The organism is Salegentibacter sp. T436 (assembly GCF_001932675.1).
Classification (GTDB): Bacteria; Bacteroidota; Bacteroidia; order Flavobacteriales; family Flavobacteriaceae; genus Salegentibacter; species Salegentibacter agarivorans.
Genome location: NZ_CP012872.1, coordinates 288,357 through 346,027, shown reverse-complemented (window position 1 = coordinate 346,027; position 57,671 = coordinate 288,357). Strand labels below are relative to the sequence as shown.

49 protein-coding genes (2 of these 49 cut by a window edge) are annotated in these 57,671 nt (G+C 37.8%); 31 read left to right on the top strand and 18 right to left on the bottom strand.

What is annotated here, in order from left to right; genetic code table 11:
• Window positions 1-118, bottom strand: the start of a protein-coding gene (locus AO058_RS01510) for an alpha/beta fold hydrolase (protein ID WP_075324912.1). The gene continues 650 nt to the left of window position 1, outside the view; the window shows 118 of its 768 coding nt (coding positions 1-118); the start codon lies at window positions 116-118; the stop codon falls past the left edge of the window.
• Window positions 119-398: 280 nt separating this feature from the next.
• Between AO058_RS01510 and mraZ the strand changes: the two genes are divergently transcribed.
• The 13 genes from mraZ to ftsZ all read left to right on the top strand — a co-directional run bounded on the left by mraZ (window position 399) and on the right by ftsZ (window position 16,287).
• Window positions 399-866 (top strand): division/cell wall cluster transcriptional repressor MraZ, encoded by a 468-nt coding sequence (gene mraZ, locus AO058_RS01505; protein ID WP_075324911.1) that lies wholly within the window; start codon window positions 399-401, stop codon window positions 864-866.
• Window positions 853-1,749: a 16S rRNA (cytosine(1402)-N(4))-methyltransferase RsmH gene (gene rsmH / locus AO058_RS01500; protein ID WP_075324910.1), complete on the top strand. Its 897-nt coding sequence runs from the start codon at window positions 853-855 to the stop codon at window positions 1,747-1,749. The genes mraZ and rsmH overlap by 14 nt, the downstream gene beginning before the upstream one ends.
• A 14-nt stretch (window positions 1,750-1,763) precedes the next feature.
• The gene (locus tag AO058_RS01495) at window positions 1,764-2,081 is read left to right on the top strand and encodes an FtsL-like putative cell division protein (RefSeq protein WP_075324909.1); all 318 of its coding nucleotides are present in this window, start codon (window positions 1,764-1,766) and stop codon (window positions 2,079-2,081) included.
• Window positions 2,082-4,073 (top strand): penicillin-binding protein, encoded by a 1,992-nt coding sequence (locus tag AO058_RS01490; RefSeq protein WP_075324908.1) that lies wholly within the window; start codon window positions 2,082-2,084, stop codon window positions 4,071-4,073.
• On the top strand, window positions 4,070-5,536 hold the full coding sequence (locus AO058_RS01485) for a UDP-N-acetylmuramoyl-L-alanyl-D-glutamate--2,6-diaminopimelate ligase (RefSeq protein WP_075324907.1): 1,467 nt from the start codon (window positions 4,070-4,072) through the stop codon (window positions 5,534-5,536). The genes AO058_RS01490 and AO058_RS01485 overlap by 4 nt, the downstream gene beginning before the upstream one ends.
• A gap of 35 nt (window positions 5,537-5,571) precedes the next feature.
• Window positions 5,572-6,810, top strand: a complete 1,239-nt coding sequence (gene mraY, locus AO058_RS01480) for a phospho-N-acetylmuramoyl-pentapeptide-transferase (protein WP_075324906.1) — start codon at window positions 5,572-5,574, stop codon at window positions 6,808-6,810.
• 6 nt (window positions 6,811-6,816) lie between these two features.
• Window positions 6,817-8,184 (top strand): UDP-N-acetylmuramoyl-L-alanine--D-glutamate ligase, encoded by a 1,368-nt coding sequence (gene murD / locus AO058_RS01475; protein ID WP_075324905.1) that lies wholly within the window; start codon window positions 6,817-6,819, stop codon window positions 8,182-8,184.
• A 63-nt stretch (window positions 8,185-8,247) separates the two neighbouring features.
• Window positions 8,248-9,456: an FtsW/RodA/SpoVE family cell cycle protein gene (locus AO058_RS01470; RefSeq protein ID WP_075324904.1), complete on the top strand. Its 1,209-nt coding sequence runs from the start codon at window positions 8,248-8,250 to the stop codon at window positions 9,454-9,456.
• Window positions 9,457-9,537: 81 nt separating this feature from the next.
• Window positions 9,538-10,632: an undecaprenyldiphospho-muramoylpentapeptide beta-N-acetylglucosaminyltransferase gene (murG, locus tag AO058_RS01465; protein ID WP_075324903.1), complete on the top strand. Its 1,095-nt coding sequence runs from the start codon at window positions 9,538-9,540 to the stop codon at window positions 10,630-10,632.
• Window positions 10,633-10,695: 63 nt separating this feature from the next.
• The gene (gene murC / locus AO058_RS01460) at window positions 10,696-12,051 is read left to right on the top strand and encodes a UDP-N-acetylmuramate--L-alanine ligase (protein WP_075324902.1); all 1,356 of its coding nucleotides are present in this window, start codon (window positions 10,696-10,698) and stop codon (window positions 12,049-12,051) included.
• Entirely contained in the window at window positions 12,041-12,757 is a 717-nt protein-coding gene (locus AO058_RS01455) for a cell division protein FtsQ/DivIB (protein ID WP_075324901.1), read from the top strand. The genes murC and AO058_RS01455 overlap by 11 nt, the downstream gene beginning before the upstream one ends.
• Window positions 12,758-12,760: 3 nt before the next feature.
• Complete coding sequence (gene ftsA, locus AO058_RS01450; protein WP_075324900.1) at window positions 12,761-14,128, top strand: cell division protein FtsA; 1,368 nt, start codon at window positions 12,761-12,763, stop codon at window positions 14,126-14,128.
• Between the two features lie 119 nt (window positions 14,129-14,247).
• Window positions 14,248-16,287, top strand: coding sequence for a cell division protein FtsZ (gene ftsZ, locus AO058_RS01445; protein ID WP_075324899.1), 2,040 nt, complete (start codon window positions 14,248-14,250; stop codon window positions 16,285-16,287).
• 81 nt (window positions 16,288-16,368) lie between these two features.
• On the opposite strand, the gene AO058_RS01440 is transcribed toward ftsZ, so the two are convergent.
• The 6 genes from AO058_RS01440 to dacB form a co-directional block, all read right to left on the bottom strand.
• On the bottom strand, window positions 16,369-16,572 hold the full coding sequence (locus AO058_RS01440) for a hypothetical protein (protein WP_075324898.1): 204 nt from the start codon (window positions 16,570-16,572) through the stop codon (window positions 16,369-16,371).
• A 91-nt stretch (window positions 16,573-16,663) separates the two neighbouring features.
• Window positions 16,664-17,269 (bottom strand): inorganic diphosphatase, encoded by a 606-nt coding sequence (locus AO058_RS01435; RefSeq protein ID WP_075324897.1) that lies wholly within the window; start codon window positions 17,267-17,269, stop codon window positions 16,664-16,666.
• A 10-nt stretch (window positions 17,270-17,279) separates the two neighbouring features.
• Window positions 17,280-17,837 (bottom strand): hypothetical protein, encoded by a 558-nt coding sequence (locus AO058_RS01430; protein ID WP_075324896.1) that lies wholly within the window; start codon window positions 17,835-17,837, stop codon window positions 17,280-17,282.
• Window positions 17,838-17,862: 25 nt separating this feature from the next.
• Window positions 17,863-19,392, bottom strand: coding sequence for a helicase HerA-like domain-containing protein (locus AO058_RS01425; protein WP_075324895.1), 1,530 nt, complete (start codon window positions 19,390-19,392; stop codon window positions 17,863-17,865).
• A 76-nt stretch (window positions 19,393-19,468) separates the two neighbouring features.
• Window positions 19,469-20,521, bottom strand: a complete 1,053-nt coding sequence (locus AO058_RS01420) for a S66 peptidase family protein (RefSeq protein ID WP_075324894.1) — start codon at window positions 20,519-20,521, stop codon at window positions 19,469-19,471.
• Between the two features lie 25 nt (window positions 20,522-20,546).
• Complete coding sequence (dacB, locus tag AO058_RS01415) at window positions 20,547-21,881, bottom strand: D-alanyl-D-alanine carboxypeptidase/D-alanyl-D-alanine endopeptidase (protein WP_232228878.1); 1,335 nt, start codon at window positions 21,879-21,881, stop codon at window positions 20,547-20,549.
• Between the two features lie 168 nt (window positions 21,882-22,049).
• Here dacB and AO058_RS01410 point away from each other — a divergent pair, with 168 nt between their 5' ends.
• The 5 genes from AO058_RS01410 to AO058_RS01390 all read left to right on the top strand — a co-directional run bounded on the left by AO058_RS01410 (window position 22,050) and on the right by AO058_RS01390 (window position 29,456).
• Window positions 22,050-25,142, top strand: coding sequence for a SusC/RagA family TonB-linked outer membrane protein (locus AO058_RS01410; protein WP_075324892.1), 3,093 nt, complete (start codon window positions 22,050-22,052; stop codon window positions 25,140-25,142).
• Between the two features lie 12 nt (window positions 25,143-25,154).
• Window positions 25,155-26,570 (top strand): SusD/RagB family nutrient-binding outer membrane lipoprotein, encoded by a 1,416-nt coding sequence (locus AO058_RS01405; protein WP_075324891.1) that lies wholly within the window; start codon window positions 25,155-25,157, stop codon window positions 26,568-26,570.
• Window positions 26,571-26,640: 70 nt separating this feature from the next.
• On the top strand, window positions 26,641-27,306 hold the full coding sequence (locus AO058_RS01400) for a peptidoglycan recognition protein family protein (protein ID WP_075324890.1): 666 nt from the start codon (window positions 26,641-26,643) through the stop codon (window positions 27,304-27,306).
• A 1-nt stretch (window position 27,307) separates the two neighbouring features.
• Window positions 27,308-28,765 (top strand): M14 family metallopeptidase, encoded by a 1,458-nt coding sequence (locus tag AO058_RS01395; protein WP_075324889.1) that lies wholly within the window; start codon window positions 27,308-27,310, stop codon window positions 28,763-28,765.
• A 58-nt stretch (window positions 28,766-28,823) separates the two neighbouring features.
• On the top strand, window positions 28,824-29,456 hold the full coding sequence (locus AO058_RS01390) for a 7-carboxy-7-deazaguanine synthase QueE (protein ID WP_075324888.1): 633 nt from the start codon (window positions 28,824-28,826) through the stop codon (window positions 29,454-29,456).
• A 55-nt stretch (window positions 29,457-29,511) separates the two neighbouring features.
• On the opposite strand, the gene AO058_RS01385 is transcribed toward AO058_RS01390, so the two are convergent.
• Window positions 29,512-30,084, bottom strand: a complete 573-nt coding sequence (locus tag AO058_RS01385) for a DUF2911 domain-containing protein (protein ID WP_075324887.1) — start codon at window positions 30,082-30,084, stop codon at window positions 29,512-29,514.
• A 246-nt stretch (window positions 30,085-30,330) separates the two neighbouring features.
• On the opposite strand from AO058_RS01385, the gene asnB reads away from it, so the two are divergent.
• The 5 genes from asnB (at window position 30,331) to secDF (ending at window position 39,378) form a co-directional block, all read left to right on the top strand.
• Window positions 30,331-31,950 carry an asparagine synthase B gene (gene asnB / locus AO058_RS01380; RefSeq protein ID WP_075324886.1) on the top strand — a complete coding sequence of 540 codons (1,620 nt, stop codon included), beginning with the start codon at window positions 30,331-30,333 and terminating at the stop codon, window positions 31,948-31,950.
• Window positions 31,951-32,133: 183 nt separating this feature from the next.
• Window positions 32,134-34,074, top strand: coding sequence for a DNA topoisomerase (ATP-hydrolyzing) subunit B (gyrB, locus tag AO058_RS01375; RefSeq protein WP_075324885.1), 1,941 nt, complete (start codon window positions 32,134-32,136; stop codon window positions 34,072-34,074).
• Between the two features lie 123 nt (window positions 34,075-34,197).
• Window positions 34,198-35,193, top strand: a complete 996-nt coding sequence (locus AO058_RS01370; RefSeq protein WP_083634115.1) for a DUF6588 family protein — start codon at window positions 34,198-34,200, stop codon at window positions 35,191-35,193.
• 91 nt (window positions 35,194-35,284) lie between these two features.
• On the top strand, window positions 35,285-36,211 hold the full coding sequence (gene mdh / locus AO058_RS01365) for a malate dehydrogenase (RefSeq protein WP_075324883.1): 927 nt from the start codon (window positions 35,285-35,287) through the stop codon (window positions 36,209-36,211).
• 164 nt (window positions 36,212-36,375) lie between these two features.
• Window positions 36,376-39,378, top strand: coding sequence for a protein translocase subunit SecDF (gene secDF / locus AO058_RS01360; protein WP_075324882.1), 3,003 nt, complete (start codon window positions 36,376-36,378; stop codon window positions 39,376-39,378).
• A gap of 148 nt (window positions 39,379-39,526) precedes the next feature.
• Here secDF and AO058_RS01355 read toward each other — a convergent pair whose 3' ends face one another.
• The gene (locus tag AO058_RS01355) at window positions 39,527-41,059 is read right to left on the bottom strand and encodes an IS1182 family transposase (RefSeq protein WP_075324881.1); all 1,533 of its coding nucleotides are present in this window, start codon (window positions 41,057-41,059) and stop codon (window positions 39,527-39,529) included.
• 207 nt (window positions 41,060-41,266) lie between these two features.
• Between AO058_RS01355 and AO058_RS18470 the strand changes: the two genes are divergently transcribed.
• The 4 genes from AO058_RS18470 (at window position 41,267) to AO058_RS01340 (ending at window position 42,854) form a co-directional block, all read left to right on the top strand.
• On the top strand, window positions 41,267-41,512 hold the full coding sequence (locus AO058_RS18470; protein ID WP_198036130.1) for a hypothetical protein: 246 nt from the start codon (window positions 41,267-41,269) through the stop codon (window positions 41,510-41,512).
• Window positions 41,513-41,532: 20 nt separating this feature from the next.
• Window positions 41,533-42,018, top strand: a complete 486-nt coding sequence (locus AO058_RS18465; protein WP_198036129.1) for a hypothetical protein — start codon at window positions 41,533-41,535, stop codon at window positions 42,016-42,018.
• 319 nt (window positions 42,019-42,337) lie between these two features.
• Window positions 42,338-42,577: a ribbon-helix-helix domain-containing protein gene (locus AO058_RS01345; protein WP_075324880.1), complete on the top strand. Its 240-nt coding sequence runs from the start codon at window positions 42,338-42,340 to the stop codon at window positions 42,575-42,577.
• The gene (locus tag AO058_RS01340) at window positions 42,570-42,854 is read left to right on the top strand and encodes a type II toxin-antitoxin system RelE/ParE family toxin (protein ID WP_075324879.1); all 285 of its coding nucleotides are present in this window, start codon (window positions 42,570-42,572) and stop codon (window positions 42,852-42,854) included. Before AO058_RS01345 ends, AO058_RS01340 begins: the two co-directional genes overlap by 8 nt.
• Window positions 42,855-42,959: 105 nt before the next feature.
• On the opposite strand, the gene AO058_RS01335 is transcribed toward AO058_RS01340, so the two are convergent.
• From AO058_RS01335 to folE, 5 genes are read right to left on the bottom strand one after another with little or no spacing between them, the layout of a single operon-like run.
• Window positions 42,960-43,454, bottom strand: coding sequence for a DUF192 domain-containing protein (locus AO058_RS01335; RefSeq protein ID WP_075324878.1), 495 nt, complete (start codon window positions 43,452-43,454; stop codon window positions 42,960-42,962).
• The gene (gene lgt, locus AO058_RS01330) at window positions 43,451-44,272 is read right to left on the bottom strand and encodes a prolipoprotein diacylglyceryl transferase (RefSeq protein WP_075324877.1); all 822 of its coding nucleotides are present in this window, start codon (window positions 44,270-44,272) and stop codon (window positions 43,451-43,453) included. The genes AO058_RS01335 and lgt overlap by 4 nt, the downstream gene beginning before the upstream one ends.
• Before the next feature lie 50 nt (window positions 44,273-44,322).
• Window positions 44,323-44,568: a membrane protein insertion efficiency factor YidD gene (gene yidD, locus AO058_RS01325; protein WP_075324876.1), complete on the bottom strand. Its 246-nt coding sequence runs from the start codon at window positions 44,566-44,568 to the stop codon at window positions 44,323-44,325.
• A gap of 20 nt (window positions 44,569-44,588) precedes the next feature.
• Window positions 44,589-46,073 (bottom strand): cysteine--tRNA ligase, encoded by a 1,485-nt coding sequence (cysS, locus tag AO058_RS01320; protein WP_075324875.1) that lies wholly within the window; start codon window positions 46,071-46,073, stop codon window positions 44,589-44,591.
• Between the two features lie 37 nt (window positions 46,074-46,110).
• A complete protein-coding gene (gene folE, locus AO058_RS01315) occupies window positions 46,111-46,788 on the bottom strand; it encodes a GTP cyclohydrolase I FolE (protein WP_075324874.1) in 678 nt (225 codons plus the stop codon).
• 131 nt (window positions 46,789-46,919) lie between these two features.
• Between folE and AO058_RS01310 the strand changes: the two genes are divergently transcribed.
• Window positions 46,920-48,755 carry a T9SS type B sorting domain-containing protein gene (locus AO058_RS01310; RefSeq protein ID WP_075324873.1) on the top strand — a complete coding sequence of 612 codons (1,836 nt, stop codon included), beginning with the start codon at window positions 46,920-46,922 and terminating at the stop codon, window positions 48,753-48,755.
• Window positions 48,756-48,932: 177 nt separating this feature from the next.
• On the opposite strand, the gene AO058_RS01305 is transcribed toward AO058_RS01310, so the two are convergent.
• Window positions 48,933-50,450 (bottom strand): GH3 auxin-responsive promoter family protein, encoded by a 1,518-nt coding sequence (locus tag AO058_RS01305; RefSeq protein ID WP_075324872.1) that lies wholly within the window; start codon window positions 50,448-50,450, stop codon window positions 48,933-48,935.
• A gap of 109 nt (window positions 50,451-50,559) precedes the next feature.
• Between AO058_RS01305 and AO058_RS01300 the strand changes: the two genes are divergently transcribed.
• A complete protein-coding gene (locus AO058_RS01300; RefSeq protein WP_075327848.1) occupies window positions 50,560-51,354 on the top strand; it encodes a DUF2797 domain-containing protein in 795 nt (264 codons plus the stop codon).
• A 138-nt stretch (window positions 51,355-51,492) separates the two neighbouring features.
• On the opposite strand, the gene AO058_RS01295 is transcribed toward AO058_RS01300, so the two are convergent.
• Both AO058_RS01295 and AO058_RS01290 read right to left on the bottom strand, forming a co-directional pair.
• Window positions 51,493-54,186: an AsmA-like C-terminal region-containing protein gene (locus AO058_RS01295; RefSeq protein ID WP_075324871.1), complete on the bottom strand. Its 2,694-nt coding sequence runs from the start codon at window positions 54,184-54,186 to the stop codon at window positions 51,493-51,495.
• A 142-nt stretch (window positions 54,187-54,328) separates the two neighbouring features.
• The gene (locus tag AO058_RS01290) at window positions 54,329-55,027 is read right to left on the bottom strand and encodes a queuosine precursor transporter (RefSeq protein WP_075324870.1); all 699 of its coding nucleotides are present in this window, start codon (window positions 55,025-55,027) and stop codon (window positions 54,329-54,331) included.
• Window positions 55,028-55,133: 106 nt separating this feature from the next.
• Here AO058_RS01290 and folK point away from each other — a divergent pair, with 106 nt between their 5' ends.
• Window positions 55,134-56,261, top strand: a complete 1,128-nt coding sequence (gene folK, locus AO058_RS01285; protein WP_075324869.1) for a 2-amino-4-hydroxy-6-hydroxymethyldihydropteridine diphosphokinase — start codon at window positions 55,134-55,136, stop codon at window positions 56,259-56,261.
• 26 nt (window positions 56,262-56,287) lie between these two features.
• Here folK and AO058_RS01280 read toward each other — a convergent pair whose 3' ends face one another.
• Window positions 56,288-56,854, bottom strand: coding sequence for an RNA methyltransferase (locus AO058_RS01280; protein ID WP_075324868.1), 567 nt, complete (start codon window positions 56,852-56,854; stop codon window positions 56,288-56,290).
• A 163-nt stretch (window positions 56,855-57,017) separates the two neighbouring features.
• Here AO058_RS01280 and AO058_RS01275 point away from each other — a divergent pair, with 163 nt between their 5' ends.
• Window positions 57,018-57,671, top strand: partial view of a S41 family peptidase gene (locus tag AO058_RS01275; RefSeq protein ID WP_075324867.1) — the 5' portion only. It continues 2,607 nt past the right edge of the window; the window shows 654 of its 3,261 coding nt (coding positions 1-654); the start codon lies at window positions 57,018-57,020; the stop codon falls past the right edge of the window.

The window sequence follows — 57,671 nt, the reverse complement described above, 5'->3', positions numbered from 1 at the left end:
CTGTAACCCCATCAAAGTTACTTAAACCGCCCATAAGTCCGTGTAAAATAACTATCGGGGTTCCTTCTCCTTGCTCCAGGTACGTAAACTTTCCCTCTTGCCTTAAATTATTCTTCATTGATTGGCTTTGCGGTTAGCAATCGCAAATATAGCGATTTCATTACAAGTATAATCATTTTTGAGAAATAGCAAAGCCATTTAAGAAATGCATTTCTGCCTCAAAAATTAAATTTTTTAACACTAAAAGCACAATAAAAACCAAGCCTCTGAAACCTAAACAAATAGCGCTATTTGATAGTCTTTCAGCTAAATACAGTGGAGAAACTTATCAACAAAGTGGTAGAAAGTGGTAAAATGTGGTAAAATTTTCAATATATTTGACTCTATAAAGTATAGAAGTGGTAAACCTCATAGGAACATACGAATGTAAAGCAGATGCCAAGGGCCGGTTAATGGTCCCTTCGGCGTTAAGAAAGCAGCTTGCGCCTATGTTGCAGGATGGTTTTGTGCTAAAACGTTCGGTTTTTCAGTCTTGCTTGGAGTTATATCCAATGCAGGAATGGAATGTTTTAATGCAAAAAATTAACGGGCTAAACCGCTTCAAAAAGAAGAATAACGATTTTATTAGAAAATTTCAGGCTGGTGTGAAGATGGTGGAGGTAGATTCAAATGGAAGACTTTTAATTCCGAAAGATCTTGTGGCTTTTGCCGGGATTAGCAAAGAGATCGTGCTTTCTTCAGCAGTAAATATTATAGAGATCTGGGATAAAGATAAATACGAAAACACCATTGATGAAACTTCAGACGATTTTGCTGAATTGGCTGAAGAAGTAATGGGAAACGATGATTTAGATGCAATATCATAATCCGGTTTTATTAAAAGAATCTGTAGACGGTCTTAATATTAAAGAAGATGGCGTGTATGTGGATGTTACGTTTGGTGGCGGTGGTCATTCCAGAGAAATTCTAAACAGGCTCGGGCCAAAAGGAAAACTTTTTGCGTTCGATCAGGATAAGGATGCGCTGGAAAATAAAATTGAAGATCCGCGATTTATACTTATTCACGAAAACTTCAGGTTTATTAAAAGGTTTTTGAGGTTTTATGGAATAAAAAAAGTTGATGGAATTTTAGGTGATTTTGGAGTTTCCTCTCATCAGTTTAATGAAGCTGAAAGAGGTTTTTCTACGCGTTTTGATGCGCGTCTTGATATGAGAATGAACCAGGGAAGCAATTTAAGTGCTTTTGAGGTAATCAATGAATATACTGAAGAACAGCTTAAAAAGCTGTTTTATGATTATGCCGATTTAAAAAATGCGCCAAAGCTGGCGAATTTGATTGTTGAAGCAAGAAAAGAAAAAGCTATAGAAAGTAGTGAACAATTAAATGATTTGCTGAAACCGCACCTTTTTAAAGGAAAAGAAAATAAGATTCTGGCGCAGATCTACCAGGCAATTCGTATAGAAGTAAACCAGGAAATTGAAGCTTTAAAAGAGTTTTTGAAGCAAACCGAAGAGCTGGTGGTGAAAAATGGGAGAATTAGTCTTATTTCTTACCACTCACTGGAAGATAGATTGGTGAAGCGATATATAAGAAGCGGATTGTTTGAAGGTGAACCCGAAAAAGATTTCTACGGAAATATTTCAGTTCCCTTTAAAAAAGTGGGCGGACTTATAGTGCCTTCGGCGGAAGAAATTAAGGAGAATAACAGGGCAAGAAGTGCCAAGCTAAGAGTAGCTAAGAAATTATAGTTTTTTGAAACTTTATGAAAAAGGGTTTTTACAACATACTACGGGCTAATTTTCTTATTAGCAGGGATGCGGTAAACAACTGGCGCTTTATAGTTTTTTGTACGCTGCTCGCTATTATTATGATTGCGAGTTCGCACAGTGCAGAAAGGAAGGTGCATAAAATTGCAAAACTTCATACAGAAGTAAGAGAATTAAAAAGTGAGTTTGTAGATCGCCGTTCAGCGCTTATGCGTATTAAAATGGAATCTACAATTACGCAAAAAATGAAAGATAGAGGTATTCTACCTTCCGAGAATCCTCCTTATAAAATAAAAGTGAATATAAAGGAGTAAATGGCTACATCTGAAAAAGGCATATTGAATAGATTATACGTGGTTGCGGCCTGTATGTTCATTTTCGCTGTGGGGGTGGGCGTGAAGCTGCTGGATATTCAGTTTGTAGAAGGAGATCATTACCGCAACCTGGCAGAAGAGCGCACGGTAAGAAGTTTTAAAATTCCCGCCAGCCGTGGAAATCTTTATGATGCCAAAGGCAATCTTTTAGCAACTTCAGTTCCTAAATACGATATCCGGTTTGATGCGGTTACCGTTTCAGATAAAAATTTCCAGGAAAATATAGTGCCTCTTTCCAATAGCCTAACCGAGATGTTTGGGAAATCTGCAGCATATTGGTCTCAATATTTAAGACAGGCAAGAGCTAACGGCCAGCGTTATTTAACTATTGCAAAAAATCTTGGCTATTCAGAATATATGAAAGTGAAAAGCTTTCCTATGTTCAATTTGGGAACTTACCGAGGTGGAATGATTGTAGAGCAAAGAACAGTTCGGGAGCATCCACTTGGAAAAATGGGAGAGCGTACGGTTGGTTACGAACGCCAGGATGAGAATGGCTATTTTACCCGTGTAGGACTGGAAGGTGCTTTTAGTTCTTATTTAAGAGGAACAGATGGCCGTAGATTAAAACAAAAAATTGCCAAAGGCCAGTGGAAACCTATAAGTGATAATAATGAGGTAGAGCCTAAAGATGGTTATGATGTGATCTCTACTATAGATGTGAATATTCAGGATATTGCGCACCACGCTTTACTGAAGCAACTTGAATATTTTGAAGCAGATCACGGTACTGTAGTGGTTATGGAAACCAAAACCGGTGAGATCAAAGCAATGTCTAATCTTGGTCGGACTGAAACAGGGACTTATTTTGAAAAAAGAAATTATGCGGTTTACGAGTCGCACGAGCCAGGCTCTACATTTAAGCTAATGGCCATGACCGCCGCTTTAGAAGATGGCGTGATAGATACCAGCTCGGTTATAGATACTGAAAATGGTGTGGTACGATATTATGGAAGGCCGGTAAGGGATTCGCGTCACGGTGGCTATGGAAAGATATCTGCGGCCAAGGCATTTGAGGTTTCTTCCAATACAGCATTCACTAAAATTATTACTGAAGGTTATAAAGACAATCCGGCCAAATTTGTAGATAAGTTATACGATATGGGCTTAAATAGTAAAATTGGCCTGGATATAAAAGGAGAAGGATCGCCTAGAATTCCTCATCCTAAAGATAAAAACTGGAATGGTTTAAGCCTCCCCTGGATGGCCTTTGGCTATGGAGTTTCCATTACACCTTTGCAAACTCTGAACTTTTACAATGCTATTGCCAATAATGGGGAAATGGTAAAGCCGCGGTTTATTAAAGAGGTAAAAGAGTGGGACAAAAGTATTTTAAAGGTTGAACGTGAGGTGATGAATCCTAGAATTTGTTCTCCCGAAACTGCTAAAAAACTTCAAAAAATGATGCAGCAAACTGTAGAAAAAGGTACAGCTGCAAATATTTATACGCCAAACTTTTCTATGGCCGGAAAAACAGGAACCTGTCAGGTAGAATACTGGATTGAACCGGGAAGATATATCTCTTCTTTCGCGGGATATTTTCCAGCTGAAGATCCTAAATATTCCTGTATTGTGATTATTCATAAACCGAAAAGGAGTAAAGGATATTATGGAAATATCGTTGCCGCACCGGTTTTTAAACAAATCGCCCAAAAGATTTATACCGATACCCCGGTAATGGATACCCTGCCTTCCCTCGATATTCAGAATGATAAAGTGACAGACGATTTTGATGCATATTTTGCGAAAATTGATAATGAGAAAATAGTAATGCCAGATGTGACCGGGATGCCGGCTATGGATGCTGTTTCGCTTTTAGAAAACCTTGGTTTAAAAGTCAATTTCAATGGTACCGGAAAAGTTAACGGACAATCAATTACGGCAGGGCAGAAAATAAAAACTAATCAACAAGTAAATTTAAATATAGGTTGAGAGTCTTAAAAGACATATTATATAAAGTACAGATCGATGCCGTGGTTGGAAATACTTCGGTAACTATAAATAAGCTTCAGTTTGATTCAAGAAAGGTTGAATTAAACGATGCTTTTGTAGCTATTCGGGGTAGTATCTCAGATGGGCATAACTTCATTGAGCAGGCTATAAATCAGGGCGCACTCGCGGTTATTTGTGAAGAATTTCCGAAGGAAATTGTAAATGGAATAACCTATATAAAAGTAGAAAATGCCCAACAGGCTTTAGCTTTTATGGCTGCAAATTATTACGATAATCCTTCAGAAAAATTAAAACTTGTAGGTGTTACCGGGACCAACGGAAAAACTACGATTGCTACACTTTTATATAATTTATTTACAAAAGCAGGTTTTAAAGTCGGTTTACTCTCTACGGTAAAAGTAATGGTTGCTGAAAACACTTATGATGCAGTGAGAACCACTCCAGATTCTATTACCATCAATAAGTATTTAAAGCAGATGAATGATGAAGGTGTGGAGTTTTGCTTTATGGAAGTGAGCTCGCACGGGATAGATCAGCATAGAACCACCGCCCTGGAATTTGCCGGCGGAATTTTCACCAATCTTAGCCACGATCATTTAGATTATCACAGCAGTTTCGCTGAATACCGCGATGTAAAAAAGCGGTTTTTCGATGAATTACCGGCTTCAGCATTTGCGCTAACCAATACCGATGATAAGAATGGACAGATAATGCTTCAGAATACTAGAGCTCAAAAATATACTTACGCCCTAAAATCTTACGCCGATTATAAAGCGCAAATTCTTGAAAATTCTTTCACTGGATTATTGCTGAAAGTAAACGACCAGGAATTATGGACACGCCTCATAGGAAGCTTCAACGCTTACAATGTTTTGGCTATTTATGCTACGGCAGAACTTTTAGGCCTTGAAAATCTGGAAAGTTTAAAGATTATTAGTGAGTTAAATTCGGTTAGTGGAAGGTTTCAATATATCATTTCAAAAGAAGAGAAAATTACGGCGATCGTAGATTACGCCCACACGCCAGATGCTTTAAAAAATGTTCTGGAAACCATAAATAGCATTCGTACAAAAAACGAGGAGCTTATTACGGTTGTAGGCTGCGGCGGAGATCGCGATAAATCTAAAAGGCCAAAAATGGGTCATATTGCTTCGGCTTTAAGTACTAAAGTGATATTTACCAGTGATAACCCGAGAACTGAAGATCCCGATAAAATTATTGAGGATGTAGAAGCCGGGGTTGAACCGCAGAATTTTAAGAAAATTATGTCGGTAACCAATAGAAAACAGGCAATTAAAACTGCCTGCCAAATGGCCGGTGAAAACGACATTATTTTAATCGCAGGTAAGGGTCACGAGACCTATCAGGAGGTAAATGGAGAGCGTAAAGATTTCGATGACCTTAAGATAGTGACCGAATTTTTGAAACAATTAAATAAGTAAGCCCACTTTTTCCACTGGAAGAATAACCAGAAAATATGTTATACTATTTATTTCAATATTTAGATGCAGAATACCAGGTGCCCGGGGCGCGCTTGTTTGAGTACATTTCCTTTAGATCGGCGATGGCTATAATCCTTTCTTTGGCTATTTCTACGATCTACGGAAAAAGAATAATCAATTATTTACAGGCAAAACAGGTTGGGGAAAGTGTACGAGATTTAGGACTTAGAGGACAAAGCGAAAAAGCGGGTACACCAACTATGGGCGGGGTTATTATAATCTTCGCCACGCTAATTCCTGTTTTACTCTTTGCTAAATTGGAGAATATTTATGTAATCCTGCTTATAGTAACCACCCTTTGGATGGGAGCTATAGGTTTTATAGACGATTACATTAAAACATTTAAAAAGGATAAAGAAGGCCTGCAGGGGAAATTTAAAATCCTGGGGCAGGTTGGCCTGGGAATAATTGTAGGTGGCACTTTGTATCTGCATCCGGGAGTTACCGTAAAAGAAGAAACAAATGAGCCGGCGCCAGAGCAACAAGAGCTGGTAGATAGCTTTCAGAATATTAGGGAAATGGGCCCGGAAATTAAAACTACCACTACCACAATTCCTTTTGTGAAAAATAACGAGTTCGATTATTCCAGCTTGATTAGTTGGATAAATCCTGCTTTGGCAAATTATGCCTGGTTAATCTTTATTCCAATCGTAATATTTATTGTGACTGCAGTTTCCAATGGCGCCAATTTGACCGATGGAATAGATGGTCTCGCCGCTGGTTCTTCGGCAATAATTGTGCTCACGCTTGGGATATTTGCCTGGGTTTCGGGTAACATAATTTTTTCAGATTATCTCAATATAATGTACATCCCGCGATCTGGTGAGATGACGATTTTTATAAGTGCTTTTGCGGGTGCTTTGGTCGGATTTTTATGGTACAACACTTATCCTGCACAGGTTTTTATGGGCGATACTGGTAGTTTAACTATTGGTGGAATTATAGCCGTACTCGCAATTGCCACAAGAAAAGAATTATTGATCCCCATTTTATGCGGAATCTTTTTAATGGAAAACCTATCGGTGGTTATGCAGGTAGCCTGGTTTAAGATTACCAAAAGAAAATATGGCGAAGGCCGAAGAATTTTCCTGATGTCTCCTTTACATCATCATTATCAGAAAAAAGGATACCACGAAAGTAAAATAGTAGTGCGCTTTTGGATTATTGGAATTTTTCTGGCCATTGTAACTATAATCACGCTAAAAGTAAGATAAGAAATAGTGAAAACTGAAACTCAAAATACTAACAATTCCGGTAAAAAACTGGTGATCCTTGGCGGCGGCGAAAGCGGTGCTGGGACTGCTATTTTAGGCGTGAAGGAAGGTTTTAAGGTTTTTGTTTCAGATAAAGGAAAAATAAAAGAAAAATATAAATCGGTTTTTGAAGAATTGAAGATCGATTGGGAAGAGGAAATTCATACTGAAGCTAAGATTTTAGATGCCGATGTAGTGATGAAAAGTCCCGGAATCCCGGAAACTGTTTCAATTGTAAAACAATTAGTAGAGAAAGGTATTCCGGTGATTTCAGAAATTGAATTTGCTGCCGCTTTTACTTCAGCAAAAATTATTGGGATTACAGGCAGCAACGGGAAAACCACCACTACAAAATTTGTGCACCATATTTTAAAAAATGCAGGCGTAAATGTGGGAATGGCAGGGAATGTAGGCGACAGCTTTGCAAAACAGGTCGCTGAAACAAATCCCGACTGGTTTGTGCTGGAATTAAGCAGTTTTCAATTAGACGGGATTAAAGAATTTAGGCCTGATATTTCGGTGTTAACCAATATCACGCCCGATCATTTAGATCGTTATGAACATAAACTGGAGAATTACGTTTTTTCAAAATTCAGGATTGCCGAAAATCAAACTAAAGATGATTTTTTTATCTACGATTTAGACGATGAAATTATCACAAACTGGTTGGATAGACACCCGGTAAAAGCGCAAAAATTACCGTTTTCCCTTCAGCAAAAAGTAGAAAATGGCTCATACATAGAGAACGAAAATATTATAGTTAATATAAAAAACAAACAATTTAATATGCCAACAACAAAATTAGGTTTACAGGGTAAACACAATACTAAAAATGCGATGGCTGCGGCCACTGTTTCCCAATTATTGCGAATTAGAAAAGAAACTATTCGTGAAAGTATGGAGAGTTTTCAGGGGGTAGAACACCGCCTGGAAAAAGTGCTGAAAATTAATAATGTTCAGTATATAAACGATTCTAAAGCAACTAATGTAAACGCAACTTTTTATGCTTTGGAAAGTATGGAAAGTGAAACCGTTTGGATTGTTGGAGGAGTAGATAAAGGAAATGTTTACGACGATCTTCTACCACTGGTAAATGAAAAAGTAAAAGCAATTATTTGCCTGGGAGTAGATAACCAAAAGCTAATGCAAAACTTTGGGAATTGTGTAGATACAATTGTTGAAACAGAATCTATGAAAGAAGCTGTAAGAATGGCTTATAGTCTCGCTGAAAGAGGAGATTCGGTTTTACTTTCTCCTGCCTGTGCAAGTTTTGACCTTTTTGAAAATTACGAAGACAGAGGACGTCAGTTTAAAGATGCCGTTAGAGATCTATAAAAAGAGCTTAGATCCTGAAACAAGTTCAGGATGAGGTTCGATAAAAGGAAATTAAAGAATTAAATGAGCAACATTTTTTCAAATCTTAAAGGCGATAAGGTTATCTGGGCTACGGCCGGGCTGTTGGCAATATTTTCATTTTTGCCGGTTTACAGTTCCAGTAGTAATCTTGCGTATTTATATGGAGATGGCAGCACTTTCCAGTATGTGGTGGTGCATTTCTTCCATTTGCTTTTAGGTTTTTGTTTGCTCTTTGCTGTACATAAAATTCCCTATCATTATTTCCGGGGGCTTTCCATCTTATTTTTGCCGGTTGTAATTGTGTTGTTAATTTATACGGTTGCCCAGGGAACAATGATAGACGGTGCTTATGCGAGTAGATGGATCCAAATTCCGGGCTTAGGGGTTTCGTTTCAGTCATCTACGTTGGCATCGGTAGTTTTAATGATTTATGTGGCGCGTTACCTCTCTAAAAAAACCAATGAGAATCTCACTTTTAAAGAGTCAATTTTACCGCTTTGGTTGCCTGTAGGAGTGGTATTATCCTTAATTTTGCCGGCCAATTTCTCCACAACTGCCATCGTTTTTTCTATGGTGCTGGTGTTGATGTTTTTAGGAGGATATCCAATAAAATACCTTGGAATTATTGTAGCGGCAGGTTTGATTTTGTTGACTATGTTTATTCTTACGGCTAAAGCTTTTCCGGGGCTTTTACCAAATAGGGTAGATACATGGGCAAGCCGAATTGAAAGTTTTTCTAACGATGAAGATACCGAAGCCGATTACCAGATTGAAAAAGCAAAAATTGCCATAGCCACTGGCGGAGTTGCAGGGACAGGAATTGGTAAAAGTGTGCAAAGAAATTTTTTACCTCAATCTTCTTCAGATTTTATCTACGCGATAATTGTTGAAGAAATGGGCTTAATAGGTGCCTTCGGAGTAATGTTGGCGTATTTGCTATTGCTTTTCCGGATTGTGATCGTAGCTACCAAGGCTAATACGATTTTTGGAAAACTACTGGTTATGGGAGTTGGTTTACCAATAATTTTCCAGGCATTGATAAATATGGGAGTTGCGGTAGAGTTATTTCCGGTTACAGGACAAACTTTGCCTTTAATAAGTAGCGGGGGAACTTCCATTTGGATGACCTGTATGGCACTTGGAATTATTTTAAGTGTAAGCGCCAAACGTGAGGAAATGAAAGAACGGGAAGAAGCTGAAAAGGAACTGGATAATGAAAATCCACTAGATATTTTAAGCGAAGCTATATAACCAGCATGATGCTGGACGAAAGAAATTGCGAAAGATATAAATGTAATTAAGTTCCAAAAATAGGGATGGAAATTTAAAAAAATGAAAAAGGATTTACGTGTAATATTATCTGGAGGCGGCACAGGCGGGCATATTTACCCGGCCATTGCTATTGCCCACGAGATAAAAACACGTTATCCTGAAGCCGAAATATTGTTTGTTGGTGCCAGTGACAGGATGGAAATGGAGAAAGTACCACAAGCCGGTTACAAAATAGAAGGTCTTTGGATTAGTGGAATTCAGCGAAAGTTAACGATGAGCAATCTAATGTTTCCGTTTAAGCTGTTAAGCAGTTTGGCGAAATCCAGAAGAATAATTAGGGAATTTAAACCAGATGTGGTGATTGGAACGGGCGGCTTTGCTAGCGGGCCATTACTAAAAGTGGCAAACTCGAATGGCATTCCAACTCTTATTCAAGAGCAGAATTCTTTTCCAGGAATAACCAATAAACTTTTGGCAAAACAGGCCGATAAGATTTGTGCCGCTTATGAAGAGGTTAAAAGATTTTTTCCTGCTGAAAAAACTGTAATTACCGGTAACCCGGTTAGACAGGATTTATTGAAAATTGACGAAAACAGGGAAAAAGCTCTTGCACATTTTGGTCTTGAAAAAGACAAGAAAGTAGTGCTGGTTTTAGGTGGGAGCCTTGGCGCAAGAAGAATAAATCAATTGGTGGAAGCCAATTTAGAAAGATTTAAAGAAGAAAATATTCAGCTTATCTGGCAAACCGGGAAGCTGTATTTCGAAGAATATAAAAAGTACAATTCAGGTTTGGTGCAAACGCATTTATTTCTGAATGAAATGAATTTGGCTTATGGCGCTGCAGATGTTATTATTTCAAGAGCTGGAGCGGGCACGGTTTCAGAATTAAGTATTGTGGGAAAACCGGTGCTTTTTGTTCCGTCCCCAAATGTAGCTGAAGACCACCAGGCCAAGAATGCAATGGCGGTAGTAAAGAAAAATGCCGCGATGATGTTGAAGGAAAATGAACTGGATGAAAAATTTGAGACCGAGTTTTTCGCATTAATGGCTTCCGAAGAGAAGCAAGAAGAACTGGGAGAAAATATTAAAAAACTGGCTTTGCCAAATGCAACCGCAAGGATTGTAGACGAAGTAGAGAAATTGATTAAGAAGTAAGCAAATCAGATTCTGAAATAATCCCGAAAGATTGGGACAGAATGACGTGAGATTAAAATATAAATGCAGGATTTAAACCACATACGAAACATTTATTTTATCGGTATTGGCGGTATTGGGATGAGTGCGTTGGCGCGTTACTTTAAATTCTTGGGAAAAAATGTGGCCGGTTACGATAAAACTTCAACTTCACTTACCAGAACGCTGGAAGCTGAAGATATTGTTGTGGTTTATGATGAAAAAATGAAGTTGGTTCCAGCTGAATTTACAGATAAAGAAAATACGCTGGTTGTCTACACACCCGCGGTTCCTGCCGGTCACGAACAACTGGTTTACTTTAAGAATAATGATTTCAACCTAAAGAAAAGAGCCTCTGTGCTCGGATTAATTTCTAAAGGAAAAACCACTTTAGCGGTAGCTGGAACTCACGGTAAAACTACCACTACGGCAATTTTAGGGCATTTGCTTAAAGAAACCAATGCGAAAGTAACCGGATTCTTAGGTGGAATTAGTGAAGATATTCAAAGCAATTTAATCCTAAAAGGTGACGAAGTTATTGTAGTTGAAGCCGATGAATTTGATCGCTCATTTCTTCATCTTTCACCAAATATTGCAGCGGTAACCTCTATGGATGCCGATCATTTAGATATTTATGGCAAAAAAGAAGAGCTGGAAGATACCTTTAGGCAATTCGCAAAGCTAGTTCCTCAAAATGGAACTTTATTGGTGAAAAATGGCTTGCCGCTGGATGGAATTACTTTTGGAATAGAAGACAATGCCGATTATTCGGCTCAAAATATAAAGATCGAAAATGGAACGTATCATTTTGATCTAAAAACTCCTAACGGAGTTATTGAAGATTTTAAGTTTAATCTACCCGGCAAACACAATTTGCTAAATGCTATAACCGCCCTGGCGATGGCTATCCAATATGGATCCCCAATCCCCAGGCTATCCAGGGCGTTATATAGTTTTAAAGGTGTTAAACGTAGATTTTCTTATAAAATTAAGTCAGATAAGTTGGTGCTTATAGACGATTATGCACACCATCCGGCAGAGATCGCTGCGGTGAACCAGGCCATAAGGGAAATGCATCCCGGGAAGAAGGTTTTGGCAGTTTTTCAGCCGCATTTGTTCAGCAGAACGAAAGATTTTGTTGATGATTTTGCTGAAAGTCTGTCTTTATTTGATGAGTTGATGTTGCTGGATATTTATCCGGCGCGAGAATTGCCAATTGAAGGTGTTACTTCAGGCTGGCTACTGGAAAAAGTAAATAATAATTCAAAGAAATTAATTCAAAAAGAAAATATTATTGAAGAAGTAAAAAGATCAAATCCGGAAGTGGTGGTGCTAATGGGCGCAGGCAGTATTGGGGAAGAAGTGGAATCTATAAAAAATGGATTGCAGGATGAAGCTTAAGCTAAACTACATAAAACTGCCCGTTTTACTCCTTTTAGTGGGATTTCTGTTCGGTTTTGCAGAAAAACGGAATAATTCCCGAAAAGTGAGTGAGGTAAAAGTGCAATTTGTAACGGGTGAAAACCTGTATGTTACTGAGGAAGCGGTTAATAAGTTGTTGATACAAAATGATGTGGCCGCGGCGGGCATAGACAAAGAAATTTTAGATTTGAATAGGGTAGAGAGCCTGTTGAATAATCACGATATGATAGAAAATGCTGAAGCTTTTTTAAGTCTGGATGGGAAACTCCAAACTAAAATAAGTCAGCGTAAACCCATTGGTAGAATAGTGGGGAATTCTTCTTTTTATTTAGACAGGAATGGGCAGGTAATGCCGCTTTCACCATACTATGCTGCACGGGTACCACTGCTTATGGGAGTAGACTCCAGCAACGTAATTACAGCATATCCGCTGGTAGATTATATTCAGAAAGATGAATTTTTAACCCGACATATCACCGGTGTTAAACGTTTGCCCGGAGATAAATTTGAACTGGAAATGAGAAAATTAGACTTTAAGGTGTATTTCGGCAAAGCCAATGATATAGCCTTAAAGTTCAATAATTTTAAAGCATTTTATAAAAAAGCTTTACAAGACGAGAAATTAGAGACCTACAAAAAAGTGAATTTACAATTTGGAGATCAGGTTGTTTGCACTAAAAAGTAAATTATGGAACACAACGAGATAGCCGTAGGATTAGATATTGGTACCACAAAAATTGTGGCCATGATTGGACGTAAGAACGAATATGGAAAGGTAGAGATCGTAGGTATTGGGAAATCCAAAAGCCTTGGTGTTCACCGCGGGGTGGTAAATAATATTACCCAAACTATTCAGTCTATACAGCAGGCTATTCAGGAAGCTGAGGCAGATTCAGGATTAAAAATTAGTGATGTAGTGGTTGGTATTGCCGGCCAGCATATAAGAAGCCTTCAACATAGCGATTATATTACCAGGCCAAACCCCGAAGAGGTGATTGATGCCGATGATATACATAGCCTTTGCAACCAGGTTCACAAATTGGTGATGTTGCCTGGTGAAGAGATTATTCACGTTTTACCTCAGGAATTCAAGGTAGACGGCCAGGCAGAGATCAAGGAACCTATTGGAATGTATGGCGGGAGGTTAGAAGCTAATTTCCACGTAGTGGTTGGCCAGGTTTCTTCCATTAGAAACATTGGAAGATGTGTGAAAAGCGCCGGATTAGAACTTTCGGCAGTGACTTTAGAACCATTGGCTTCAGCTAATGCCGTATTGAGTCAGGAAGAAAAAGAAGCAGGGGTGGCACTTATAGATATAGGTGGTGGTACTACCGATTTAGCCATTTTTAAAGACGGAATAATTAGACATACCGCCGTAATTCCTTTTGGGGGAAATGTAATTACCGAAGACATTAAAGAAGGATGTTCAATTATAGAAAAACAGGCAGAATTGCTTAAGATTAAGTTTGGATCTGCCTGGCCTGGAGAAAATAAAGACAATGAGATTGTTTCCATTCCCGGTTTACGCGGAAGGGAACCTAAGGAAATCACCTTAAAGAACCTTTCAAAAATTATCCACGCTCGTGTAGTTGAAATTATTGAGCAGGTTTACCTGGAAATTAAAAACTACGGGCACGAAGAACAAAAGAAGAAGTTAATTGCCGGAATGGTCTTAACAGGTGGTGGAGCACAGTTGAAGCATATTAAACAACTTGCCGAATATATTACCGGGATGGATACCAGAATTGGATATCCTAACGAGCACCTTGCAGGAAATAACGATACCGAAACTACCAGCCCGGTTTATGCCACAGCGGTAGGATTGGTAATGAATAGCCTGGAACACGGTGAAAAGAAGTTTCAGGAAGAAGTTGTGCTAAAAAGCAAAGAAGAAAGAGAAAGAGAAGAAGAGGAGTTGCAGAAAGATTTTGAGCAAAATCCACCGGAAGGTGAAGATTTGAGGCAGGATCCCGAAGCTTCAAAAAGACCGCCCAAAAAGAGCATTTTTGATAAATGGGCAGAGAAGTTTAAAGATTTTTTAGATAACGCAGAGTAAATACCTCGAGGTAATCCTACGAGGAATAGAATTAAAAAGTAAAAACATTTCAACGTAAGCGTTGAAGCATATTAAATCTCACTTAGTGAGTAAAAGAGAGAACCAGTAAAACAGAATTTATGAGCAGTACAGAATTCGACAACATTGCATTCGATTTGCCAAAGAATCAATCGAACGTCATTAAGGTTATTGGTGTAGGTGGTGGAGGCAGCAATGCTATAAACCACATGTTCCAGTTAGGAATTAAAGGAGTAGATTTCGTGGTTTGCAATACCGATGCACAAGCCCTTGATAATAGTCCCGTTCCTAACAAAATACAATTAGGTGTAAGCCTAACCGAAGGATTAGGAGCGGGTGCTAACCCGTTAATTGGGGAGCAGGCAGCCGTAGAAAGTTTTGATGAAATTAAACAAATGCTTGATGTAAATACCAAGATGGTATTTATCACCGCAGGTATGGGAGGTGGTACCGGTACAGGGGCAGCCCCTGTTATTGCGAAACAGGCAAAAGATATGGATATCCTTACCGTTGGGATCGTGACCATTCCTTTTCAGTTTGAAGGGAAAATGAGGAACGAGCAAGCCCAACTTGGGGTAGAAAAACTTAGAAGTCACGTAGATTCCTTAATCGTGATCAATAATAATAAACTTCGGGAAGTTTATGGGAACCTTGGTTTTAAAGCCGGTTTCTCTAAAGCCGATGAGGTTTTAGCTACCGCTTCAAGGGGTATTGCTGAAGTAATTACCCATCACTACACGCAAAATATTGACCTTAGGGATGCTAAGACGGTATTAAGTAACAGTGGAACAGCAATTATGGGATCGGCCCAGGCCACTGGTGCAACCAGGGCTCAGGATGCTATAAGTAAAGCATTGGATTCTCCTTTATTAAACGATAATAAGATTACCGGTGCCCAAAACGTATTACTGCTAATTGTTTCGGGTGGCGAGGAAATTACTATTGATGAGATTGGAGAAATCAACGACCATATCCAGGCAGAAGCCGGGCACAGCGCCAATATTATTATGGGTGTTGGTGAAGATGAAGCTTTAGATGATGCAATTTCAGTAACAATTATCGCTACGGGGTTTAACGTAGAGCAACAAAACGAAATTGTAAATACCGAAACCAAAAAGATTATCCACACGCTGGAGGATGATCAAAAAGCTGAACAAAAATTAGATCCTAAGAAAAGAGGTTTTTATCCAAAACACAATCAACAGGTTGAAGAACCAAAACAGGAAGAAGAATCAAATACACCGGAGCCTGATAATACCATTGTACACACTTTAGACGATAGTGTAGAAGAAGTAGACGAGGTCGGGAATATTCAGGTAAAGGAAGACGAGCTTTACAAAACGCCAAAATCAGCGCGGGATATGGAAGTTTCTTATGAAGAAATAAATCCTGATGATTTTATCATTAATGATACTTCAGAAGAAATTAAATCTATGGAAGTGAATGAGCCTGAAGAGGTTCAAAATGATAATGAAGAGCAAATAATGTTCACTTTCGATTTTCCTATAAATCAGGAGAAAAGAGAGGAACCAAAAAAGGAACAAGCAAAACGGGAAGATCCTAAAGCTCAAACTCAACAGCCAAAACCAGAGCAAAAGGAAATTAGACATCAGCTTGAAGAAGATGAGTCTAAGAATATTGAAGTGAACGAACCGGTAGAAATCGTACCGGTAACCGAGAGTTCTACTCGTGGAGTGAAACGTTACAGCCTGGACGATTATATGGAATTTGAGCAATCTTTAGACAGGTCTAAACCACAAACTAAGAAGAAAGAGGAGCCAAAGGATGAAACCATTGCTTTTGAAAAGAAAACGGTAAAACCCGAACCTCAAACTCCTGAAAAGAAACAGGAAGAAAATGAAGGCGAAGAAGACCCGTTTAATAATCCTATTTCTGAAGTTTTAATTGAGCGTGCTGCCGAGCGTAGGGCGAAAATGAAAGAATTTAATTACAAGTTTAGAAGTAATGCCGCCCAAATTGATGAAATTGAAAAACAACCTGCTTACAAAAGACAGGGCGTAGACCTGGATAAAAATCAACCGGGAGAAGGAAAATTATCGCGCACTACCTTAGGGAAAGACGATAATGATGATCTTCATTTTAGAAGAAACAATTCTTTTTTACACGATAATGTAGACTAACACCAATCTTTTTTATATTACTGTTCATAAAAAAAGGTGCCTCGCAATGGGCACCTTTTTTGATTTTATAAAACCTCTTATTTAAGTTTTTTTCTCGGCTTCAATATCTTCGGTATCCTTTCTTCTTTTAATGAGAGAAATTCCTGAAATAAAGAAAATAAAACCAATAATGGCCAGCGCCCAGGGGCTTAACATAAGAGCAATACTTCCAAAAATTCCCAGAATTCCCATTACCAGTGCAATAGCACCGCCAACAGTTAAGATAATTCCTAAGACTTTAATCATAACTAAAATGTTTTGGTTAGGAGATTAAAGGTAACCAAATGTTTGAAAATCAAAGCGCGATTAACATTTCTTAAAGAAACGAGCTTAATGGTTAAGGTTTAGAAATCCACTTTTCTATTTCTAAAATTGCATCGGCTTCATCGCCCCAGCCTTTAATTTCTAAAACCTGGGATTTATCGTAATAAGTAAACCAGCTTTCCAGGATCTTAATTACTTCAGGATAATTTGAACTGAAGGTTTTATAATTTTCAACATTAATAATTTGATCTTTTATTTGAGCCGGAATAGCAATAACTTTATAATCAAATTCATTTTCGTCTATTAGCTTGAGCACCGCAATAGGGATAATTTCTATAATACTACCCGTTTTTTGACTTTCGCCAAGTACCAACACGTCTACCGCATCACCATCACCTCCTTTCCTGGGATCAGAAAATGTTGAAGGAATAAACCCATAATTCCCTGGGTAAGGCAGAAAGTTTATAATACGATCTTTACCATCTCTTTGGTCTACCAAAAATTTCTTTTGGGTTTTATGGTATTCAATCTTTTTATTGGTTCCCGCCGGGATTTCAATTACTGCCTGGTAATTTCCATTACTGGTTTTGGTTGGTAATTTCCCCAAATCTTTTGAGGTTTTACAGGCTGAAAAAATTAGAAATAATCCTAAATAAATACCGAAGGGAAGAATTTTCATTTTCTAAATTTTAGTCCCAGTAAATCATAAAATACTTGATCCTGGCCTCGTCTGGAATTTGTGACGCCCTAATTTTGGAATCGGTATCATACCTTAAATCTGAAGGTAGTTCCTTTTTGTCTATAGTGATATAAGCGTTTATCTCATCTAAAAAAACCACTGCCGCGTTAAGGGTATTTTCAATTCTGGAAATATTATAATCTTTCATAATATCTTTAAATGTACTCGCCGTACTTAAGCCGCTTTTGGTTTCATACCTTGGGTCAAGAACTCTTATGTAGCCAATAGTGCTGGTAGAATCAAATTCCTGCAGTGGTTCTAAGATCATTAAGGGTTTGCCTCCTTTTTCAAAAACTTTAATCTCACTGGTAGCCCGAAATTCTTCGGCGCCACTTTTTTGTTTAACAAGAGAATCTTCAGAAAACAGGGAATCTAACTGATTAATTTTAATATCCCGGTTTACTGGCCCCACCTGGTTAGCGGTAATTAAAAAAGGATTGTCTTCATCTTTTTGGCAGGAGGTTAAACCTAAAGTTAAACCAAGAATAAGTAGCAAAGATTTTTTCATTTTTTAGATTGAATATTGATGATATTTATTTTAATAATTTGTTGAGTACGCCCATAACGCCTCTAATAAATGTTGCGCTGGTAAGCACTTTAATTACTGCTCCCTGGGTTTTGCCAGAGGTTTTACGGGAAGTTTTACTACTGGCTTTTTCCCGTTCTAAAGCTTCAGCTTCAGCCTTTTCTTTGGCTTCTTTAGCTTCAGCTTCTTCTATTTTTTTATTTAGAAGTTCGTATGCACTCTCACGATCTATTTCCTCGTTATATTTTGGACGTAATTTAGATTGAAAAATAAGTTCTTCCAGTTCAGTATCAGTTAAAATATCCATCCTGCTCATTGGTGCTCTTAACATGGTGGCAGCAAGGGCAGAAGGTCTTCCTTTCTCGTCTAATGCCGAAACCAGCGCCTCACCAATACCTAACGAGGTAAGCTGGTTTTTGGTATCGTAATATTCAGAAATTGGATAATTTTCAGCCGATAATTTTATCGCTTTTCGGTCTTTGGCGGTAAATGCTCTTAATGCATGCTGAATTTTTAAACCCAGTTGGCCCAATACTTGGGAAGGTACATCGGTGGGGTTTTGAGTGACAAAGTAAAGCCCTACGCCTTTAGACCTAATTAACTTTACAATACTTTCAATTTGATCCAGCAACGCGCCTGAAGCTTCTTTAAAAATAAGATGGGCTTCATCAATAAATAAAACCAGTTTTGGCTTGTCGCTGTCGCCTTCTTCGGGGAAAGTGGTGTAGATCTCTGCGAGTAAACTCAACATAAATGTTGAAAATAACTTCGGCCTATCCTGAATATCGGTAAGTCGCATGATATTTACATAACCGTGGCCATTTTCGTCTTTCCTGGTAAGATCGGTTACGTTAAAAGAACGTTCCCCGAAAAAGCGTTCGGCTCCCTGCTGTTCAAGGGCTACAATTTTTCTAAGAATAGCACCGGTGGATGCGCTTGAAATTCTTCCGTATTCGTTTTCTATATTTTCGCGACCTTCATTAGTAACATACTGAAGCATTTTTTTAAGATCCTTCAGGTCTAATAATGGTAAGTGATGATCGTCGCAGTATTTAAAAATGATAGCGAGAATTCCTTCCTGGGTTGGGGTAACATCTAAAATTCGAGATAAAAGAATAGGACCAAATTCACTGACCGTGGCCCTTAAACGAACACCATCCTGTTCTGAAATTGTAAGAAATTCAACGGGTGATTTTGAAGCTTCAAACGGAAAACCTATTTTTTGATGTCTTTCATGTAAAAATTCTTCTCCGGCTGATGGTTTGGCGATCCCACTAAGGTCTCCCTTTACATCCATCAATAAAACCGGGACACCCTTTTGCGAAAGGTTTTCAGCAAGTATTTGCAATGTTTTAGATTTTCCTGTTCCTGTTGCTCCGGCGATTAATCCGTGGCGGTTCATGGTTTTTAGCGGGATTTTAACCGCCGCATCGGCGAAAGTTTCACCATCTAGCATTGCCGCACCTAAATGAATAAAATCTCCTTTTGGTTGGTAGGCATTGCGAATATGATCTACAAATTCTTGTTTTTTATCCACGTTTCAAATTTCCTTAAAAATAAGAATTGTTGCGAATAATTGCCGGTTTTCAGTCAATTTACTTTTAAATCTCAGGTTATTTTACGGGGTTTTCTAAAAGTTCTATACTTCCGTTTGTAGCGTTTATCTTCGCTTTCAATCCGTTAGGAACGGTAATGTTATCGTCTATATGGCCAATCATCGCTCCAGAAAAAGCAGGAATATGTAAAGGTTTTATGTAATGATCCATAACTTCTTCCATAGTTAGAGAACCATAACCTGAGCCGCCGGGATTGCAGCTGGTGCATTTTCCAAAGACAAATCCGCTTATTTTATCCAGAACTCCTCCCAATTGTAACTGGCTCATCATCCTGTCTACAGCATAAATTTGTTCGCCAACATCTTCTAAATATAAAATATTGTTTTTCCAATTTGTAGGAAAATATTCCGATCCCATAATTCCGGTAAGAACCGAAAGATTTCCGCCTATAAGTCGGCCGGTGGCTTCGCCGGGTTGAATAGTTCTAATACGGTTTTTAGTTTGAGCCAGGTTATCACCTTTATCTTTAGGATTTGTAAAAGTGATTTTTTCCTTATCGAATAACAAACGTTTAAAATGAACAAAACTAAAAGAATTCCAGGTAGAAACCGCCAATGGTCCATGATAAGTAACGAGTCCGGTTTTTTCGAAAATCGCCAGGTGTAAGGCCGTAATATCGCTGTAGCCAATAAAAATTTTTGGATTGTTTTTTATCAATTCATAATCTAATTTATCCAGGATTCTCGCCGCGCCAGATCCTCCACGAAGGGCCATTACGGCCTGAATATTTTCGTCGCGAAACATGTTATTGAGTTCTTCGGCCCGTTCTTCATCGGTTCCTGCCAGGTGGCCATAGCTACTTTTTACGAATTTGCCGAATTTCACTTTTAAGCCCATAGCTTCCAAACTTTCTTTAGCAATTTCGTAGGGTTCGGTTTCAAAAATAGCGCTAGACGGACTTACAACGCCAACCGTATCTCCTTCTTTTAATCCCTGCGGAATTATCACCGAATTATTTGAAAGCTTAATTTTATCAATTTCAGTAAAATTAGCCAGCGGAAAAGCTAAGCTCCCAATTCCTATATTTTGAATGAATTTTCTACGTTGCATGTATGAAGATTTTGAAGAATTAAAGTTAGTAATTATCACGAATCTGCAGCAATACCTTTTCCATTTCAGCCTTTAAAACTGAAGTAGGAACCGTGTAATTGCTATTCATAAAGCTAAAAATTAGTAGTTTTCCGCTTTTGGTTTTTAGGTATCCGCTAAGGCTGTGATTATTTTTTAAAGTTCCGGTTTTTGCAAAAACATAAGGCTCATCGGCTTTGTAATAATTTTTGATAGTTCCCGAATGTCCGCCGGTGGGCAGCATATCTAATAATTCTTCTTCCGGTACTTCGGCTTTAATTTTCGTTAGTAATTTCACAATGCTTCGAGGAGTAAAAAGGTTATAGCGTGAAAGTCCGGAGCCATCGTACCACATAGGTTCATCTGGAAGATCTTTTAGATGATTTTCCTTCATAAAATTTATAGCGATATCAGATTTAAGAGTATCAGATAATTTTCCTGCCGCCATTATTAAAATCTGTTCTGCAATAAAATTATCACTTACTTTCAGCATTTCTTTATACACACTATCGCTGGGAATACTGTAGCGTGTTTTTTGAAGTTTTTGATTTATTTCTGAATTCTGAACCAGGCTAACCGGTTTTTGTAGCGTATCACTTAGAAGTTTCAGGAGAATTTCTGAAGAATATTTAAAGGGTACAGATTGAGAAAAATCTGATTCCTTTTCCTGATTATTGAACTGGAAACTATTCTTAACAATATCACGTCTAAGCCGGGCTGAAACCAGGCTGTCTTTAGAACTAACCAGTGAATCTTTAAAAATTGTAGGGGAAACCAGGGGGAACTCCTTATTTTTTTTAAACTTGAATCCTACCATATTGCCATAAATGGGAAAAGCAGTACGCTCTGCCGAATAGTAGGCGTTATAATCGTCCCAGGCCCAACCAGGTCCCTGGTGCTTTTCGGTATATGTTGGTGCCACATAGGCCAAATGATTTTCGTTTTTCTTCAAAAATTGAAAAACTGAGGAATTTGGTAAATTTTCATTTAAAAATGATGGGTCTCCTGTAGCTTTAAAATAAAGCGTGTCGTTTTCAATAGAATATTTAAGTGCAGGAATAGAATCTCCCAGAATTTTTAGACCTGCATAAAATGTAAATAATTTGGTGTTGGAGGCCGGGGTGAAATATTTACCGGCATTATGGCTATAAATAGTTTTATTTTCTTCTGGATCTACGAGCATAAATCCTACAAATCCCTGTTCAAAAACCGGAGATTCGGTAAAAATCTTATCTAAAGGCTTGCTTATTTTGCGTGTGGTGGAACATGAGGAAATCGAGATAGTAATTAGGAGGAAAATTACAATTTTTAAGGATAATTTTAAAGAGGGGTAGATTTTCACAATTATAAAATTTTAAACAGGTTTACATATTTTTAAAAAATTAGCACAAAGTTAATTTAATTACCAAGAAGTTAATAAAAGTTTAATTTTTAAGTCAACAAATTTGCCCAGTTTTGGCGCTTTTCGGTATATTTAATTTATAATTCAGAAAACTTTAACACAAAAGGAATGAGAAACAAACTAACAATTATGGCCTTGCTGGCATTTTTCCAGATTACTGGAGTGCTGGCCCAACAAACTGAAGTGACCGGTACGGTTACTGTGGCCAGTGACGGAATGCCTTTGCCAGGGGTAAACGTTTTGGTAAAGGGAACTAATGACGGAACGGTAACTGATATGGATGGGAATTATGCTATTGAAGTTGCTGCAGATGCAGTGCTGGTATTTTCTTCCCTAGGTTTTGAAAACCAGGAACAAGCCATAGAAGGCCGTAGTGTAATTAATGTTGCTATGATCGAAGACATGGAGGGTCTTGATGAAGTAGTAGTAACTTCCCTGGGAATAGAAAGAGAGAAGAAAGCACTGGGTTATGCTGTACAGGAAATACAGGGTGAAGATATTACGAAAACTAATCAGCCTAATATTGTAAGCGCACTGCAAGGACAAACTGCAGGGGTGCAAATTACTAATTCAGGTGGTGCTCCAGGGCAGAGTGCAAGAATAATTATTCGGGGTGTAAACTCTTTAGATCCAAATGCCGATAACCAGCCGTTATTTGTAATTGATGGGGTTCCGGTAGATAACTCTACTACCGAAAGCGGTAGTACACCTCGTGGTTTATCTAACCGTGCTGCAGATATTAACCCGAACGATATAGAATCTATGAACGTACTAAAAGGTGCTGCCGCTACAGCACTTTATGGGGTTAGGGCTGCAAATGGAGCCGTAATTATTACCACTAAAAAAGGTAAAGCAGGAGATGTAAGAATAAATGTAAACAGCTCTATTGGTTTTGAAGAAGTAAATCAATATCCAGAAATTCAGGATGTGTATGGCCAGGGATTTGGTGGCGTTTACGATCCTAATTCTTTTTGGCCAAACTGGGGTCCTTCCATAGATGAAATTAGAGAAATAGATCCTGATGCTCAAATAAATGATATTTGGAGAGATGCCATGAGAACTGGAGTTCAAATAGATAATTCTTTTAATATTTCAGGCGGTAATGAAAAAGCTAATTTTTACGCTTCACTTAATAATTTAGATCAGGAAGGGATTATTCCTTTTAGTGACTGGGGAAGAACTTCTGCAAGATTAAATGGAGAGTTGAAATTTAGTGACCAGTTTAAGGTTGCCGGTAATATGAGTTATACAATTTCCGGTGGTAACCGGGTGCCACACGATAGATTTATGGAACGTATGGTTTATAATACTCCTATGCAGGATATAAATGATTATATAAATGAAGATGGTACTATGAAAAGTATAGGAACCAATACCAATCCTATTTACGATGCACGTTTTAGTACTTTTGAAGACGAAGTAAACCGTATAATTGGTAACCTTAATTTTACTTACAGTCCGTTTGAATGGATGGATGTTAATTACCTAATTGGTACCGATTTCTATACAGATTCCCGAACAGAAATTACGCCGGGGCCATTAGGAATTGAAGGTGAAGTTCCTTTAAGTTCGCAAGGGTTTATAACTGAAACCAGGATAGATAGTAGAGATATAAACTCTAACCTTTTTATTACGCTAAAAAAACAATGGGACGATAAATGGAACACTACTTTACGTGTTGGTAACGATGTTTTTGAACGTGATTATGAAAGAGTAGATGCTACCGGGGAGAATTTTGTAATTCCTCAATTTTATGACCTTAGTTACGCAAGCCAGATTTCAAACTCACAAGATAAGCGTAAGAAAAGGCTGGTGGGGTTATATGGAGACCTTATGGTAGATTATGATGATATGTTATTCTTAAATATTACTGCGAGAAACGACTGGACATCAACTTTACCACAAGGGAATAATTCATTCTTTTATCCATCTGTAAACTTAGGTTTTGCATTTACTGAAGCTTTTGAAATGCCAGAAGTACTTTCTTATGGTAAACTTAGAGCTTCTTATGCTGAAGTTGGTAAAGACACCGATCCTTATAGAATAGGTCAAACCTATACTTCACCGGGTATTTTCCCTTTAGGCGGGGAAGTTGGTTTTACTAGATTTAGCCAATTTGGTGATCTTGGCCTAAAACCTGAAAGAACTACTTCTATAGAATTAGGTACAGATCTTAGATTCTTCGGAAACCGTTTGGGAATTGATTTTACCTGGTATAAGTCTAATAGTAAAGATCAAATTATTCCTGTTCCTGTTTCTGAATCATCAGGATTTTCTACTTTCATAACCAACGCCGGGGAAATAGAAAACCAGGGTGTTGAATTCATAATTACCGGGAATCCTATTAGAACCGAAGATTTTACCTGGAATGTTACTTTGAACGCTGCATATAACCAAAACGAAGTTGTAAGCATTAGAGAAGGTATTGAGCAAATTCAGGTGGGAAGCCAATATGGCTACGCTGGTAGTACCGTAACTATGCAACTTATAGAAGGAGAGGCGTATGGTAATATATTTGGAAGTAGTTATGAAAGATATGGAGCCGATGCAAATAACCTTTTCTTAAATGAAGATTTACCTAAGGTAATTGGGGAAAATGGTTTTCCGGTTAGAAATGGTAATCAGTTAATCTTAGGAAATACCACCCCAAAATGGATTGGTGGTTTAAAAAATGATTTCACCTATAAGAATTTTGACCTTTCTTTCCTTATTGATTTTAGAACCGGTTTAGAACAATATAGCCAATACGATAACTTTTTCTCTGCTTTTGGTATAGCTGAATATACTTTAGATAGAAACGAAACCCGGGTTTTTGAAGGCGTACTTGCCGATGGAACGCCCAATACTCAAGAAGTTTGGTTAGGCCAGGGTGAAGGTCCTGATGGTAGGGATTATGGCGCAGGTTACTATAGAAATAATTATCGTACGGTTAGTGAAAACTTTGTGCACGATGCTTCTTTTATTAAACTACGTAACATTTCCCTTGGGTATAATTTTGGAGATAACGTGTTAGATGCTATTTCTTTCCTTGAAACCGCGAGAGTATCGGTAGCTGCTAATAATATCATCCTTTACACACCCTGGGATGGTTTTGATCCCGAATCTTTTAGTGCCGGTGCCGGTGGGAATGCTACAGGCTTTACAGGACTTGGATATCCGGGCGTGCAAAGCTTGTTTTTTACACTTAACTTAGGTTTATAAAAAATATTGAATATGAAAATTTTAAGAAAAACATATAGTTTTATAGCAATCGCCGGGCTGTTTCTCACATTTACAGCCTGTGAGGATTACCTGGATATAAATGAGAATCCAAATAACCCTACTACTGCTCCTTTGAGCGGATTGATGGTGAATTCTACATTTGAAACTGCTCAAAATACATTTAGAATTGGAAATACAACTTCCAACTATGTACAGTATTTGGCGTCCCCCAACCAGGGAAGTGCCTCTGATGTTATGGATGAACTTAGTTTTAATACCACCTGGTCTTCTTTGTATAATGTAATGACCGATCTTAATGATATGATTCTGGAAGCTAACGAAACAGGCGCTTCCCATTACGAAGGTGCTGGCCAGATTCTAACGGCATTGAATTTAGCCATGACCGTGGATGCTTTTGGAGATGCTCCGTTTAGCGAAAGTTTCAATTTTGAAACCATCACTCCGGCTTACGATGATGATGCAGCTTTGTATAATAGGGTTTTTGAATTACTTGATAATGGAATAGCAAACCTATCGCAAGAAACAGATTTACCCATAGGCTCAGATGATTATATCTATAATGGAGATGCAGATCAATGGATTAAGTTTGGAAATATGCTAAAGGCGCGTTATGCTAATCACTTAAGTAAAACCGATCAATATAATCCTACCGAAATTTTGGCAGCGATTGATGCAGGTTTTGAAAGTAATGAAGATAATGCCGAGGTAGAATATTTTGAAGAAGAATTCAATCCCTGGGCGAATGTGGCTATTAATAACGAAAACCTAATCCTGGGCGGCTGGATTTCTGAACAATTTGTAGAAGCTACCGATGGTACCACCTTTGGTGTAGAAGATCCCCGTTTGCCGTATATGATCGGAACTACTGACGATGGAGAGTATATTGGAGTTCCAAATGGAGAAGGCCGCGGTAGTGCAGCCGAATCTGGTGAGCGTTCTACGCTGGTTCCGGGAGACTTTTATACTTCAGAACAGTCTCCTGTATTAATCGCTACCTACGCAGAACAAAAATTTATTGAAGCCGAAGCAGCTTTTGAAATAGATAAAACACGTTCTTATAATGCCTATCTTGAAGGAATAAGAGCGCATATGAGAATGTTGGGTGTAGAACAATCAGAGATAGATGCCTATGTAAATAGCTCGGCAGTAAGTGTAGGGGAAGATAATTTCACCATAGATCATATTTTTAAAGAAAAATGGGTGGCTATGTTCTTACATCCAGAAGCCTGGGTAGATGCCAGAAGACATGATTATGATTATGAGAATTTTGATCTTCCGGCCAACTTAAACCCAGATCTTAATGGGCAGTTTATTAGAAGATTGCGTTATCCCGATTCTGAAATTGGAAGAAACGGTAGCAATGTTCCAGATGTAACTTTATTAGACAGAATTTTTTGGGACGAATAATCCCTAATTAAAACAATAATTTCAAATCTCCCGGCTTGCCCGGGAGATTTTGGTTTTAAATACTTATAAAATGAGGTATATAATTATAATCTTCACCCTTTTCCTGTTTAGTTGTAAAAGTGCAGATGTTTCAGAAAGGATTATTGATCGTCCAATCATTTTTAATGAAGAACGAAAAGAACTTAGCTTAGAATATCTAAAGGAACGCTACAATTTAGAACAATCTTCTCCAGAAATTACTCCAAAAATGATTGTCTTACACTGGACCGCTATTCCAGATTTAGAAAGTTCTTTTAGAGCATTTAATCCTGTTAAATTACCGGGTGCTAGAGAAGATATTCAGCAAGCCGGTGCTTTAAATGTTTCCGCCCATTTTCTGGTAGACCGTGATGGAACAATTTACCGGTTAATGCCGGAAACTACTATGGCCAGGCACGTAATTGGATTAAACCATGTCGCGATTGGGGTAGAAAATGTTGGCGGCACAAGAGAAACTCCGCTTACCAAAGCTCAACTTAAAGCTAATATTGATTTAGTGAAATATTTAAATGAAAAATATGATATAGAATATTTGCTGGGGCATTACGAATATCCGCAGTTTGAAGGCCATGAGTTATGGCTGGAAAAAGACGAGGGCTACAGAACCCAAAAGACCGATCCTGGAAAAGATTTTATGCAAAAAGTACGTGAAAAAACTAAAAACCTTAATTTTAAACCGGTACCCAAAAATCCTTAAAATGAATTTTAAAAATATAAGCTTGCTGTTGTTTTTGTGCGGTTTTTTTAATGTTTCAGTCAGCTCTGCACAGGAAAAGGAACTTTATAAAGAATTGTATAATTCCTATGAAGATTTCAAGGAAGAATCTATTGAACAACGTCGATTTACACATTCTGAAATTCAACCTTTAATTGAGAAGTTTAAGGAAAAAGAGAATTTTGAAGTGGCAAAAGTTGGAGAATCTATTGAGGGCAGGCCACTTCAGTTAATTTCAACTGGTGAAGGTGAGGTAGACGTTTTTCTCTGGTCGCAAATGCACGGCGATGAATCTACAGCTACGATGGCTATTTTTGATATTCTTAATTTCCTGGATTCCGAAGCATTTTCAGAAGAAAAAGAGGAAATGTTGAAAAAGGTAAAACTTCATTTTTTACCAATGCTGAATCCTGATGGCGCTCAGCGTTTTCAGCGTAGAAATTTATTGGGAGTAGATATTAATCGCGATGCTCTACGTTTACAATCGCCAGAAAGTAAAACTTTAAAAAGAGTGCGGGATAGTCTGGATGCCGATTTTGGATTTAACCTTCACGATCAAAGCACTTATTATAATGCCGAAAGAACTCCAAAACCGGCAACTATTTCATATCTGGCTCCCGCTTATAATTATGAAAAATCTATAAATGATGTTCGGGCCGCGGCAATGCAGGTAATTGTTCAAATGAATAATATTCTTCAGGAATACGCTCCCGGCCAGGTTGGGCGATATAACGACGATTTCGAGCCGCGAGCTTTTGGCGATAATATTCAAAAATGGGGAACCAGCACTATTTTAATTGAATCTGGTGGCTACCCAAATGATCCCGAAAAGCAGGAGATTAGAAAGTTAAATTTCGTTTCAATTCTTGCTGCAGTTTTTTCTATTGCTGAAGAAGATTATAAAAATGCTGAGATATCTGAATACGAGAAAATACCGAATAATGACCGCAAACTTTTTGATCTTAAGCTCACCGGACTTACCTATGAGCTGTTAGGAAAAGAATATATATTAGATTTAGGAATTAATCAGCGAGAAGTTCAGGATGAAAACCTTGATTATTTTTACGATGCCTATATAGCAGACAGGGGCGATCTTTCTACGTTTTACGGTTATGAAGACCTGGATGCTTCGGGTTTTAAATTATTAGAAGGAAAAATTTATCCTGAAAGTTTTGAAAATTTAGCTGAGCTTCAGCAGGAAAATATTTCAGAAATACTTCGTAAAGGGTATGCTTATGTCGCTTTAAATGAACTTCCAGAAGAAGATTTTGCAGAAATTCCTATTAATATTGTTTCTAAAGAGTTTGAAATTTCAGAAAGTCTACAGCCTCATTTCTTCCTCGAAAAAGATGGGGAATTAGAATACGCGGTTATTAACGGATTTTTGATAGACCTTTCCGAAGAAAAATTCCAGGTAGAAAATGCGCTTATTTTAGATTAGAAAGTAATTCAGCCATAAGCACAGCTTAAAAATAAGAGATTACGTATCTTTGCAGGCTATGATTACAGAAGAGACTAAGGCATTGGTAGACGATGGGATTATGCTTCCGCTTATGGAAGAATTTTACACCATCCAGGGAGAGGGATTTCATAAAGGAACGGCCGCTTATTTTATTAGAATTGGAGGTTGTGATGTAGGATGCCACTGGTGTGACGTGAAAGAGAGCTGGGACCCAAATATTCACCCGCCAACGCATATTGGGGAGATTGTTGAAAAAGCAGTTGCAAGTAGCAAAACTATTGTGATTACAGGTGGAGAACCATTAACCTGGGATATGACGAGGCTTACCGGCGCTTTAAAAGCTAAAGGTTGTGATATTCATATAGAAACTTCTGGAGCTTATAAACTAACCGGCCAATGGGATTGGATTTGTTTATCGCCCAAGAAAATAAAATTACCTACCGAAGAAATTTATCCGCTGGCCCACGAGCTTAAAGTGATTATTTTTAACAAACACGATTTCAAGTTTGCTGAGGAGCAGGCTGAAAAAGTGAGCGAAAATTGTATTCTTTATCTGCAACCAGAGTGGAGTAATAGAGATAAAATGATGCCACTTATTGTAGACTTTGTGATGAAACACCCAAAGTGGAAGGTTTCACTACAAACCCATAAATATCTTAATATTCCATAAAAAAACGGCTGTTTATAAATCAAACAGCCGTTTTTAGTAAAAATTGTATTTAATATTATCCAGCGGGAGAGAAAGGCACTTTAATATATTTATCGGCCCAACCCATTAATAGGTTTGCTCCTGCGTCCCCTTCTTTCTGCTCTATGGCCATAGAGAAATTCTCAATTTTCTGGCTGGAATTTCTTACAGGCACTTTAATTCTTACGTAGTCTTGTTTGTCGGTATATTCATAAGCTCCCCAGGTATGCGTGGATTGATTTAGGATAACAGTCCACTCTTTTTCGTCTGGAATAGTGTATAAAGTATAAGTACCTGCCTTTACAGTTTCACCACCAATTTCCATGTCTTTGTAAAAAGTGATTTCGGTAGCTTCGTTAGCACCGGTTCTCCAAACTTCTCCGTAAGGCACCAGTTTACCAAAAATTTCGCGATCCCGGGTTTGAGGTCGGCTGTAAATTACCCGCATAATTACCTCGTCTTTTTGATTGCGATGTATAATCATATCCATTGGGCTGGTATCTAATTTCGGAAAATTAGGTCCGTTGGTATTTTCTGTTTCCTGGGCGTTTAAATCTTGGAATCCCAAAAATCCAATTAAACATAGCGTAGTTAAAAGTATTTTCTTCATTGTGTTAGATTTTTAAGGTTAAAGATAGTTTACTGTTATTTCTTAAGGTGTTAAAGATTTATTTAGTTGCTGTTAAATTATTGAGTTTTTACAGATGTAAAGTTTGAAAGTTTTTTAGGTATAATTTACTTACTTCTGAATCCTAATTTTCCAAAAATTATTTTCAGATTATACCAATATACTAATTTGTGTTTACATAATGTATTCTCTGGCGCATATTTGTATAGAATTAATAATGCAAATGTTATGTGTGGAATTTTAGCAGTAATCGGAAAACGATTATCAGAAGAAAAGATTGGCGGGCTATCAAAAAGAATGTCGCACCGCGGTCCAGATGAAAGTGATGTGCATGTAACCGAAGAAGGGTATGTATTAAGTCACGAAAGATTGTCTATTGTAGATCTTGAAACCGGAAAACAACCTATCCAGGGTACTTCAACTGCCTGGATGATTCACAACGGCGAGATTTATAACCACCAGGCATTGCGAAATAATGAATTGAAACATCATACTTTTAGAACCACAGGAGATTCAGAAGTAATTGTTCATTTATATGAAGAATTCGGTGTAGATTTTCTTAATAAATTAGATGGCGTATTTTCTTTTGTAGTGGTAGATGGTAAAGATTTTATCGTAGCAAGAGATCCAATTGGGGTAAAGCCACTTTACTACGGAACAGATGATGAAGGTTCTATTTGGTTTGCCAGTGAAATGAAAACTTTGGTTGATCAATGTAGTAGTTTTGCAGCTTTTCCTCCCGGGCATTATTACACGCCTGAAACTGGTTTTGTAGAGTATTACACGCCAGATTGGTTTGATTATAAAAAAGCTACGAAGGAATTAGATCTTTCAAAAATAAGAGAAAGTTTAATTGAAGCCACCCGTAAAAGATTAATGGCCGATGTTCCCCTGGGAGTTTTATTAAGCGGAGGTTTGGATTCTTCTTTAACCTCTTCTATCGCAGCAAGATTAATGAAAGACAGCGGCCAAAAATTACATTCTTTTTCAATAGGTTTAGATGAAACCGCGCCAGATTTAGTTGCAGCAAGAAAAGTTGCTAAATTTCTGGGCACCGAGCATAGCGAATTTCATTTTACCGTAGAAGAAGGAATTGATATCCTTAAAAAACTGGTATGGCATTTAGAAACTTATGATGTTACTTCTATAAGGGCTAGCACCCCAATGTATTTTCTTTCAAAAGGAATTAAGGAGAAAGGCGTAAAAGTTGTTTTAAGTGGGGAAGGAGCCGATGAGATCTTTGGAGGTTACCTTTACTTTAAAAACGCACCTACGGCTGATGATTTTCAGAAGGAAACTATAAGAAGAGTGCAAAGATTGGCTACTGCAGATTGCCTAAGAGCAGATAAATCTACAATGGCCCACGGGCTGGAAGCAAGGGTTCCATTTTTAGATAAAGCATTCTTAAAAACAGCAATGGAAACTGAAGCTGTGCATAAACTGCCAAAAACCTATGATGGCGTTGAGAAATATATTCTTAGAAAAGCTTTTGATACTCCAGAGCAGCCATTTTTACCAGACGAGGTTTTATGGCGGCAAAAGGAACAATTTAGTGATGGTGTTGGTTACAGCTGGATAGACGAGTTGATTGCCTACGCTTCAGCCAAAGTTAGTGATGAGCAAATGGCAAAGGCTTCAGAGAAGTATCCTTACAACACACCGGCTACTAAAGAAGCATATTTCTATAGAGAAATATTCCACAGTCATTTCCCGCAGGAAAATGCTGCAAAAACAGTAAAAAGATGGATTCCGAAATGGCAGGAAGACCTTGATCCAAGCGGAAGAGCAAACACTTCTCACGTAGCAACAAATGCTAAAAAACAGCTTGAGGAATTAGCCCAAATATAGAGTAAACAATCGTGTGGTTTGTTATGCCCGAAATGCAGCTTTTATTTTGCTGTATTTTGGGCTTTTTTTTGCACAAATTGTTAATAACTTAAAACCCTTGTCAAGCTTCTTAGCCTATTAAAAATGTGCGTTTTGTTATATTTGTTCGTTATTCAAAATAGACGAATTTAATTAGCAAAATATATGAGCGAAGAACCCAAAAAACACAGTTATTCGGCCGATAGTATCCAGGCTTTAGAAGGTATGGAGCACGTACGCCTTAGGCCTTCAATGTATATTGGGGATACCGGTGTAAGAGGTTTGCACCATTTGGTGTACGAGGTGGTAGATAACTCTATAGATGAGGCTATGGCCGGCCATTGTGATACAATTAAAGTAACCATTAACGAAGACGGTTCTGTAACCACCGAGGATAACGGAAGGGGAATTCCAATAGACCTTCACAAGAAGGAAGGCGTTTCTGCCCTACAAGTGGTAATGACAAAAATTGGTGCCGGGGGTAAATTCGATAAAGATTCTTATAAAGTTTCCGGTGGTTTACACGGGGTTGGGGTTAGTTGTGTTAACGCACTGTCTACTTCTCTAAAAGCAACGGTTTACCGTGACGGACAAATTTGGGAACAAGAGTATGAAATAGGAAAACCGCTTTACCCGGTTAAGCCTGTTGGTGAAACCGATCTAAATGGAACGGTGATTACTTTTAAGCCCGATTCCAGTATTTTTCAGCAGAGCGTAGATTACAGCTATGAGACTTTGTCTAGCAGAATGCGTGAGTTAGCTTTCCTTAATAAGGGAATTCAAATTACACTTACCGATAAGCGTGAGGTTAATGAAAAAGGAGAATATCTTTCTGAGAGATTTTATTCTGAAGAAGGATTAAAAGAATTTATAAAATTCCTTGATGGGAACCGTGAGCCAATTATTGCGGATGTGATCGCGATGGAAGGTGAGAAGAACGATATCCCGGTTGAGGTTGCTATGGTTTACAATACTTCGTTCAATGAAAATCTTCATTCTTACGTAAATAATATCAATACCCACGAAGGAGGTACGCATTTATCTGGTTTTAGACGTGGTTTAACCACTACGCTTAAAAAATATGCCGATGCTTCTGGAATGTTGGATAAGCTGAAATTTGAAATCGTTGGAGATGATTTTCGTGAAGGTTTAACTGCGATAATTTCAGTAAAAGTTGCCGAGCCTCAATTTGAAGGACAAACAAAAACAAAACTTGGGAACAGGGAGGTAACTTCGGCGGTTTCTCAGGCGGTTTCAGAAATGCTTGAAAATTACCTGGAAGAAAACCCGAATGATGCCAAAACCATTATTCAAAAAGTAATTCTTGCGGCCCAGGCTAGAAATGCAGCCAAGAAAGCGCGAGATATGGTTCAACGTAAAACCGCAATGAGTATTGGCGGTTTGCCCGGGAAATTATCTGACTGTTCTGAGCAGGATCCTACTCAAAGTGAAGTGTTCCTTGTTGAGGGTGACTCTGCAGGTGGTACAGCCAAACAAGGTAGAGATCGTAGATTCCAGGCTATTCTTCCGTTAAGAGGGAAAATTCTGAATGTTGAAAAAGCGATGACGCATCGTGTTTTTGATAACGAAGAGATAAAAAATATTTACACTGCTCTTGGGGTTACTATTGGTACTGAGGAAGATAGTAAAGCTCTGAATACCGATAAATTAAGATATCATAAAGTAGTGATAATGTGTGATGCCGATGTAGATGGTAGTCACATTGAAACGCTTATTTTAACTTTCTTCTATAGATATATGAAAGAATTAATAGAAGGAGGTCATATTTATATTGCAACTCCACCTTTATATTTGGTTAAAAAGGGTAGCAGAAAACGCTATGCCTGGAGTGAAGAAGAACGTGATGAGATTGCTGAAAGTTACAGCGGTGGCGTACAAATTCAACGTTATAAAGGTCTTGGTGAGATGAATGCTGAGCAACTTTGGGATACTACTATGGATCCTGAAAGACGTAAACTTAGACAGGTAAATATTGATAATAGTAGTGAAGCCGATAGAATTTTCTCTATGCTTATGGGAGATGAGGTGCCGCCAAGACGTGAATTTATTGAGAAGAATGCTAAATATGCTAATATTGATGCATAATTGAGAATATTTTGAAAAGGAAAACCCGTAAGTGAGCTTACGGGTTTTTTTATGATTTTTTTAAACTTGTTTTAGGAGTGCTTTTTTTATTATTTTTACCGCCTAACTTAACACCTACTTATTTTGAAATTTCAAGCTAAATACCTCATTCTATTTATTTTATTTTCAGTTAATTCCTACGCTCAGGAGGGCGATGTTACAAAATTCGCAAATGAGATGCTGTATATTGCGGATGAATTTGCAGGACCTGCAGCCGAAGGGGTTGCTTATCAGGCCGGGGCCGGTTGGTTTACTTCAGCAACTGCTTTAAAACCATGGAAAGTAGAGATTTCCTTTCAGGGAAATGCTTTATTTGTTCCTTCTAACAGGCAATCTTTTACAATATCAAATGGTGATCTTGCGGGTGTTCACGAGAGCGGTGGTCCAATTTTGAGTCTTAAAGGAGATGAAAGTAATGCTGTAGTACCTACAGCCTTTGGTGGAGAAACTGATGTTTATTTTGAAGGAACTTTATTAGGAGAATCTTTTGAATTTCAGGCTCTCGAAGGCGTGAATAAAAGTGTGGTAGCATATCCTTTTGTTCAGGCTAATGTAGGTTTACCTTATGAAACAGAATTTTCGGCAAGATTTTTACCTCAGTTAACTGTAGATGGAGTAGCTATCACAACTTATGGTGCTGGAGTAAAACATAATTTCTCGCAATATTTTAAATTTAATAATGAAGAAGACTTTCAAGCCGCTGCTATAATCGCTTACAGTAAATTTGATGTAGAGTATGAATTTAGTCCTGTAAATATAGATAACGTAGTAAACTTGAATTTGGTTAACGTAAACTCTAACCTATGGATGGCATCAGTTATGGGATCTAAATTGTACGGCGATAGTTTTGAAGTTTTTGGAGCTTTAGGAGCAACAAACTCAAGCTTTAATTACGCAATGGGCGGTTCGGGGGTTGCTTTAGGGCCAATTAATTCGGCACTACGCGGTTTAGATCAAAGTCAGGCGCAATTTAAAGCCGATTTAGGTTTTAATTTGTATTTCGACCGTTTTAAGATTAGTACAATGGCAACTGCCGGGAAGTTTTTTCATCTTAATGCCGGTATGCATTTCAGAATATAAAACCCATAGTTTTAACCATATCTTATAGTAATACTATATCAATATTCGTATTTTTGGAATCAAATATTAATCGATTTAAATAAAATATAAGATGAAAGTTACTATAGTAGGAGCAGGTGCCGTGGGTGCCAGTTGTGCAGAATATGTAGCCATTAAAGATTTTGCTTCAGAAGTGGTTTTACTCGATATTAAAGAAGGAGTAGCCGAAGGGAAAGCAATGGATTTAATGCAAACCGCAACCTTAAACGGTTTTGATACTAAAATTACAGGAACTACAAACGATTATTCTAAAACTGCAGGCAGTGATGTGGCAGTAATTACCAGTGGTATTCCGCGTAAACCGGGAATGACACGTGAGGAACTAATAGGAATAAACGCCGGGATCGTAAAAGAAGTTTCTTCAAACCTTATTAAGCATTCTCCAAATGTGACCTTAATCGTGGTAAGTAATCCTATGGATACTATGACTTACCTTGTGCATAAAACTACCGGACTTCCAAAGAACAAAATTATTGGAATGGGTGGAGCTTTAGATAGCGCCCGTTTTAAATATAGATTGAGTGAAGCTTTAGAATGCCCACCATCAGATGTTGATGGAATGGTAATTGGAGGTCACAGTGATACCGGGATGGTGCCACTTACAAGATTGGCAACAAGAAATTCGGTTCCTGTTTCAGCATTTTTATCTGAAGATCGTTTAAACCAGGTTTCAGAAGATACTAAAGTTGGTGGAGCAACCCTAACTAAGTTATTAGGAACCAGTGCCTGGTATGCACCTGGAGCTGCAGTTTCGGCTTTGGTTCAGGCTATTGCTTGCGATCAGAAAAAGATGTTCCCATGCTCGGCAATGTTAGAAGGAGAGTACGGATTAAATGATATTTGTATAGGTGTACCTGCAATTCTTGGAAAAGACGGACTTGAGAAAATTGTTGAGATCGAGCTTGATGATACAGAGTCTAATAAAATTAAAGAAAGTGCAGAGGGTGTGAATAAAACCAATGCCCTATTAGAACTATAAGTAGTTTTAAACTTGAATATATGTTAAAAAAGGCCGCAGAATTTGCGGCCTTTTTTATGTTTAAAAGTTAAATTATTCAAAAAAAAATTGTTGGCATTTCATTTTTGAAACCCTATATTTGTCCGTTTTTAAAATCGACCTAATTAATTATAACTTAAGGAATAATGCAGAACAAAGGACTGATTAAGGTTTTTGCAATTTTATTTGGGCTGGTATGTATATATCAGTTGTCTTTTACTTTTATTACCAATAATGTAGAAAGTGAAGCTGAAGATTTTGCCAGGCAAAGAATTAGCGAAAATGTAGAAGATTACTCGGCGTTGAGAGATGCTGAAGAAGAAAGGTATCTGGATTCGGTAGCGAATAATGAGGTAATTGCCGGTATCACATACAGTGACGCGAAAGACAAGGAGCTAAATAAAGGCCTTGACCTTAAAGGAGGAATTAACGTAATTCTTCAAATTTCGGTTAAAGATATTCTTGCCGGACTAGCGAATAATACCGACGATCCTGCTTTTAACCAGGCCATTGCTGAAGCTGATGCAGCTGCAACAGATAGCCAGGACGATTATATTGATCTTTTCTTTGAAGCTTTTAATAGTATTCCAGATGCTAAACTGGCATCTCCAGATATTTTTGCTAATAAAACCTTAAGTGACGAGATTAATTTTGATATGTCTAATGACGAGGTTGAAACCGTTATTAGAAGAAAAGTTGATGAGTCTATTACTTCTGCTTTTGAAGTATTGAGAAAACGTATTGATAAGTTTGGGGTAACCCAACCAAATATTCAGCGTTTAGGAAATTCAGGAAGAATTCTTGTTGAATTACCAGGTGCCAAAGATATTAATCGTGTACAAGGTTTGCTGCAGAGTACTGCACAACTTGAATTCTGGCACGTATATAAAAATACTGAATTAGGGAACTTCCTTGCTCAGGCTAATAATGTTCTTAAAAACGTTGTAGATAAAGAAAGTGAGCAAGCAGAAACTCAAGCTGATACTACGGCTGCTGCCGATAGTGATATTGATGAACTTCTTGCTGAAAGTGAAGATACTACAGATGTAGCTACAGGAAACAATCCTTTATTTGAATTAGTGCAAAGTCCAGGCTTCCAGGGAGGTCCTGTAATTGCATATTTTTCTGTACAGGATACCGCAAAAGTTAATAACTACCTTGAAATGTCTCAGGTAAGATCTATTCTTCCTGCCGAGCAACGTTACGCTAAATTTGCCTGGGGAATCCCGGAAGATGAAGAAGGTGTAGTTGGTCTTTATGCATTAAAAGGAAACCGTAACATGGAGCCGCCTCTTAGTGGTGATGTGATTACAGATGCTCAACAAACTTATGACCAAATGGGTCGTGTTGCAGTATCTATGCAAATGGACGGAAGAGGAGCTAAGGTATGGGAAGAAATGACCGGTCAGGCTTCAACCCAACAGAGCAATATAGCTATTGTTTTAGATAATACTGTTTATTCGGCTCCAGGTGTTTCAACCGGGCCTATTTCAGGTGGAAGAAGTGAAATTAGTGGAGATTTTAGCATAACCGAAGGTCAGGATTTAGCCAACGTGCTTAGAGCTGGTAAACTTCCGGCTTCCGCAGATATTATCCAAAGTGAAATTGTTGGACCAAGTTTAGGTCAGGAAGCTATAGACAGCGGGATTTGGTCTTTCGGGATCGCCCTCGTTTTTGTATTGATATGGATGGTATTTTACTATGGTAAGGCCGGTCTTTTTGCCGATGTTGCCCTTGCTGTAAACATCTTATTTATCTTCGGAATTCTTGCCGGTTTAGGTGCCGTGTTAACATTACCTGGTATTGCCGGTATTGTATTAACTATTGGTATCTCGGTAGATGCAAACGTACTTATCTTTGAAAGAATCCGGGAAGAGCTTGCTAAAGGAAAAATGCAGAAAGATGCGATTAAAGATGGATTCAACAATGCACTTTCTTCAATTTTAGATGCCAACATTACTACCGGTTTAACTGGTTTTATTCTATTAATTTTAGGAACAGGACCAATTAAAGGTTTTGCTACTACTTTATTAATAGGTATCGCAACTTCGTTATTTACCGCAATTTTCATTACCAGGTTATTTATTGATGGTTATGGTAAAAACGGAAAATCTTTAGAATTCGCAACCGGCGCTACCAAAAACCTTTTCAGAAATGTAAAAATAGACTGGCTTGGGAAACGTAAGGTAGCTTATGTAATCTCCGGAATTTTAATTATTCTAAGTGTTGGTTCTTTATTAGTACAGGGATTAAACCAGGGGGTTGATTTCGTTGGAGGTAGAACTTATACCGTACGTTTTGATCAGGATGTGAATCCAACCGATGTTGAACAGGATCTTATCGCTGAATTTGGAAGCGCCGAAGCAAAAACTTTCGGGCCAAATAATCAGCTAAAGATCACTACAAAATATAAAGTAGATGAAGAGAGCACTGAAGTAGATAACGAGATTCAACAATCTATGTTTGATGCTTTACAATCTTACCTTCCGCAGGATCTTACTTTTGATGAATTTACTACAGGTGGAGCTGGAAAAGATATTGGTATTATGCAGTCTATGAAAGTAGGTCCAACTATTGCCGATGATATTAAGAACGATTCTTTCTGGGCTATTCTAGGATCACTAGTGGTGATTTTCCTTTATATCTTACTGCGATTTAGAAAATGGCAGTTTAGTATTGGTGCGGTTGCCGCAGTAGCTCACGATGTTATTATTGTATTGGGTATTTTCTCTTTACTATACAAAGTGATGCCTTTTAGTATGGAAATTAACCAGGCATTTATTGCTGCAATCCTTACGGTAATTGGTTACTCATTAAACGATACTGTGGTGGTATTTGATAGGATTAGGGAATTTGTAAACGAGCATACCAGCTGGCCATTGGGCAGAACGGTAAATAGCGCTTTAGATAGTACTATTAGCCGTACCTTGAATACCTCGCTTACTACCTTGATCGTTTTACTTGCCATCTTCATTTTTGGTGGAGAGAGCATTAGAGGCTTTATGTTTGCATTGATCATTGGTGTGATTGTAGGTACTTATTCCTCTTTATTTATCGCAACACCTGTTATGTTTGACAGTGTAACCGATAAATCTAAAATCGAAAAGAAAAAGAAAATTGAAGAAGATTCTGAAGCAACTACTGCTTAAGATTTCTTTGGAAAAAGATAAACTAAAAGAGGCCGTCTAAAAAGTATTTAGATGGCCCTTTTTCTTTATAAATGTTTTGTAAGAGGAAGCGATTCTTCTTTTTGTAAATCTTCTTTCTGATAAAAAAAGGCAAAGCAGCGCCCCCTTGCTATGCGATACTGAATTTTCTTAAGTTGTGCGCCATAGCTATTAATCCTATCTCAGTAGTTACTTTATCCATTCCCCGCAACATAAACCGCTTAAAGCCCATATTTTGCTTGATATTTCCAAAGACGGCTTCAACATCCCAGCATCTTCTTTTGCGATGTGCTATTCCCTCTTCACTTAGCAGTAGGTTCCTGGCCTTTTCCTTGAGGCGAATCAGGTTGTGATTACGTTCGAGAGTCCTGTTCCCTTTGGCTTTATGACAGCTGCCTCGCAAAGGGCATCCCTTGCAGTTGGCGGCCTGATACCGATGGATTTGCTGCTTAAAACCGGTAGTGGTTTCACTCTCATAACTTCTTACCTTCTTCATCGCCTGGCCCATCGGACAATAATACGTATCGGTTTCTTTATTATAAAACAGATTGTCCGGATGAAATGGGTTTTCTCTGTGCTTTTTATCGCGTTGCTCTTTATGGAAGTAATTGTATTTCACATAGGCAGTAATTTCTTTTTCTTCTAAATCGGTATAATTCTCTTCACTGCCATAGCCGGCATCTGCGGTAAGGCTCTCAGGTGTTTGATCGTAGGAATCTATATGATCTTGCAGGTGGTCTTTTAAGGTAGTGGTATCGGCGGTGGTTTGAGCTAAAGTATAATTGGTAATGAATTGGTTGTTGGTGGAAGCCTGAAGGTTATACCCAGGTTTTAACTGCCCGTTCTGCATATAATCATCTTTCATCCGCATAAAAGTGGCATCGGGGTCGGTCTTGCTATAGCTGTTGCGTTTTCCCAGGATAGCTTCCTGCTCCTGGTATTTCTTCAGGTTCCCAGGCCAGTTCTTCCTGGCATAGTTGAGCTTTTGTTTTACTTTTTTATCGACCTCCTTATCTTTTAATGCGTCATTAATGGCATCAATGGTTTTGGCTACTTCATCCGGATCGATAGCCTCAAAATCAGGCTCATTAGGAAGCAATTGTTCCTGGTCATAAACCTTTTCCACATAAGACCATAGTTCCCGAAGCTGTTTCTTAATACGCTCTTTACTGTTCTTGATAGATTTACCCCATACAAAAGTAAAGCGATTGGCATTGGCCTCTATCTTAGTGCCATCCACAAAGAGTTCCTTTAAAGATAATACACCCTGGTCAGCCAGTAAAAGAACCACCTGGTTGAAAATATTTTTAAACTTCCCTTTTAAGCGTTTTCCTCTAAAATCATTGATGGTATTATGATCAGGTTTACTTTGACCACTGAGCCACATAAAATGAATGTTCTCCAGAAGAGCCTGTTCTATCTTACGAGAGGAATACATATTGCGCAGGTACGCATAGATGATCACCTTAAGAAGCATCCGAGGATGGTAACTGGAAGTACCACCTCCTTTGTAACTTCGCTCCAGGTCAGCGATGTCGATTTGATCAATAATCGTATTGACGATTCTAACGGGATGATTTACAGGAACCAAATCATCATAACTGGGAGGTAAAAGACTTAACTGCGACTGGTTATAGGTCTTAAATACAACTTTAGCTTTCATTACATGAAAATAATAAAAACCTCAAAATAATCCAACAAGAAAGGCTGCCTTTTCAGACAGCCTCTTTTTTATGGCTTGGTTTTGTTGTAGCCGGGTTTTATACCTCCTGTGCCCAATTCAGAGAAAACCGGCTTAGACTCCTTGATTTTAGGCTAAACTTGTATGTTTGGTTGGATATAATGAATTACGTAGTGTTTCAACAAAATTATGAGTAAACAAGATAAGCCTAATAGTAGAAATATTCCATTACCAATTCAAAGAGAAGTCCGACAAAGATGTGGTTTTGGATGTGTTATTTGTGGATTACCTCTATATGAATATGAACATATGGAAGAATGGGCGAAAGTAAAGCGACATGATGCAGAAGAAATAACTCTGTTATGTGATCGACATCACCGAGAAAAAACTGCAGGTTTATTGCCTAAAGCGGTAATAATATTTTTACTTGTGTAGATAACGGATATGGTACCCAGATGATTCCTTTACTCATTGATAATACCCCTTTAATTGGAATTATTCTTGCAGATGGTCATTTTCTTCTAAATGTTATTCTGTTTGATGAGTTTAATAATCCTATCTTGAGAATTAAAAATAATCAACTTCTCTATTCTGTTAATCCTTGGGACATTCAGTTGGTTGGAACTAAATTGACAATTAGAGAAGCACAAAGAAAGATTTTAATTGAAATAAACTTTGAACCTCCGAATAAAATTAAAATTCAAAAAGGAAGATTTTTATATAATGGAGTGGAAATACTAATACGACCAGAAAATATTCTAGTTATCAATAATGGAATTATAGTTAGTAAATGCAAAGCCACAAATTGTCATGGCGGATTAATTATAGGAGATCAGAGTGAAAACATAGGTGGATTTATGAAAATCGGAGGAATAAATAGATATTTAGGAGACAGAAAAGATGCATTGGCTTTTGAAAAAGAAGCTATGGGTAAGCAATAATAAGATGCACTGCACATAACAACAGTTCATCTCAAATAACGGATGTTGCCGAAAAAGTGTAATCTTAAATACCATGAAAAGAAATGGGTAAGCCAACAAGTCCGCGTCCCTGTTCGAGCACTACCAAAGCTTATAAAATCTTCTGATCAACTATTTCAGTAAACGAAATATATAGATTGAATAGCTAATCGATTCTTTCAAAATCTAACTTATCACCAACTTCAATTTTCCAGTGGTCGGGAAGACCAATTCACTACTTAAAATAAAAAATTTGCTTTTGATGTAAATATGGTGCAATTTTACATCAAAAGGAATTATTATGCCCAGACAAAGTATTTCATTTACAAAACCAAATGATGAATGGTTAAAATCTCAAATTGAGAGCCTGGAATATTCAAGTAAAAGTGAATTGATTAATGACCTGATAAGGCAGGCCAGAAATCAGCAGGTTCAAATTGATTGGATTAAAAGTAAATTAGAAAAAGCAGAAGAAAGCGGATTTACAAATGATAGTAAAAAACAGATTTTAGCACAATCAAAGTCTTTACTTAATGAGTAAGTATAGGTTAAGTAATGTTGCTAAAGAAGATTTAATTAGGATTCATCAATTTGGAGTACAAAGGTTTGGAGTCACTCAGGCAGATATCAATTTCGAAAGATTTTTTGATTATTTTGAATTAATCGCAGAGCAACCTTTCTCCTTCGAAGCCGTTGATTTCATAAAACCTGGGTATAGAAGATGTGTATGTGGCGTTGATAGTATCTATTATCGCATAGAAAATGATATTGTAGAAATTATGGCAATAATCGGAAAACAGGATTTAAGCAATATTTAATCTAAAAATCGTTAAGAAGTACACTTTTTCAGAAAACTACAACACAAATTTCGGGTTCGATAGAAATACTTCTAATTCAATAAATGAAATATTTAGCTTTAAAACCTAATCTACCCGCTCAAAATCTATTTTATCCCCAACTTCAATATTCCAGTCGTCTGCAAGTCCTGCGTTTAATTCAAGTACAAATTGAGCCGGTTCTCCAGAGGGTAGTGAAGTTTCATCTTGCGGTTGCGCATTCTTTTGGAAACTCACCGCAGTACTATCTGAAGCGAAATATATAATATCTAAGGGGATATAGGTATTCTTCATATAAAAAGCCCTGGGCGCTTCATCATCGTAAATAAAAAGCATTCCCTGGTCGTCTTCCATACTCTCACGGTACATTAAACCCGTTTCTCTTTCGTAAGTATTATCGGCAATTTCAATATCAATTTGCTTTATTGTATCTCCGTTAGGTTTCAGCAAGGTTGCTTCGCCTTCTTTAGTGAAAGTTATTTCTTCGGTTTCAATAGGTTCTTCAACAGTATTATCATCCTTGCAGGAAGATAAGAATGAAACCGCTATAAGCGCTGATAAAATTATGGATTTACGTATCATACGGTTCTGGGTTTGGTAGGACGATACATAAAGTATAATCCGGCGATAATAAACGGAATACTAAGCCATTGCCCGGTATTTAATAACCAGGTGGTGCGTTCTTCTACCTGGGCTTCCTTTACAAATTCTACAAAGAATCTTACCGTCCAAAGTAAAACCAGGAACAAGCCAAAAAGATAGCCTACTTTATGGCGTTTTTCGGTTTTCCAGTATAAATACCATAGCAGGATAAAAATTAATAAATAACAAAAAGATTCATATAACTGTGCCGGATGCCTTGGAAAAGTTTCTCCTAAATTTGCGAAAATCACTCCATAATCTGAATTGGTGGGTTTTCCTATAATTTCAGAATTCATAAAATTTCCTATTCTTACAAAAATAGCCCCACTGGCTACCGGAATTACAATTCGGTCTAAAACCCAAAGTACAGGTTTGTCTAAAACGCGTTTTCGATAAAGATACATGGCGATGATAATTCCTATCGCCGCACCGTGACTGGCCAAGCCTCTAAAACCGGTAAATTCAAATTCCGGTTCAAAGCGAACCGGTAAGAATATTTCTAATAAATGATTTTGAAAATAATCCCAATCATAAAAAATAACGTGACCTAATCTCGCACCTATCAATGTGGCTAAAACCGTGTAAATAAAAAGCGAATCCAGTTTCTCTATCGAGACTTTTTCCCTTACAAAAATACTTTTCATAATGTACCAGCCCAGTCCAAAGGCTATCAAAAACATTAAACTGTAATAGTGAAGGGTGAAAAAACCTAAGTCTAAACCTTCTGAAGGGCTCCAGGTGATCGCGTTAAAAAGCATAAATTAAAATTGATTAGTAGGGTAAAGATACATATTTGCAAGTAGTTGCCCTATATTTTGGTTTCTGTTTTTTCAGGAACCGGGTCGTAGCCTTTTCCGCCCCACGGGTTGCAGCTAAAAATGCGTTTTAAGCTAAGCCAGCCACCTTTAAAAACACCAAAACGCTGTAAAGCGATTAGACTGTATTGCGAGCAGGTTGGATTATAACGGCAGGTTGCCGGTGTAAGCGGGGAAATAAAATTCTGGTAAAATTTCACCAACAGGATAAACGGATATGCTAACCATTTTTTAAGCATCGTTTTTCCTGTTTTATTAATTACTTAATAGTAAAAGTGGTACCTTCTTTTCCGTCTTTAAGCTGAATACCCATTTCCTGTAATTGATCTCTTATCTGGTCACTTAAAGCAAAATCTTTATTGTTTCTTGCTTCAGCACGCAGTTTTATAAGCAATTCTACGGTTGAAGAAAGCTTATCTGAAGTGTCATTATTTTCAGAAACTTTGTCTAAAAGGCCTAACACATCAAACATAAAAGCCGACATTGTTTTTTGCAATTCGTCTTTATCTTCTGAAGTGATCGTAGCAGCTTCTTCCTTGATGTTGTTGATCATCTTAACCGCATCAAAAAGTTTGGCGATTAAAATCGGGCTGTTAAAATCATCGTTCATCGCATCGTAGCAAGACTGTTTCCAGCTCTTAATATCTACGCTCGATTTATCTGAAACCGGAAGCTCATCTATAGCATGGTAAGCATCCATCAATCGGTTAAAACCTTTTTCACTGGCTTTTAATGCTTCATCTGAAAAATCCAGGATGCTACGGTAATTCGCCTGAAGCATAAAGAAGCGGGTCACATTCGGTGAAAATGGTTTATCTAAAACATCATTATTTCCAGAGAAAATTTCCTCGGGAAGAATATTATTGCCGGTACTTTTTGCCATTTTCTTCCCGTTTAAAGTAAGCATATTGGCGTGTAACCAATAATGAACGGGGTTTTTACCCGTAGCCGCTTCTCCCTGGGCAATTTCGCATTCGTGGTGTGGAAATTTTAGATCCATTCCGCCGCCGTGAATATCAAATTCTTCACCTAAATATTTTGTGCTCATCACGGTGCACTCTAAATGCCAGCCGGGAAAACCATCGCTCCAGGGTGAAGGCCAGCGCATAATGTGCTGTGGTTCGGCTTTTTTCCAAAGCGCAAAATCCTGCGGATTCTTCTTGTCACTTTGTGCAGCAAGTTCGCGGGTGTTAGCAATCATATTGTCAATATCCCTTCCGCTTAGCTTACCATAATGATTGGTTTCATTGAATTTCTTTACATCAAAATAAACCGATCCGTTTACCTCGTAGGCAAATCCTTTTTCGATTATGGTTTTAATGATCTCAATTTGCTCAACGATATGGCCGGTAGCCGTAGGCTCTATACTCGGCGGCAGGTTATTGAATTTTTGCAGAATATTATGAAAATCTATGGTGTAGCGTTGTACCACTTCCATAGGTTCTATTTGTTCTAAACGTGCTTTTTTGGCAATTCTATCTTCCCCGCTATCGGCATCATTTTCAAGGTGACCGGCATCGGTAATATTTCTTACATATCTTACTTTATAGCCTAAATGTTTTAGGTAGCGAAAAACCAGATCAAAAGAGATAAAAGTTCGGCAATTACCTAAATGAACATTACTGTAAACAGTAGGGCCGCAAACATACATTCCAACGTTTCCTTCGTTTATGGGTTTAAAGACTTCCTTTTCCCCCGTCATAGAATTGTACATTTTCAAGCTTTGTTCCTGGTATAGCGCCATAGATAGTTAGTTGTTGGTTATTAAGAAATAGAATTTTTTAAAAAGTAGTGTCTAATTTTATATAGTCAAGGAATTCTCTTTTTACAGATTTTTCTTTGAAAGCTCCGCCAAATTCACTGGTTACGGTGCTACTGTCTATATCTCTAATTCCGCGGCTGTTTACACAGAGGTGCTTGGCATCAACAACACAAGCAACATCTGGAGTACCCAAAGCTTTTTGTAATTCCTGAACAATTTGCATCGTCATTCGCTCCTGTACCTGTGGTCTTTTTGCGAAATAATCTACAATTCGGTTCATTTTTGACAGTCCAATAACCCTACCTTTAGAAATATAGGCTACGTGGGCTTTTCCAACGATAGGAAGTAAATGGTGCTCACAGGTAGAATAAACGGTAATGTTCTTTTCTACCAGCATTTCGCCATATTTATACTTATTTTCAAAAGTAGATGCAATGGGTTTTTTTTCAGGATCTAATCCTGCAAAAATCTCATTTACAAACATTTTTGCCACACGTTGTGGAGTTCCTTTTAGGCTGTCATCTGTAAGATCCAGGCCTAAAGTTTCCATAATATGTTTTACATCTTTATTGATGAGCGCTACTTTTTCAATATCGCTCAATTCAAAAGCATCTTCACGAATAGGGGTTTCTGCACTGCTGCCTACGTGGGCATCTCCCTGCTCATCAATTTCATTCAAAATTTTATCTATTTTCATACCGTTTTTACAATAATAGTCGTAAACCGATTGTTTGGCTTGCAAAGATACATATTTAATAGGTTTTTATGTAATCATAAAAGCCGGGGTTTAAATAGATATTTGTTATTTTGTAACTTCTAGAACTTATTATGAAACAAGAAACCCTACTTCTTTTTTGTATAATTCTTCTTTACGGGAGTTTTAGCGTTTTTGGCCAGGGTAGTTCTTGTGAAAATCTAGATCCATTTTGCGCCGGAGACGAGGAGCTTGTTTTTCCTAATTCTAATACAACAAACAGTAATATTGTAAATGGGCAACCGGGACCAGATTATGGCTGTTTGCTTTCGCAACCTTATCCTGCCTGGTTTTATTTGCAGGTAGAAGAAACCGGAAATCTTCGATTTGATATTTCTCAATTTCAAAATGAAGATGGTGGCGGTTCTCAATACGATGTAGATTTTATTGTGTGGGGACCTTTTGACCGTACTGAAGATTATTGTACAGACGATTCTTTAAGCGAACTAAATATTGTAGACTGCAGTTACGAACCCGATACCGTAGAACAAATGTTTATCCCAAATGCTGAGGAAGGACAGGTTTACGTGGTTTTAATTACTAATTATGAAGAATTGCCCGGGTTTATAAGTTTACGGCAAACAAATTCAGATCAGGCTAATTCCGGTTCTACAGATTGTGGGATTTTAGACGAAGTGTTGGGGCCAGACAGGTTTCTATGTGGGCAAAATGAAACAACTTTAGATGCTACTACAGATGGGGTAGAGCGCTACGAATGGTTTAGGTTTGATAATACCACAAATAATTTCGAGATAATTGCTAATGAAGAAGATCCTACCTTAACCATAACAAATTCTGGACGTTATAAGGTGATTGTATATGAAAATATTACGGGACAGGCTGATGAAGATGAAATTGAAGTTACGTTTTATAGTGAGCCCGTTGCTAATACTCCAGAAGATCTTTACCTCTGTGATCCCAATCAAACCACTATAGATTTAAGCGCTGCCTCAGCCGAAATTCTGAATGGAAATTCCGCTGAAGAAAATTACAGGGTGAATTTTTATGAATCTATCCAGGAGCTTGAAGCTGAAAATCCTATTTCTAATCCCACTGCATTCCCGGTAGAAGAGTCCCGGGAAATTGTTGCTCAGGTAGAAGGAACCGAAAGCGGTTGTCTTTCAAACGAGGTTATTTTCAATGTAGAATTAACTTTTGTGCCGGAAAACTTTCTACCGGCAGAAAGCGTGATTTGTGTAGATGTAGACGGAACTGTGCTTGATCAACAAGGAATAGGCGAAGATTTAGGTACCGATTATACTTACGAGTGGATAGCCGGGGGGAATACTATTAGTACCGAAGCGGTTTTAAATTTCACTGAAACTCCCAATTTTAATAGTGTAAGTCTTATTGTAACCGATAATCACTCTGGCTGTTCTATAGAATTTAACACTACTTTACTTGTTTATTCCCGCCCCGAAACGGTTGAGGTAGAGATTGAAGGAAGTGATTTTACCGGCGGTTATATAATTAGTGCAGAAGCAACTCCTGGGCCAGGAAATGAAACCACTTATGAATATAGTGCTGATAACGGTAATTGGCAGGAAAGTACAGTTTTTAGAAATTTAGACCCTGGAAATCATACCATTAGTGCCAGAGAAATTAATGGCTGTGGAATTACAACTTCTGAAGAATTCTACCTGGTTGGTTATCCGCGTTTTTTTACCCCAAATTCTGATGGGTATAACGATACCTGGAATATTGAAAATACCACTGAAATTCAGATTAAAAAACTCTATGTTTTTGACCGCTATGGGAAACTGATTAAAGAGTTAACTCCCGGAGGCGCAGGCTGGGACGGCACTTACAATGGTAGAACCTTGCCCGCAGACGATTATTGGTTTAGAGTTGAATTTGAAAAAGATGGTACCAACGATCATTTTGGCGCCAATTTTACACTGAAAAGATAATAAGTTGATAGAAAAATAAAAGAGCTCCTCACCTTTTTTCAAAGGGAGGTGGTCTCAGGTCGGAGGGGTGATTTTTAAAAATTTTATTTTAATTATTAAATGTTTAACCACCCCTTTCTTCAGCTAAAGCTGAATCCGTTTCCATCCTTTTAACGAGGGGAGCTGTATATCTTTGTATTACAAATAATTCATCCCCAACAATTCCTCTACATAACTTCTGGAATTAGAAAGTCTCGGGATTTTATGTTGCCCGCCCAGTTTATCATTTTTCTTAAGCCAGTCGTAAAATAATTTTTCACGTGCCTGGTGAATTTTAGGCATATTCAGCGTCATATTATTATAACGTTTTGCTTCATAATCGCTGTTTACCTGTTGCAATGCCAAATCGAGTTCGTATTTGAATTTCTCAAAATCCCGTGGCGGATTTTTAAATTCAATAATCCACTCGTGCGCACCTTTTTCTTTGCCTTCCATAAAAACAGGCGCTGCGGTATAATCTACAATTTCGCAATTGGTAACTAAAGAAGTCTTTTTTAAGGCTGCTTCAGCATTTTCAATAATTAATTCTTCCCCAAAAACATTAATATGGTGCTTGGTTCTTCCGGTTACTTTTATACGGTAAGGACTAGTAGAAGTGAACTTAACGGTATCGCCTATCTTATAGCGCCATAAACCTGCATTTGTGGTTATTACCACCGCATAATTTTTCCCGGTTTCAACTTCGGCCAGGGGAATTGCTTTTTCATTTTCGCTTCCGTAACTATCCATAGGAATAAACTCGTAGTAAACTCCGTAATCCAGCATTAACAATAATTCTTTGGAATCGTTTTGGTCCTGGCAGGCAAAAAATCCTTCAGAAGCATTATAGATCTCGTAAAACCTGAAATCTTCTTTGGGTAATATCTTTTGATATTGCGGAGCATAAGGATCAAAACTTACCCCACCGTGAAAATAAACTTCTAAGTGAGGCCACACCTCAAATAGATTTTCTTTTCCTGTGGTTTCTAAAATATTATTCAGTAAAACCAGCATCCAACTGGGAACCCCGGCAAGGCTGGTCACATTCTCTTTAATAGTTTCGTTAACAATCGCCTGCATTTTCACTTCCCAATCGTTCATTAGGGAAACCTCGTTGCTGGGCGTGCTGCTAAATTCTGCCCAAAATGGCATGTTGGCAATTAAAATCGCCGAAAGATCGCCGTAAGCCGTACCGTTATTTTTGTAAATTTCTTTACTGCCACCTAACCTTAAACTCTTTCCCGTAAATAACTGGGATTGAGGATTGTTATTTAAATACATGCAAAGCAAATCTTTGCCTGCGTTATAATGACAATGTTCCAGGGAATCCTCACTAACCGGAATAAATTTGCTTTTAGCGCTGGTGGTGCCGCTGGATTTTGCAAACCATTTTATAGGCGTAGGCCAAAAAATATTGGTTTCTCCCTGCCGGCTGCGTTCTATGCAAGCCTGGTAATCTTCATATTGCTGAATAGGTACCCGGCTCGCAAACTGGCTGTGGTTTTTAATTTCTGAAAAGCCATACTTTTTGCCAATTTCGGTATTTTTTGCTTTAGAAAGCAAATGTCTAAGTAGCTCGTCCTGAACTTCGTGGGGGTATTTTATAAACAACTCCATTTGATGAATTCGCTTCTTGAGAAACCACGAAGCAATGGAGTTTACTAATGGAATTGGCATTATTCTTTATATCTTTATCGCTGACAATGCTTCAGCTGTTTGGCTGGCTAAAATTAATTTAAACTTCGAAGCTTACAAATCAACTTCGGTTAAAAATAGGGAAAAAAAGATGAGATACGAAGGGGTGTTTAGAAAAATGAGAACTGAGATCACCGATAAGGTGCAATATTACCTCATTTTTGAGGAAGACTTTATTAATATGAACCAGATTCTCGGGAAGAAAATAAGCCTTAATTTTCTTCGATTTCAGTGTTTAAACTGTGGATTGCAAAAGAAAATTTTCCGCCAGGGGTATTGTTACGATTGTTTTACTTCCATTCCGCAAGCCGGAGATTGGATTATGAGTCCCGAACTTAGTAAAGCACATTTAGATGAAGAAGATCGTGACCTGGATTTCGAAAAAGAAGCTCAGTTGCAACCGCACGTGGTTTACCTGGCAAATTCCAGCAATGTAAAAGTTGGAGTAACCCGAAAAACGCAAATTCCTACGCGTTGGATAGATCAGGGAGCGCACGAAGCCATTGAAATTGTAGAAGTTCCCAATAGATATCTCGCCGGAATAACTGAAGTGGCTTTGAAAAGTCATGTTTCGGATAAAACCAATTGGCGGAAAATGTTGACCAATGATGTTTTGGATCTGAATCTGGCGGAAGAAAGAGATAAACTTAAAGAGTTTATTCCCGACGAAGCCAAAGAATTTTATCTGGGCGATAGAAAAGAATTAGAAATTGAATTTCCGGTATTAGAATTTCCGAAAAAGATTAAAACTCTCAATTTGGGTAAAAACCCATTCTACGAAGGGGTTTTAAAAGGAATTAAAGGACAATATTTAATTTTTGAAGACGGTACCGTTTTTAACGTCCGGGCCCACGAAGGTTTTGTAGTGGAGTTGGGTGTGCTTTAATTTAAAAAAGCTGTGAAAACACGTCATGCTGAATTTATTTCAGCATCTAACATTTAGAAAAGTTTATTCCTGAAGATATAATATAATAAACCCTCCCAGATTTCTGAAATTACTAAAAATCTGTGAGGGTTTAATTTTTTAATTGCTTGTCGTATCCTTTTTCTGAGTTCTGTTTTTCAGAATTCCGCCTAAAATATTCCGGGCAGCATCTTTAACCTGCTCTTCCTGACTTTTTGGGGTTTGGTCAGTTTTTGGGGTTTGGGTTTGTGTAGAATCCTGAGAAGTAATGCTATCATTTTGTGGCTTTTGATTTCCACCGGTTTGCTTATTAATAATATCTCTAATTGCATCCTGCCCGCGTTCTTTAAGGTTTTCTTTTTGTTTTGCAACAATTTTCTGGGTAAGATTGCTAACCGCCTGCTCCATATTGATATTTATCTGCGGATTTTGAAAAGTTCCTTTTAAACCTATTGGCAGCGCTACTACCATATTCTTAAGTTCATCTCCACTTAATCTGCTAAGGGCATTACCTACCTGACTTCCCAGCATTCTTGCAGGCACATCGAGACTCAGGTTGTAGTTCATATTCATATCAAAGCCGTGGCCCCCGGAAACTTCTACATTTACGCCCTTTACATCAAAATTAAAGGGTTCAATTTGCACCATTCCATCATTAAAGGTCAAACGTGTTTTAAGTTTGTCCAGGTCAATATCCTTTAAATTTATAAAGTCTAACTGCTGGTCTAAACGTGAAAGTAAAGCAAGTTGTTCAGGATTTACCTCTGCAGTTAGTATTTCCGCCAGTGCATTCCCGGCAAGGGTTGATAATTGCGGAGTAAGATCGTTATTTAAATTACCGTTTAACTTAAGGCTGGTCTGTAATTTACCCTGTAAAGCCTGGGCTACCGGTGCGAGGCCCTGTAACATCTCCAATCCGTTAAAAGATTCTGCGATATTGAGTGCGTTTAGCGCCAGGTCCATATCAAAAGTTGGTGTTGCTCCTTTAGTAGAAACATTTCCTGCCAGCGCGATATTTCCACCAAAAATATTGGTTGTGATGTTTTGTAAAGTGGCGGTTTCATCGCGTAAGATAATAGTTCCTTTAGCGTTTTTAAGTTCCAGGTTATCATAGATTACCGTGTTTACATTAAACGCAAGTTCGGTATCTAAAAATGAAGGAATTTTTACCGCTTCATTGGTGCCCGGAGTAGAAATTTCTCCCGGAGTATCTTCTGGTTTGGTTTCGCTCTGAGATTGATTTTTGGTTTCAGCGATCATAAAATCGTTGATGGCAAAAACATTAGAATTTACATTGAAATTTCCTTTTAAATTTTGTTCAGTAAACAAAAAGCCCATTAGGTTTTCAATATTTCCCGAAGCTGTAATATCTGTCTGCCCCGTGGTAAGTTTTAATTCAGGTACGCGAACATTACCCTGATTAAAATTCAATCTCGCATTAGCGATCTTTACCTCGTTAGGAATTTCTGGCGATTTATAACTGAAATTTCTAATGCTTGCCGTACCGCTACTTTTTACATTTTGATATTGTTCTTTTTCAATAGAATTCATATCAAATTGCGTGGTAACATCGGCGGTTAAGATTCCATTGAGATCTTGTTCCAGTTCCAGCGGATAAGCCTGGTCCAGGTTCGCTAAGTTTAAAGTCCCCTGCAGCGCCATATCAACTAACATATTTCCCATTAGGTTTTTTATGCTTCCGTTGGTGGCAAACCTGTCCTGGTCTATTCTAAAGGTTACATTATCAAAAGTGAGGTAAGTATCTTCAAGTATCCCGGTCTCGTTTAATATCTGGAGATCTATGTTGATGTCCTGAACACTTTTTGGTAGATCTGGATATTTAAAGGAGGCATTATCTGAGCTCACTTTAATATCCATTTTTGGAATATAGGTTTCGTCTACAATTCCCTGAATTTTCCCATTAACAATGAAATCTCCACTAGTTTCTACATTTTCAATGTTTTTTGCGTAGGTCGCAGGAATTACCGCTAAAAAGTTTTTAAAGTCTGAAGAAGGCGTTTGGAAACTTAGATCTATCTCGTTATTATCTTCATTCACCTGCACAAACCCTTCAAATGTTAACGGCAACTGATTGATAATTGCTTCGTTCTCAAGGAAAGTATAACGCATATTTTCCAGATCCATCTGGATCACGGCATCAAGGGAAACCTTGTTTCGGTTCAGGTAATTTGTTCCATCGTAATCTAGAGAAACCAGGGCGTTAGATTTAGTGTCCAGTTCGCTTTCAGCTAAAGAAAAATCTCCGGTTCCTTCGTGATGCAACTCTTCTACATCCAGTAACAGTTTCTGGCCTTCGTCTAAATATTTTACCCGGGAATTATTGATCTCGTAATGTTTAAGATCGAAACTAAATCCCGTGGAAGCGGAGTCGGAAGCTACAGCGGTAGTATCTTCAACTGCAATATCGTAATTGGCATTGCCAAGAGAGTCCACTTTAATATTTAGATAAGTGTTGTTGACTTTTATATTGTCTAAAATTTTAGGTTCATCGGCACCTTTAAATAATTCTTTAATAGACATTTCCAGTTGCGCTTCCTCCCCAATCGCAAGCGTATCGCCTTTAAAAGGTTCATTATTGATCACGCTGAAATTCTCAATTACCACCGTAGCTTGCGGGAAACTCCTAAAAAAGCTAAGGCTTATGTCGCTAAATTCAACCTGTGCATCCACACTCTCATTGGCCGTTTTTCGAACATAATCTTTTATTTGTGATTCAAACAAAAATGGAGCGGCAACCAGTATTACTACAATTACCAGCAATACAATTCCAATTATTTTTAATGCTTTTTTCATTTCTTAAAAATTTTTATTCCAATTTTAGATTAAACACAAGCTCCAAATTTTATCCTGTGAATTACCAATCTTTGGGTCCAGCAGCATGTTGGTTTCATTTCTATATTATTTAATTCAAACTAATTAAGCTGGTTTATTTAAATTAATCATATTTTAATTCTTCGCCTTGCTTCAATTTAAATCGCTTTCTAAAAGCAAAGACCGAAGCGTAGAGCAGCGGAGTATCCAGCGCGGCAACGATTACTTTAAATAAAAATCCGCTAAGTAAAAGTGCGCCAAATAAGTCCCATTCAATTTTATTAAAACTACAGAGCAAAAACAAGACCGAAAACGTATCTACAAACTGCGAGAGAAAGGTAGAAAAGTTATTCCGGAGCCATAAATGTTTTCCTTTGGTCAATCTTTTCCAAAAATGGAATAAGTGAATATCTATATACTGTGCCAATAAATAGGCAACCATTGAGGCAAAAACGGCAATAGTGGTAGCGCCAAAAACCTGTGTAAACAAAGCGTCGCCTATGGGAGACCATTCGGTAGCGGGCACGGCATCTGCAGTGTAAATTATCAACAAAGAAAAGAACGAAGCAAAAATTCCCGTGGTTACTACCTGGTTGGCTTTTTTCTTACCGTAAATCTCGCTAATAATATCGGTGATCAAAAAAGTAACCGGATACGGTAAAATTCCAACAGAAATTTCAAATGTATAGAGCCCAAAAAAATCCCAGCTAAAGAATTTCTGAAATATTAGGTTCGAAACAACCAATGAGGCGATAAAAAGCCCGGCCAATATTAAATATACGCGCTGTGCCGCAAGTTTGTCTTTCAGTAAAAGTTTAGCCAAATTTATTTTTTAAGTCTTCCTACAAAATTAGGGGTATGTGATTTTGTTTTACTTAATTTGCTGTGAAATTTACAGGATAAGCTTTAATAATTTTTCTTCAGTTAGTTTGAATTCCCCAAAAATAGTACATATCGCCCTGGGAAGCAATGTGGGCAACCGCTTTGAGCTTCTGCAAAATGCACTGCATAAATTATATTTAGAAATTGGCGAGGTGCAACAGGTATCGCAGGTTTATGAAACGCCCGCCTGGGGTTTTGAGGGCAATGCTTTTTTAAACGCCTGTATTGCCGTTTCTACCAGATTTTCTGCGGAAGAAATTCTTCGGAAATTATTAAAGATTGAAGCTGATGCCGGTCGAGTTCGCTCTGATGCTAAAAATTACCAAAACCGAAGCCTGGATCTGGATATTCTTCTTTTTGAAGATGAAATTTTAGAAACCTCAAATTTGATAGTGCCGCATCCTGCAATGCAAAACCGAAAATTTGTGTTGTTACCTTTGGCCGATATCGCTGCTAAGGAGCATCATCCTATTTTTCAAGTTTCTATTGAAAAATTACTGAAGCGGGTTGAGGACAATTCAGAAATAAAAGCGATTCCTGAAAAGCTAGAGATTCCTAAAAAAGCATTCAATTTAAATAACCTGAATTATATCGCGGTTGAAGGAAATATTGGTGCCGGGAAAACCAGCTTTTCTACCATGGTTTCCGAAGATTTTAATGCAAAACTCATTTTAGAAAGGTTTAAAGACAATCCGTTTTTACCAAAATTCTACGAGAACAAAGAGCGATATGCTTTTCCCTTGGAAATGTCTTTTCTGGCCGATCGCTATCAGCAACTTTCAGACGATTTAGCGCAATATGATCTTTTTAAAGATTTTGTGATCTCAGATTACGATGTTTTTAAGTCGCTTATTTTTGCTAAAATCACGCTGCTTGAAGACGAATATGCTTTATATCACAAGCTTTTTCATTTAATGTACAAGGAATTGGTAAAGCCAGATCTTTACATTTATCTCTACCAAAATACAGATCGACTATTGGAGAATATCAAGGCTCGCGGTCGTGATTACGAGCAGAATATTCAGCCAGATTATTTAGTGGAAATCAATAAAAGTTACCTGAATTTTATAAAGACCCAAACCAATATGAAGGTGCAGATTGTAGATATTTCCGGGAAAGACTTTGTAAATAACCGCCTGGATTATTTGTCGATTTTAGAAGAGATCAAAGCCTAATGATTTCCTAGAAGTAGGAAGTTCCTCTAGTGAGCCATATAAGATTGCTCACGATTATTGGTGGTTATTTTAGAAAATAGATCCCATAAAACCACGCCTACACTAACCGCAATATTTAGCGAATGTTTACTACCTAATTGCGGGATTTCAATAATTCCATCACTCGCCGAAACTACTTTTTGTTGTACTCCTTTTACCTCGTTACCAAAAACCACGGCGATTTTTTCACCCGGTTGGGCTTTAAAATCATTTAGCATCACCGAGCCTTCAGCTTGTTCAATTGAAAATACTTTTGTTTTCTCTCGTTGAAGTTTTTCCACTACCTCCAGCGTGTTTTCCGTATATTCCCAGTCTACGGTTTCAGTTGCGCCTAAAGCGGTTTTCTGAATATCTTTATGAGGTGGTTGTGCGGTAATTCCGCAGAGATAAATCTTTTCGATTAAAAAAGCATCGGCACTACGAAAAACCGAACCAATATTATTTAAGCTTCTAATATTGTCTAGAATCAGAATAATAGGTGTCTTCTCAGCTTTCTTGAATTCCTCAATAGATTTTCGGTCCAGTTCGCTGTTTTTTAATTTTCGGTTTTCCATAGCGGCAAAATTAATAAGAATGCGAGGAAATAAATTAATTTAAATCTAAAAAGACTGGAGTTGATAAGCAGGGATTTTTAATTCGAATCTTTCGTAATTACGGGTTTCATAGGTTATTTACATTTTAGTTTTATATTAGTAAATGATAAAATATTCCTCTAGTATGATATATAAAACTACTTCCCTGCTACTTTTTTTCTTCCTGTCTGTCACTCTTGCAGCCCAGGATATTAATAAAGAAGATACCCGTTTACTTTCAAAACCCGCGATGAGTGATTCTCAAATCGCTTTTATTTATGCCGAAGATCTTTGGGTGGCAAATAAAGATGGCTCTTCACCAAGAAGACTTACAGTAGATGATGGGATTGAATCCAATCCTGTTTTTTCACCAGACGGAAGTTTAATAGCTTTTAATGCAGAATATGATGGAAATACCGATGTATATGTGGTTCCTGCTAATGGTGGCGTGCCTGAGCGCCTTAGTTGGCACCCCGGGAGCGACCTGGTTCGTGGTTTTACACCAGATGGTTCTGCTGTACTATTTGGTTCTCAGCGTAGTGTTTTTACAAATAGATATATGAAACTCTTTGAGGTTTCAGTAAAGGGTGGCCAGGTTAAAGAACTGGAGATTCCAAATGCCTTTTGGGCAGATTATTCAGACGATGGAAAATACATTGCTTATACGCCACTTTTCGAAGCTTTTAATCAATGGAAATATTATCGTGGTGGTACTGCTTCTCGAATTTGGATCTTTGATACCAATGACCATTCTGTTACAGAAATTTCGAAACCGGAAGGTGGAAGCAACGATACCAGG

What these genes read in the sequence shown, in the direction of transcription:
- AO058_RS01405 (WP_075324891.1), top strand. Translation starts at nt 25,155, where the DNA reads ATGAAAATTTTAAGAAAAACATATAGTTTTATAGCAATCGCCGGGCTG.
- AO058_RS01420 (WP_075324894.1), bottom strand. Translation starts at nt 20,521, where the DNA reads ATGCAACGTAGAAAATTCATTCAAAATATAGGAATTGGGAGCTTAGCT.
- AO058_RS01455 (WP_075324901.1), top strand. Translation starts at nt 12,041, where the DNA reads ATGAAGCTTAAGCTAAACTACATAAAACTGCCCGTTTTACTCCTTTTA.
- AO058_RS01385 (WP_075324887.1), bottom strand. Translation starts at nt 30,084, where the DNA reads ATGAAGAAAATACTTTTAACTACGCTATGTTTAATTGGATTTTTGGGA.
- AO058_RS18465 (WP_198036129.1), top strand. Translation starts at nt 41,533, where the DNA reads ATGATTCCTTTACTCATTGATAATACCCCTTTAATTGGAATTATTCTT.
- AO058_RS01335 (WP_075324878.1), bottom strand. Translation starts at nt 43,454, where the DNA reads ATGATACGTAAATCCATAATTTTATCAGCGCTTATAGCGGTTTCATTC.
- gyrB (WP_075324885.1), top strand. Translation starts at nt 32,134, where the DNA reads ATGAGCGAAGAACCCAAAAAACACAGTTATTCGGCCGATAGTATCCAG.
- murC (WP_075324902.1), top strand. Translation starts at nt 10,696, where the DNA reads ATGCAGGATTTAAACCACATACGAAACATTTATTTTATCGGTATTGGC.
- AO058_RS01400 (WP_075324890.1), top strand. Translation starts at nt 26,641, where the DNA reads ATGAGGTATATAATTATAATCTTCACCCTTTTCCTGTTTAGTTGTAAA.
- AO058_RS01300 (WP_075327848.1), top strand. Translation starts at nt 50,560, where the DNA reads ATGAGATACGAAGGGGTGTTTAGAAAAATGAGAACTGAGATCACCGAT.
- secDF (WP_075324882.1), top strand. Translation starts at nt 36,376, where the DNA reads ATGCAGAACAAAGGACTGATTAAGGTTTTTGCAATTTTATTTGGGCTG.
- cysS (WP_075324875.1), bottom strand. Translation starts at nt 46,073, where the DNA reads ATGGCGCTATACCAGGAACAAAGCTTGAAAATGTACAATTCTATGACG.
- AO058_RS01395 (WP_075324889.1), top strand. Translation starts at nt 27,308, where the DNA reads ATGAATTTTAAAAATATAAGCTTGCTGTTGTTTTTGTGCGGTTTTTTT.
- AO058_RS01440 (WP_075324898.1), bottom strand. Translation starts at nt 16,572, where the DNA reads ATGATTAAAGTCTTAGGAATTATCTTAACTGTTGGCGGTGCTATTGCA.
- AO058_RS01295 (WP_075324871.1), bottom strand. Translation starts at nt 54,186, where the DNA reads ATGAAAAAAGCATTAAAAATAATTGGAATTGTATTGCTGGTAATTGTA.
- AO058_RS01470 (WP_075324904.1), top strand. Translation starts at nt 8,248, where the DNA reads ATGAGCAACATTTTTTCAAATCTTAAAGGCGATAAGGTTATCTGGGCT.
- ftsA (WP_075324900.1), top strand. Translation starts at nt 12,761, where the DNA reads ATGGAACACAACGAGATAGCCGTAGGATTAGATATTGGTACCACAAAA.
- AO058_RS01490 (WP_075324908.1), top strand. Translation starts at nt 2,082, where the DNA reads ATGGCTACATCTGAAAAAGGCATATTGAATAGATTATACGTGGTTGCG.
- yidD (WP_075324876.1), bottom strand. Translation starts at nt 44,568, where the DNA reads ATGCTTAAAAAATGGTTAGCATATCCGTTTATCCTGTTGGTGAAATTT.
- AO058_RS01280 (WP_075324868.1), bottom strand. Translation starts at nt 56,854, where the DNA reads ATGGAAAACCGAAAATTAAAAAACAGCGAACTGGACCGAAAATCTATT.
- AO058_RS01410 (WP_075324892.1), top strand. Translation starts at nt 22,050, where the DNA reads ATGAGAAACAAACTAACAATTATGGCCTTGCTGGCATTTTTCCAGATT.
- AO058_RS01340 (WP_075324879.1), top strand. Translation starts at nt 42,570, where the DNA reads ATGAGTAAGTATAGGTTAAGTAATGTTGCTAAAGAAGATTTAATTAGG.
- ftsZ (WP_075324899.1), top strand. Translation starts at nt 14,248, where the DNA reads ATGAGCAGTACAGAATTCGACAACATTGCATTCGATTTGCCAAAGAAT.
- AO058_RS01430 (WP_075324896.1), bottom strand. Translation starts at nt 17,837, where the DNA reads ATGAAAAAATCTTTGCTACTTATTCTTGGTTTAACTTTAGGTTTAACC.
- AO058_RS01435 (WP_075324897.1), bottom strand. Translation starts at nt 17,269, where the DNA reads ATGAAAATTCTTCCCTTCGGTATTTATTTAGGATTATTTCTAATTTTT.
- AO058_RS01305 (WP_075324872.1), bottom strand. Translation starts at nt 50,450, where the DNA reads ATGCCAATTCCATTAGTAAACTCCATTGCTTCGTGGTTTCTCAAGAAG.
- AO058_RS18470 (WP_198036130.1), top strand. Translation starts at nt 41,267, where the DNA reads ATGAGTAAACAAGATAAGCCTAATAGTAGAAATATTCCATTACCAATT.
- lgt (WP_075324877.1), bottom strand. Translation starts at nt 44,272, where the DNA reads ATGCTTTTTAACGCGATCACCTGGAGCCCTTCAGAAGGTTTAGACTTA.
- asnB (WP_075324886.1), top strand. Translation starts at nt 30,331, where the DNA reads ATGTGTGGAATTTTAGCAGTAATCGGAAAACGATTATCAGAAGAAAAG.
- AO058_RS01355 (WP_075324881.1), bottom strand. Translation starts at nt 41,059, where the DNA reads ATGAAAGCTAAAGTTGTATTTAAGACCTATAACCAGTCGCAGTTAAGT.
- folE (WP_075324874.1), bottom strand. Translation starts at nt 46,788, where the DNA reads ATGAAAATAGATAAAATTTTGAATGAAATTGATGAGCAGGGAGATGCC.
- AO058_RS01310 (WP_075324873.1), top strand. Translation starts at nt 46,920, where the DNA reads ATGAAACAAGAAACCCTACTTCTTTTTTGTATAATTCTTCTTTACGGG.
- murG (WP_075324903.1), top strand. Translation starts at nt 9,538, where the DNA reads ATGAAAAAGGATTTACGTGTAATATTATCTGGAGGCGGCACAGGCGGG.
- mraY (WP_075324906.1), top strand. Translation starts at nt 5,572, where the DNA reads ATGTTATACTATTTATTTCAATATTTAGATGCAGAATACCAGGTGCCC.
- AO058_RS01390 (WP_075324888.1), top strand. Translation starts at nt 28,824, where the DNA reads ATGATTACAGAAGAGACTAAGGCATTGGTAGACGATGGGATTATGCTT.
- rsmH (WP_075324910.1), top strand. Translation starts at nt 853, where the DNA reads ATGCAATATCATAATCCGGTTTTATTAAAAGAATCTGTAGACGGTCTT.
- mdh (WP_075324883.1), top strand. Translation starts at nt 35,285, where the DNA reads ATGAAAGTTACTATAGTAGGAGCAGGTGCCGTGGGTGCCAGTTGTGCA.
- AO058_RS01495 (WP_075324909.1), top strand. Translation starts at nt 1,764, where the DNA reads ATGAAAAAGGGTTTTTACAACATACTACGGGCTAATTTTCTTATTAGC.
- AO058_RS01345 (WP_075324880.1), top strand. Translation starts at nt 42,338, where the DNA reads ATGCCCAGACAAAGTATTTCATTTACAAAACCAAATGATGAATGGTTA.